The 54,949-nt window shown below is 65.0% G+C and carries 59 protein-coding genes (1 of these 59 only partly in view); 10 read left to right on the top strand and 49 right to left on the bottom strand.

The features are described 5' to 3' along the window. Both BSL82_RS17140 and BSL82_RS17135 read left to right on the top strand, forming a co-directional pair. A protein-coding gene (locus tag BSL82_RS17140; protein WP_072598447.1) for an NADP-dependent malic enzyme crosses the window boundary here: on the top strand, positions 1–1,149 show its 3' portion. It extends 1,113 nt beyond the left edge of the window; 1,149 of the gene's 2,262 nt are visible here — the last part of the coding sequence; its start codon lies beyond the left edge, outside the window; its stop codon occupies positions 1,147–1,149. Positions 1,150–1,159: 10 nt separating this feature from the next. Then, positions 1,160–2,638: an AMP-binding protein gene (locus BSL82_RS17135; RefSeq protein ID WP_072598446.1), complete on the top strand. Its 1,479-nt coding sequence runs from the start codon at positions 1,160–1,162 to the stop codon at positions 2,636–2,638. Here the strand turns inward: BSL82_RS17135 and BSL82_RS17130 are convergent. The 3 genes from BSL82_RS17130 to BSL82_RS17120 are packed head-to-tail and all read right to left on the bottom strand — an operon-like array spanning position 2,628 to position 8,373. Beyond that, positions 2,628–4,055 (bottom strand): efflux transporter outer membrane subunit, encoded by a 1,428-nt coding sequence (locus BSL82_RS17130; protein ID WP_072598445.1) that lies wholly within the window; start codon positions 4,053–4,055, stop codon positions 2,628–2,630. The two genes, BSL82_RS17135 and BSL82_RS17130, sit on opposite strands and share 11 nt — an antisense overlap. After that, on the bottom strand, positions 4,048–7,200 hold the full coding sequence (locus tag BSL82_RS17125) for a multidrug efflux RND transporter permease subunit (protein WP_072598444.1): 3,153 nt from the start codon (positions 7,198–7,200) through the stop codon (positions 4,048–4,050). The genes BSL82_RS17130 and BSL82_RS17125 overlap by 8 nt, the downstream gene beginning before the upstream one ends. Before the next feature lie 12 nt (positions 7,201–7,212). After that, positions 7,213–8,373, bottom strand: coding sequence for an efflux RND transporter periplasmic adaptor subunit (locus BSL82_RS17120; protein WP_072598443.1), 1,161 nt, complete (start codon positions 8,371–8,373; stop codon positions 7,213–7,215). A 168-nt stretch (positions 8,374–8,541) separates the two neighbouring features. Between BSL82_RS17120 and BSL82_RS17115 the strand changes: the two genes are divergently transcribed. Beyond that, positions 8,542–9,114, top strand: a complete 573-nt coding sequence (locus tag BSL82_RS17115) for a TetR/AcrR family transcriptional regulator (protein WP_072598442.1) — start codon at positions 8,542–8,544, stop codon at positions 9,112–9,114. 33 nt (positions 9,115–9,147) lie between these two features. Here the strand turns inward: BSL82_RS17115 and BSL82_RS17110 are convergent, their stop codons facing one another. Together BSL82_RS17110 and BSL82_RS17105 are read right to left on the bottom strand one after the other, a co-directional pair. Continuing rightward, entirely contained in the window at positions 9,148–9,942 is a 795-nt protein-coding gene (locus BSL82_RS17110; RefSeq protein WP_072598441.1) for a LytR/AlgR family response regulator transcription factor, read from the bottom strand. After that, positions 9,939–11,036 carry a sensor histidine kinase gene (locus BSL82_RS17105; protein WP_072598440.1) on the bottom strand — a complete coding sequence of 366 codons (1,098 nt, stop codon included), beginning with the start codon at positions 11,034–11,036 and terminating at the stop codon, positions 9,939–9,941. Before BSL82_RS17105 ends, BSL82_RS17110 begins: the two co-directional genes overlap by 4 nt. A 139-nt stretch (positions 11,037–11,175) precedes the next feature. On the opposite strand from BSL82_RS17105, the gene BSL82_RS17100 reads away from it, so the two are divergent. Further along, positions 11,176–11,604 carry a hypothetical protein gene (locus BSL82_RS17100; protein WP_072598439.1) on the top strand — a complete coding sequence of 143 codons (429 nt, stop codon included), beginning with the start codon at positions 11,176–11,178 and terminating at the stop codon, positions 11,602–11,604. Here the strand turns inward: BSL82_RS17100 and BSL82_RS17095 are convergent, their stop codons facing one another. Further along, the gene (locus tag BSL82_RS17095) at positions 11,605–11,922 is read right to left on the bottom strand and encodes a 2Fe-2S iron-sulfur cluster-binding protein (RefSeq protein WP_072598438.1); all 318 of its coding nucleotides are present in this window, start codon (positions 11,920–11,922) and stop codon (positions 11,605–11,607) included. A gap of 59 nt (positions 11,923–11,981) precedes the next feature. On the opposite strand from BSL82_RS17095, the gene BSL82_RS17090 reads away from it, so the two are divergent. Genes BSL82_RS17090 through BSL82_RS17075 form a run of 4 tightly spaced genes read left to right on the top strand, consistent with a single transcriptional unit; the run spans position 11,982 to position 14,520 of the window. After that, positions 11,982–12,620, top strand: a complete 639-nt coding sequence (locus BSL82_RS17090; RefSeq protein WP_418361263.1) for a DNA-3-methyladenine glycosylase family protein — start codon at positions 11,982–11,984, stop codon at positions 12,618–12,620. A gap of 9 nt (positions 12,621–12,629) precedes the next feature. Further along, positions 12,630–13,196, top strand: a complete 567-nt coding sequence (locus tag BSL82_RS17085; protein WP_072598437.1) for a TMEM165/GDT1 family protein — start codon at positions 12,630–12,632, stop codon at positions 13,194–13,196. Between the two features lie 39 nt (positions 13,197–13,235). Then, positions 13,236–14,102 (top strand): fumarylacetoacetate hydrolase family protein, encoded by an 867-nt coding sequence (locus BSL82_RS17080; RefSeq protein ID WP_072598436.1) that lies wholly within the window; start codon positions 13,236–13,238, stop codon positions 14,100–14,102. A gap of 16 nt (positions 14,103–14,118) precedes the next feature. After that, on the top strand, positions 14,119–14,520 hold the full coding sequence (locus tag BSL82_RS17075; protein WP_072598435.1) for a DUF1398 domain-containing protein: 402 nt from the start codon (positions 14,119–14,121) through the stop codon (positions 14,518–14,520). A gap of 28 nt (positions 14,521–14,548) precedes the next feature. On the opposite strand, the gene guaA is transcribed toward BSL82_RS17075, so the two are convergent. The 34 genes from guaA to secA all read right to left on the bottom strand — a co-directional run bounded on the left by guaA (position 14,549) and on the right by secA (position 38,529). Beyond that, on the bottom strand, positions 14,549–16,108 hold the full coding sequence (guaA, locus tag BSL82_RS17070) for a glutamine-hydrolyzing GMP synthase (protein ID WP_072598434.1): 1,560 nt from the start codon (positions 16,106–16,108) through the stop codon (positions 14,549–14,551). Between the two features lie 81 nt (positions 16,109–16,189). Next, positions 16,190–16,696 carry a hypothetical protein gene (locus tag BSL82_RS17065; protein WP_072598433.1) on the bottom strand — a complete coding sequence of 169 codons (507 nt, stop codon included), beginning with the start codon at positions 16,694–16,696 and terminating at the stop codon, positions 16,190–16,192. A 142-nt stretch (positions 16,697–16,838) separates the two neighbouring features. Beyond that, the gene (rplQ, locus tag BSL82_RS17060; protein ID WP_072598432.1) at positions 16,839–17,261 is read right to left on the bottom strand and encodes a 50S ribosomal protein L17; all 423 of its coding nucleotides are present in this window, start codon (positions 17,259–17,261) and stop codon (positions 16,839–16,841) included. Between the two features lie 116 nt (positions 17,262–17,377). Further along, positions 17,378–18,427: a DNA-directed RNA polymerase subunit alpha gene (locus tag BSL82_RS17055; protein ID WP_072598431.1), complete on the bottom strand. Its 1,050-nt coding sequence runs from the start codon at positions 18,425–18,427 to the stop codon at positions 17,378–17,380. A 90-nt stretch (positions 18,428–18,517) separates the two neighbouring features. Further along, positions 18,518–18,907 carry a 30S ribosomal protein S11 gene (gene rpsK / locus BSL82_RS17050; RefSeq protein ID WP_072598430.1) on the bottom strand — a complete coding sequence of 130 codons (390 nt, stop codon included), beginning with the start codon at positions 18,905–18,907 and terminating at the stop codon, positions 18,518–18,520. A 63-nt stretch (positions 18,908–18,970) separates the two neighbouring features. After that, on the bottom strand, positions 18,971–19,339 hold the full coding sequence (gene rpsM, locus BSL82_RS17045) for a 30S ribosomal protein S13 (protein ID WP_072598429.1): 369 nt from the start codon (positions 19,337–19,339) through the stop codon (positions 18,971–18,973). 149 nt (positions 19,340–19,488) lie between these two features. Beyond that, positions 19,489–20,151, bottom strand: a complete 663-nt coding sequence (locus BSL82_RS17040) for an adenylate kinase (RefSeq protein ID WP_072598428.1) — start codon at positions 20,149–20,151, stop codon at positions 19,489–19,491. Further along, complete coding sequence (secY, locus tag BSL82_RS17035) at positions 20,148–21,512, bottom strand: preprotein translocase subunit SecY (RefSeq protein ID WP_072598427.1); 1,365 nt, start codon at positions 21,510–21,512, stop codon at positions 20,148–20,150. The genes BSL82_RS17040 and secY overlap by 4 nt, the downstream gene beginning before the upstream one ends. A gap of 81 nt (positions 21,513–21,593) precedes the next feature. Next, entirely contained in the window at positions 21,594–22,079 is a 486-nt protein-coding gene (rplO, locus tag BSL82_RS17030) for a 50S ribosomal protein L15 (protein WP_072598870.1), read from the bottom strand. A 122-nt stretch (positions 22,080–22,201) separates the two neighbouring features. Beyond that, positions 22,202–22,378, bottom strand: coding sequence for a 50S ribosomal protein L30 (rpmD, locus tag BSL82_RS17025; RefSeq protein ID WP_072598426.1), 177 nt, complete (start codon positions 22,376–22,378; stop codon positions 22,202–22,204). Between the two features lie 4 nt (positions 22,379–22,382). Beyond that, entirely contained in the window at positions 22,383–23,096 is a 714-nt protein-coding gene (rpsE, locus tag BSL82_RS17020) for a 30S ribosomal protein S5 (protein ID WP_072598425.1), read from the bottom strand. Then, complete coding sequence (rplR, locus tag BSL82_RS17015; protein WP_072598424.1) at positions 23,097–23,453, bottom strand: 50S ribosomal protein L18; 357 nt, start codon at positions 23,451–23,453, stop codon at positions 23,097–23,099. It abuts the gene before it with no gap. Further along, entirely contained in the window at positions 23,453–23,986 is a 534-nt protein-coding gene (gene rplF, locus BSL82_RS17010) for a 50S ribosomal protein L6 (RefSeq protein ID WP_072598423.1), read from the bottom strand. Before rplF ends, rplR begins: the two co-directional genes overlap by 1 nt. Positions 23,987–23,999: 13 nt before the next feature. After that, on the bottom strand, positions 24,000–24,395 hold the full coding sequence (gene rpsH, locus BSL82_RS17005; protein WP_072598422.1) for a 30S ribosomal protein S8: 396 nt from the start codon (positions 24,393–24,395) through the stop codon (positions 24,000–24,002). Between the two features lie 12 nt (positions 24,396–24,407). Further along, entirely contained in the window at positions 24,408–24,713 is a 306-nt protein-coding gene (gene rpsN, locus BSL82_RS17000; RefSeq protein WP_072598421.1) for a 30S ribosomal protein S14, read from the bottom strand. A 26-nt stretch (positions 24,714–24,739) separates the two neighbouring features. Beyond that, positions 24,740–25,321, bottom strand: a complete 582-nt coding sequence (gene rplE, locus BSL82_RS16995; protein WP_072598420.1) for a 50S ribosomal protein L5 — start codon at positions 25,319–25,321, stop codon at positions 24,740–24,742. Next, positions 25,314–25,634, bottom strand: a complete 321-nt coding sequence (gene rplX, locus BSL82_RS16990) for a 50S ribosomal protein L24 (protein WP_072598419.1) — start codon at positions 25,632–25,634, stop codon at positions 25,314–25,316. The genes rplE and rplX overlap by 8 nt, the downstream gene beginning before the upstream one ends. 1 nt (position 25,635) lies before the next feature. After that, on the bottom strand, positions 25,636–26,004 hold the full coding sequence (rplN, locus tag BSL82_RS16985; RefSeq protein ID WP_072598418.1) for a 50S ribosomal protein L14: 369 nt from the start codon (positions 26,002–26,004) through the stop codon (positions 25,636–25,638). A gap of 32 nt (positions 26,005–26,036) precedes the next feature. Further along, on the bottom strand, positions 26,037–26,297 hold the full coding sequence (gene rpsQ / locus BSL82_RS16980; RefSeq protein ID WP_072598417.1) for a 30S ribosomal protein S17: 261 nt from the start codon (positions 26,295–26,297) through the stop codon (positions 26,037–26,039). Between the two features lie 10 nt (positions 26,298–26,307). Then, a complete protein-coding gene (rpmC, locus tag BSL82_RS16975; protein WP_072598416.1) occupies positions 26,308–26,517 on the bottom strand; it encodes a 50S ribosomal protein L29 in 210 nt (69 codons plus the stop codon). A 14-nt stretch (positions 26,518–26,531) separates the two neighbouring features. Beyond that, a complete protein-coding gene (rplP, locus tag BSL82_RS16970; protein WP_072598415.1) occupies positions 26,532–26,951 on the bottom strand; it encodes a 50S ribosomal protein L16 in 420 nt (139 codons plus the stop codon). 64 nt (positions 26,952–27,015) lie between these two features. Then, on the bottom strand, positions 27,016–27,711 hold the full coding sequence (rpsC, locus tag BSL82_RS16965; protein WP_072598414.1) for a 30S ribosomal protein S3: 696 nt from the start codon (positions 27,709–27,711) through the stop codon (positions 27,016–27,018). Positions 27,712–27,714: 3 nt separating this feature from the next. Then, entirely contained in the window at positions 27,715–28,101 is a 387-nt protein-coding gene (gene rplV, locus BSL82_RS16960; protein WP_072598413.1) for a 50S ribosomal protein L22, read from the bottom strand. Further along, positions 28,101–28,376 carry a 30S ribosomal protein S19 gene (gene rpsS / locus BSL82_RS16955; RefSeq protein WP_072598412.1) on the bottom strand — a complete coding sequence of 92 codons (276 nt, stop codon included), beginning with the start codon at positions 28,374–28,376 and terminating at the stop codon, positions 28,101–28,103. Before rpsS ends, rplV begins: the two co-directional genes overlap by 1 nt. A gap of 3 nt (positions 28,377–28,379) precedes the next feature. After that, positions 28,380–29,216 carry a 50S ribosomal protein L2 gene (gene rplB, locus BSL82_RS16950; protein ID WP_072598411.1) on the bottom strand — a complete coding sequence of 279 codons (837 nt, stop codon included), beginning with the start codon at positions 29,214–29,216 and terminating at the stop codon, positions 28,380–28,382. Between the two features lie 19 nt (positions 29,217–29,235). Then, entirely contained in the window at positions 29,236–29,550 is a 315-nt protein-coding gene (locus BSL82_RS16945; RefSeq protein WP_072598410.1) for a 50S ribosomal protein L23, read from the bottom strand. After that, positions 29,543–30,169, bottom strand: coding sequence for a 50S ribosomal protein L4 (gene rplD / locus BSL82_RS16940; RefSeq protein WP_072598409.1), 627 nt, complete (start codon positions 30,167–30,169; stop codon positions 29,543–29,545). Before rplD ends, BSL82_RS16945 begins: the two co-directional genes overlap by 8 nt. A 5-nt stretch (positions 30,170–30,174) precedes the next feature. Next, positions 30,175–30,927: a 50S ribosomal protein L3 gene (gene rplC / locus BSL82_RS16935; RefSeq protein WP_072598408.1), complete on the bottom strand. Its 753-nt coding sequence runs from the start codon at positions 30,925–30,927 to the stop codon at positions 30,175–30,177. A gap of 50 nt (positions 30,928–30,977) precedes the next feature. Beyond that, entirely contained in the window at positions 30,978–31,289 is a 312-nt protein-coding gene (gene rpsJ / locus BSL82_RS16930; protein ID WP_072598407.1) for a 30S ribosomal protein S10, read from the bottom strand. Between the two features lie 100 nt (positions 31,290–31,389). After that, on the bottom strand, positions 31,390–32,580 hold the full coding sequence (gene tuf / locus BSL82_RS16925) for an elongation factor Tu (protein ID WP_072598406.1): 1,191 nt from the start codon (positions 32,578–32,580) through the stop codon (positions 31,390–31,392). Positions 32,581–32,616: 36 nt separating this feature from the next. After that, the gene (fusA, locus tag BSL82_RS16920; protein ID WP_072598405.1) at positions 32,617–34,689 is read right to left on the bottom strand and encodes an elongation factor G; all 2,073 of its coding nucleotides are present in this window, start codon (positions 34,687–34,689) and stop codon (positions 32,617–32,619) included. Between the two features lie 23 nt (positions 34,690–34,712). Further along, positions 34,713–35,183 (bottom strand): 30S ribosomal protein S7, encoded by a 471-nt coding sequence (gene rpsG / locus BSL82_RS16915; RefSeq protein WP_072598404.1) that lies wholly within the window; start codon positions 35,181–35,183, stop codon positions 34,713–34,715. Positions 35,184–35,195: 12 nt separating this feature from the next. Then, a complete protein-coding gene (rpsL, locus tag BSL82_RS16910) occupies positions 35,196–35,567 on the bottom strand; it encodes a 30S ribosomal protein S12 (RefSeq protein ID WP_072598869.1) in 372 nt (123 codons plus the stop codon). Between the two features lie 235 nt (positions 35,568–35,802). Further along, positions 35,803–38,529 (bottom strand): preprotein translocase subunit SecA, encoded by a 2,727-nt coding sequence (gene secA, locus BSL82_RS16905; RefSeq protein ID WP_072598403.1) that lies wholly within the window; start codon positions 38,527–38,529, stop codon positions 35,803–35,805. Positions 38,530–38,671: 142 nt separating this feature from the next. On the opposite strand from secA, the gene argJ reads away from it, so the two are divergent. Then, entirely contained in the window at positions 38,672–39,895 is a 1,224-nt protein-coding gene (gene argJ / locus BSL82_RS16900) for a bifunctional glutamate N-acetyltransferase/amino-acid acetyltransferase ArgJ (protein ID WP_072598402.1), read from the top strand. Between the two features lie 170 nt (positions 39,896–40,065). After that, positions 40,066–41,112 carry a sensor histidine kinase gene (locus BSL82_RS16895; RefSeq protein ID WP_158010994.1) on the top strand — a complete coding sequence of 349 codons (1,047 nt, stop codon included), beginning with the start codon at positions 40,066–40,068 and terminating at the stop codon, positions 41,110–41,112. 65 nt (positions 41,113–41,177) lie between these two features. Here BSL82_RS16895 and trxA read toward each other — a convergent pair whose 3' ends face one another. From trxA to BSL82_RS16850, 9 genes are all read right to left on the bottom strand, one after another. Beyond that, positions 41,178–41,501 (bottom strand): thioredoxin TrxA, encoded by a 324-nt coding sequence (gene trxA / locus BSL82_RS16890; RefSeq protein ID WP_072598401.1) that lies wholly within the window; start codon positions 41,499–41,501, stop codon positions 41,178–41,180. Positions 41,502–41,580: 79 nt separating this feature from the next. Next, entirely contained in the window at positions 41,581–45,015 is a 3,435-nt protein-coding gene (gene addA / locus BSL82_RS16885) for a double-strand break repair helicase AddA (protein ID WP_072598400.1), read from the bottom strand. After that, a complete protein-coding gene (gene addB, locus BSL82_RS16880; protein ID WP_072598399.1) occupies positions 45,008–47,995 on the bottom strand; it encodes a double-strand break repair protein AddB in 2,988 nt (995 codons plus the stop codon). Before addB ends, addA begins: the two co-directional genes overlap by 8 nt. Next, a complete protein-coding gene (locus BSL82_RS16875; RefSeq protein WP_072598867.1) occupies positions 47,988–48,698 on the bottom strand; it encodes a nucleotidyltransferase family protein in 711 nt (236 codons plus the stop codon). The genes addB and BSL82_RS16875 overlap by 8 nt, the downstream gene beginning before the upstream one ends. Before the next feature lie 47 nt (positions 48,699–48,745). Next, the gene (locus BSL82_RS16870) at positions 48,746–49,738 is read right to left on the bottom strand and encodes an aminoglycoside phosphotransferase family protein (protein ID WP_072598866.1); all 993 of its coding nucleotides are present in this window, start codon (positions 49,736–49,738) and stop codon (positions 48,746–48,748) included. Next, complete coding sequence (tsaE, locus tag BSL82_RS16865; protein WP_072598398.1) at positions 49,735–50,181, bottom strand: tRNA (adenosine(37)-N6)-threonylcarbamoyltransferase complex ATPase subunit type 1 TsaE; 447 nt, start codon at positions 50,179–50,181, stop codon at positions 49,735–49,737. Before tsaE ends, BSL82_RS16870 begins: the two co-directional genes overlap by 4 nt. Next, positions 50,178–52,631, bottom strand: a complete 2,454-nt coding sequence (locus BSL82_RS16860; protein WP_226998509.1) for a sensor histidine kinase — start codon at positions 52,629–52,631, stop codon at positions 50,178–50,180. The genes tsaE and BSL82_RS16860 overlap by 4 nt, the downstream gene beginning before the upstream one ends. A 119-nt stretch (positions 52,632–52,750) precedes the next feature. Beyond that, positions 52,751–54,163, bottom strand: coding sequence for an adenosylhomocysteinase (ahcY, locus tag BSL82_RS16855; protein ID WP_072598397.1), 1,413 nt, complete (start codon positions 54,161–54,163; stop codon positions 52,751–52,753). A gap of 219 nt (positions 54,164–54,382) precedes the next feature. Next, positions 54,383–54,883, bottom strand: coding sequence for a hypothetical protein (locus tag BSL82_RS16850; RefSeq protein WP_072598396.1), 501 nt, complete (start codon positions 54,881–54,883; stop codon positions 54,383–54,385). Positions 54,884–54,949 lie beyond the last annotated feature (66 nt).

Below are 54,949 nucleotides of genomic sequence, written 5' to 3'. Positions count from 1 at the left end.
GGAGGCGCGCGCAGCTTTGGCCCCGACTATATCATCCCCGCGCCGTTCGACCCCCGGCTGATCGAGGAAGTGCCGCTCGCCGTGGCGCGCGCGGCCATGGACTCGGGCGTGGCCCGCCGCCCGATCCTGGACGAGGCGGCCTACAGGACAGAGCTTCGCGCCCGACTGAACCCGACCACGGCGGTGCTTGCATCCGCCTACGAGCAGGCCCGGGCGCACCCCAAGCGGGTCATCTTCGCCGAGGCGGAGGAAGAAGTCGTGCTTCGCGCCGCCATATCCTTCCGCGAAGGCGGTTATGGAACGCCGCTGCTCGTCGGCCGTGACGAACCGGTGCGCCGCAGCCTGGAGCGGCTTGGCGTGAACCCCGCCGACTTCGAGATCCACAACGCCCGGGTTTCCCCCGGTGTGCCTGAAATGGTGGAGCGGCTCTACGCGCGTCTCCAGCGCAAGGGGCATCTGCTGCGCGACTGCCAGCGGCTGGTCAATAACGACCGCAACGTCTTTGGCGCGCTGATGCTGGACATGGGGATGGGTGATGCGATGATCACCGGCGTTACCCGTCACTTCCGCCAGACCATGGTGCAGGTGAAGCTGGTGATCGATCCGGCCGGCGGCCATGTGCCCTTCGGCATCCACATGATGGTGGGCCAGAAGCACACCGTCTTCATTGCCGACACGACGGTCAACGAGCGCCCGACCGCGTCCGAACTGGCCGACATCGCCGAACAGACGGCGACGGTGGCCCGCGCGATGGGACAGGAGCCGCGCGTCGCCTTCCTCTCCTACGCCAATTTCGGCAACCCGCCCGGCAAATGGCTGGACACGATCCGCGACGCCGTGAGGCTGCTCGACATGCGCGGCGTCGGCTTTGAATATGAGGGCGAGATGACGCCCGACGTCGCGCTCAATCGCGACATGAACCGGCATTATCCGTTCAGCCGCCTGTCCGGCCCGGCAACCGTGCTGATCATGCCCGGCCTGCAATCAGCCAACATATCGGCAAAGCTGCTGAAGGAACTCGGCCACGGCACCGTGCTTGGCCCGTTCCTCGTCGGCATGGCGAAGCCGGTGCAGATCGCGGCGATGACATCGACCGCGTCGGACCTGACGACGATGGCGGTGCTCGCGGCTGCCGGCGTGGTGCGCTGACGGCCCGGCCATGGCGGGCAACCTCTACCACGCCCTTCTGCGGGCGGCGGCAGGCGCGGGCGACAGGCTGTTCCTGGATACGGGCGATGCGCGGTCCATCGCCTATTCCGAGCTTGACCGCCGCGTCGCGGCCGTCGCATCAGCCTTGCTTGCCGCCGGGATCAAGCCGGGAGACAGGGTTGCGGCACAGGTCGAAAAGTCGCCGGAAGCAGTGCTGCTTTATCTCGCGTCGCTGCGGACGGGCGCGATCTTCCTGCCGCTGAACAGCGCCTATACCACGGCCGAGATCAAGGGCTTCGTCGACGATTCCGAGCCCGCGCTTCTCGTGTGCGACCCCAAGGACGAGGCGGCCTGCCAGGGCCTTGCGCCCGCGCTGCTGACACTGGGTGCGGACGGCGGCGGAAGCCTGATGGCAGCTGCAACGTCGGACGCGCCGGCTGTGGCCGATCGTGATGCCGAAGACCTTGCCGCGATCCTTTACACATCCGGAACGACCGGCCGATCCAAGGGCGCGATGATCAGCCATCGCGCGCTGGGGGAAAACGCCCGGGCGCTGGTCGATCTATGGCGCTGGACGACCGACGATATTCTGGCCCACGCGCTTCCGATCAACCACGTCCACGGCCTGTTCGTGGGGCTGCACCTGCCGCTGCTGACCGGCTCCACCATACGCTTCCTGCCCCGGTTCGATGCCGATGCGGTGATCGCGGCGCTGGATGGCGCAACCGCGATGATGGGCGTGCCGACCTTCTACACGCGGCTGCTGGACAGCCCCGGCTTCACGCGCGAACTGGCCGGAAACATGCGCATCTTCATTTCCGGCTCGGCCCCGCTGCTGCCGCAAACCTTCGCCGCCTTCGCCGAACGGACGGGGCATGCCATCCTGGAGCGCTATGGCATGACCGAGGCTGGGATGATCGCGTCCAATCCCTATGACGGCGAACGCCTGGCCGGAACCGTGGGCTATCCGCTGCCCGAAACCGAAGCCCGCATCGGCGGTGGCGGCGCCGGTCCCGGCGTCCTGGAAATAAGGGGACCGGGCCTGTTTTCAGGCTATTGGCGGATGCCGGAGAAAACGGCCGAGGAACATACGGCCGACGGCTGGTTCATCACCGGCGATGTCGCGACGATCGCGGAGGACGGGCGCATCTCCATCGTCGGCCGCGCCAAGGACCTGATCATCGCGGGCGGCTACAACATCTATCCCAGGGAAATCGAGCTGCTGATCGACGCCGTGCCGGGGGTGGCGGAATCGGCGGTGATCGGCGTGCCGCATCCCGACCTTGGCGAGGCTGTCGTCGCGGTGGTGACGACCCAGCCGGGGGCTGCGCTCTCAGAAGAGTCGGTGCGCGATGCGATCGCCCCCAGCCTTGCGCGTTTCAAGCAGCCACGCCGCGTGCTTATCGTGCCGTCGCTGCCGCGCAACGCGATGGGCAAGGTGGAAAAGGCGCGGCTGCGGGCGGAGCACGCCGCTCTGTTCAGGGATTGAGGCCGCCGCCCAGCGCCACATAAAGCGAGACGAGGCTGGCGAGCAGTTCGCGGCGGCTTTCGACCAGCGCCTGCTCGGCTGCGAAGAGGTTTCGCTGGGCGTCCAGCACCTCCAGATAGTTCGCCACTCCGTTCCGGTAGCGAAGCTCGGCCAGCTCTGCGAGGTCGCGCTGCGCGGCGAGCGCCCTTGCCTGCGCGTCGACCTGCTCGGTCAGATAGCGGCGGGCGGCAAGCGCATCAGCCACCTCCTGAAAGGCGGTCTGTACCGTCCGCTCATAGGTCGCAACGGCAATGTCCTTGCGCGCCTCGGCGACATCGAGATTGGCCGCATTGCGCCCGAAATCGAAGATCGGGAGGACAAGCGACGGACCAAAGCTCCACGTCTCGCCGTCATCGCCGAAAAGATTATCGAGATCGGTCGAGGCGTAGCCGAAGCTGCCCGTCAGGCTGATGCGCGGGAAGAAGGCGGCGCGGGCCGCACCGATATTGGCGTTGGCGGCGCGCAGGCGCTGCTCGGCGCTGAGCACATCCGGCCGACTTACCAGCACATCGGACGGCACCGCCGCGCCGACCCGCTGATCGACCTGCGAGAGAAGCGGCATCGGCGGCGGAAGATCCTGCGGAAGCGGGCCGCCGATCAGCACGCCCAAGGCGTTGCGCGTCTGGGCGTGCTGGCGGCGCAGCGATGCGAGCTCCGTCTCCGCCTGGGTCAAGAGCGTCTCCGCCTGACGATAGTCGAGCGCGGAAGTGACGCCAGCGTCGCGCCGCAGCTTTGCAAGCTCCAGCCCCTTGTTGCGGCTTTCCAGCGTCCCCACCGCCAGCGCGATTCGTTCATCCAGCGCCCGCAGCGACAGATAGGCGGAGGCGATGTCGGCGATCAGCGAGATTCGAAAGGCGCGCTCGCCCTCGACGGTAGCGAGGTAGCTAGCGCGAGCGGCGTCGCTGAGGCTGCGGACGCGGCCCCAGAAATCTAGCTCGAACGACGAAACTCCGACATTGACCTGAAACTGGTCGCCCGCTCCGGACGACACTGCATTAGGCGGAATGGACGGGCCGACGGAGGCTGGGCTGGTCTTGCTGCGCGCAGCGGCCGCGTTGACGTCGACGCCGGGCAGAAGATCGGCGCGCTGGATACGATATTGCCCGCGCGCCTCGTCTATACGCAGCACGGCCACGCGTAGATCGCGGTTGTTGGCGAGGCCGAGCGCGATCAGCCGCCTCAGCCGCTCATCGTTGAAGAACGTTTGCCAGCCGATGTCCGTCGCCGCCGGCCCGGCCTCCAGATCGGGAGCCAGCGTTGGCCAACTCTCCGCGACCGGAGGCGTCGGCCGCTCGTAGCGCGGCTGCATCGTGCATCCGGCGAGCAGCGCCAGCGCCACGGCGGCAACGGCCGCGCGACGATTCCGCGAACTAGCCATGCAGCGCCCTTTCCTTCTCCCCCGGCAGCAGCGGCTTGCGCCGGCTGACCCAGCGCCGGACGATGAGATAGAAGACGGGCGTGAAGAAGATGCCGAGCGCCGTGGCGGCGATCATGCCGCCCATCACGCCCGTTCCGACCGCGATCCGGCTTGCCGCGCCCGCTCCGGTGCTGGCGGCGAGCGGCAGGACGCCCAGCACGAATGCGAGCGAGGTCATGATGATCGGGCGCAGACGCAACCGAACGCCCTGGAGAATCGCCTCCGTCAGTTCCTTGCCTTCCGCCTCCTGTTCGCGCGCGAACTCCACGATCAAAATTGCGTTCTTTGCCGCCAGGCCGATGATCGTCACCAGACCCACGTTGAAGTAGATGTCCAGCGGCAGGCCGCGCAGCCAGGCCGCCAGCAGCGCGCCGAACACGCCAAGCGGAACGATGAGAAGCACCGAAAGCGGTATCCCCCAGTTTTCATAAAGCGCCGCCAGCAGCAGGAACACGACCAGAAGCGAAAGCCCCATCAGCATCGTCGCCTCTCCGGCCGCCTGCTGTTCCTCATAGGAGATGCCGGTCCATTCATAGGCGAAGCCCTCGGGCAGTTGTTCGGCCAGCCGCTCCATCTCCGCCATCGCCTCCCCGGAGGAATAGCCGGGCGCGGCGTTGCCGGAAATCGTCATCGCCGGATAGCCGTTATAGCGCTGCACCGACGGCGGCCCCGCTTCCCAGCTTACTTCGGTGAAGGCGCTGAACGGCACCATCTGCCCCTCGGCGTTGCGGACCCGCAGGTTCAGGATGTCCTGCGGCGTCATCCGCGCGGCCGCTTCGGCCTGCAGCAGCACCCTGAGCACCCGCCCCTCGCGATTGAAGTCGTTGGCATAGGCCGACCCGAAGGCGATCGAGAGCGTGCCGTTCACATCCGCTATGGAGAGGCCAAGCGCGCGCGCCTTGACGCGGTCGATCTGCACCCGCAGTTCGGGCGCGTCTTCCATGCCTTCGGGGCGGACACCTTGCAGCTTCTCGCTTTGTGAAGCCACGCCGAGCAACTGATTGCGGGCGGCGAGCAACGCCTCTTGTCCAAGACCGGCGCGATCCTGCAGCTTGAAGGTGAATCCCCCCGCGATGCCAAGGGAACTGATCGAAGGCGGGTTCAGGGGAAACACCATCGCCTCCTTGATGCCTGAGAACTTCGCGAATGCCCGGCCGACCAGCGCCTGGGTGGAATTGTCCTCACCCGGCCGCTCGTCCCAGTCGGTGAGTGATGTGAACAACAGCCCGGCCGTCTGGCCGCTTCCGAAAAAGCTGAAGCCGAGGACGGCGACGACGCCCTCCGTCTGCGGTTCACCGGCGTAGAATTTTTCCAGCCTCCCCACGACTTCGCTCGTCCGCTGGGTTGTAGAGCCCGGCTGCGCCTGAACGACAGTGATGACATATCCCTGGTCTTCCTCGGGAAGGAAGCCGCCGGGCATCAGCCGGAACATGGCGATCACCAGCACCACCACCACGCCGAATGCCGCCATCCAGCGCATGGGTATACGCAGCGCGCGGGCAACCCCGTTTCGATAACGGTCGCTGGTCCGTCCGAACCAACGATTGAACCAGAGGAAAAAACGGCCGAAATAGCCATGTTTTCTGCTGTCCGCGTGTGATTCGTCCCGCGGTTTCAGCAGCATGGCGCAGAGCGCCGGCGTAAGGGTGAGCGCCAGCAGTCCGGAAAAGGAGATGGACAGCGCGAGCGTGACCGCGAACTGCCGATAGATCGCGCCGGTGGAGCCGGGGAAGAACGCCATCGGGATGAAGACCGAAACCAGTACCAGCGTGATCCCGATGATGGCGCTGTAGATCTGACGGACCGCCTTTATCGTCGCTTCATAGGGAGTGCTCTTGTCCTCCTCCATAACGCGCTCGACATTTTCGATCACGACGATCGCGTCGTCGACGAGGATGCCGATCGCGAGAACCATGCCGAACAACGTCAGCACGTTGATCGAAAACCCCAGCACCCAGAGCCCTATGCACGAGCCGAGCAACGCGATGGGCACGACGATTGTCGGAATGATGGTCGCCCGCCAGTTCTGGAGGAAAAGATACATGACGAGGAAGACCAGGATCATGGCCTCGCCCAGCGTCTTCGCCACCTCCGTCAACGACACCTCGATGAACTCGGTCGTATCGAACGGCGCCGCCCACTCGATACCTGCCGGAAAGCCTTGCGCCAGCTCGGCCATCTTGGCCCGCACGTCCCTCGACGCGGACAGCGCGTTCGCCCCCGTGGCGAGCTGGATCGCCATGCCCGCCATCGGCTTGCCGTCAAGACGCGCAGACATCGCATAATTTACCGCCCCGAGTTCGACCCGGCCAACATCGGAAAGGCGTACGGTCGAGCCGTCCGGGTTAGCCCGCAGGATGATCTGTTCGAACTGTTCCGGTCGCGTGAAGCGGTTCTGGGTGACAACGGTCGCGTTGAGCGCGGCACCGGGCGCTGTGGGTTGATCGCCGATCTGACCACCGGCGATCTGGCTGTTCTGTTCGCGCACCGCCGCCAGCGCTTCCGCCGCCGAAAGATTGTAGGCCACGAGCTTGGCCGGATCGAGCCAGATGCGCATGGCATATTCAGACCCGAACAGCCGGACGTCGCCCACGCCATTGACGCGCCGCAACTCGTCGATCACCCTGCTCGTTGCAAAATTGCCGAGATCAAGCGTGGTTTGCGCACCATTGGGTGAATGAAGCGCAACCACCATCAGGAACGCCGCATTCGCCCGGTTAACCTGAATCCCCTGCCGCCGCACCTCCTCGGGCAGTCGCGCCTCGACGCGCCGCAGCCGGTTCTGCGTATCCATTTGCGCGCGATCGATGTCCGTGCCCGACTCGAAAGTGACGGTGATCGTCGCGGTGCCGTTCGACTGGCTGGAGGACGACATGTAGAGAAAGCCCTCCACGCCGTTCAACTCCTGCTCGATGACGGTGGTCACCGTCTGCTCCAGCGTGGCCGCGTCGGCGCCGGGATAGCTGACGTCGATCGTCAGCGATGGCGGCGCGATCTCGGGATATTGCTCGATGGGAAGGCCGCGCAACGCAAGCAGCCCCGCAAGCGCGATCACCAGCGCGATCACCCATGCAAAGACCGGGCGGTCTACGAAAAAGCGGGCCATGCGGAACCGGTCCTAACGCTTTGTCTGAGGAGCGCGTGCGGAGGGGCTGCCCGCAACCCTGACGGGCTGGCCTGCCATCACCTTCTGCACGCCATTGGTCACGATCTTCTCGCCGGGTCGCAGTCCTTCGAGGACCACCCATTTGTCGCCCTGCATTTCGCCCAGCCTGATCGAGCGCGGCACGGCGTGGCCCTTTTTATCGACAACGAAAACCGAAGCGCCGGAATCGGCCATCTTCACCGCGATTTGCGGGATGAGAATGCCCTCGCGGAGCGAGCCGATATCCACCTGCGCCCTGACAAATTGCCCCGGAAGCAGGATGTTGCGCGGATTGGGAAACTCCGCCCTGAGTGAAACGCTGCCGGTCGACGGGTCGACGGCCATGTCGAGGAAATCCACACGGCCGGGCAGCGGATATTCACTGCCGTCGTCAAGCACCAGATGAACCTGGATGCGATTGACCCCGCCCGACTGCAACGCCCCGGAATCGACCGCGCGCCGGAGGCGGAGCAGTTCGGCATTGGACTGGGAGAAGTTCACATAGACGGGATCGAGCTGCTCGATGGTGGCGAGCAACGTAGCCTGGCTGGCGCTGACCAGCGCCCCCTCGGTCACCTGAGCGCGCCCGGCACGGCCGGATATGGGAGCGGTCACCCGCGCATAGTTCAGATCCAGCGCCGCCCGGTCGGCCTGCGCCCTGGCCGATTCGACGTCTGCAGCGGCCTGCGCCGCGCGCGCCGTCGCCGCATCATATTCCTGCTTGCTGATCGCCTCCCGCTTGACGAGCGGCCGGTAGCGCTCGACATCCTGCCTGGCGTTGGCCAACACGGATTCCGCCCGTGCGAGCGCCGCCCGCGCGGCATTGTACGCCGCCCGCATCTCTTGGGGGTCGATAATGAACATCGGCGTTCCCGCCTTTAGGTCGGACCCTTCGACATAGAGGCGTCGCTCGACAATGCCGTCGACCCGCGCACGCACCTCCGCCGTGCGCTTAGCCTGCACGCGCGCTGGAAGCTCGATCGTATAGGAAACCGATGCGGCGCGGATCGTCATAACGTCCACCTCGGGCGGAGGCGGCGACGGAGGTGCGCCTTCGCCGCCACAGGCGGCAAGAACCGCCAGCACCGGCAGAAGGCCAAGCCCGATCAGCTTTTCGCAAAACCTAAAGCGCATGTACTCACCACTTGCACGGCGCGAAAAATGGCCTGCGCGCCGTCTTGCCACGCCCTGTAATGTAGGTTACATTACCCGTCAAGTAGAGTGAGGATGATGACGGCGCATTTTGGTAAGACAGCCTTAGCGGACAGATGTGACAAGAAAGAACGTCGACGTAGCGTCATAATGGCCGCCGCCTATGAGTTGTTCCTTGAACAAGGTTACAGCAATGTCGGAATGACGGACATCATCCGGCGGTCGGGCGGCTCGCTTTCCACGGCCTATGAACTGTTCGAGAACAAGGCGGGTCTGCTGCGCGCCATGGTGACGGAGCAATTTGCTTCGCTACATGAGGTCATAAGCAATATTGCCGCAACGGAAGGCCCACCCGAAGAGGCGCTGAAAGCCACCGCGCGCGACTTTCTCCGCATCCTGCTGGACCCGGGCTCGATCGCGATGCTGCGGATCATCGTTGCTGAAAGCCTGAAGGACGCCGCTTTCGGCAACTGCCTCAGCGAAAGCGCGCCCGAACGGACGGCAGTGGCGCTGAGCGGCGTCTTCAGCAACTGGCGCGATCAGGGGCTGCTGGACATCGACGATCCCCGCCAGGCGGCCGACAGCTTTTGCGCCCTGCTCGTTCACAAGGTGCAGATGTCGGCGCTGTGCGGCGTGCCCGAGCCGATGACCGAGGAAGAGCAAACCCGGCATATCGACCATGTCGTGCGGACGATCTGTTGCCGCTACGGGCGGGGCGACTGAGGCGCCCGGCCGAGGCGCCCCTTTTACTCGGTTTTAATGGACGAAGCGCGCCACCACGTCGCGGTAGCTGCGGCTTACCTTTACCTGCGCGCCTGATTCCAGCACCAGGAAGCATTCGCCATTGGTGTGCGGCTTCACCTGCCGTACCTGGTCCAGATTGACGATGGTGGAGCGGTGGACCCGCTGGAAACGTCGGGGATCGAGCCTTTTTTCGAGGTCCTTCATCGTCTCGCGAAGAATCAGCGTGTTGTCGCCGGTATAGATGCACATATAGTCGCCCGCGGCGTCGATCCGCTCGATCGAGTCGACGTCGACGCGGAAGATCTGGCCGCGATCCTTGATATTGATCAGCTTTTCATAGCGGTTGCTGGAATGCGCCTCCGCGGACATCGGGAGTTCCGCCTCGGGAGCGACCTCGGCCAGAACTTCCTTCAGGCGATTCGCCTCCTCGGTCGCGCGCTTCTCGCTCAGGCGAAGCCGGACACGGTCAAGCGTTGCCGCAAGCCGGTCTTCCTCCACCGGCTTCATCAGATAATCGATCGCATGGGTATCGAACGCCTTCAGCGCATAATCGCTATAGGCGGTGACGAAGACGAACAGCGGCGGTTCTATTTCCATCAGGCCCTGGACAACGGAAAATCCGTCGAAACCCGGCATCTGTATGTCGAGGAACACGAGATCGGGCTTATGCGTCTTGATCCCCCGGATCGCTTCCCGGCCGTTGACGCAGGTCGCGACGATTTCGACGTCCGGATGCGCCTCAAGCCGCAGGGCAAGGCCCTGGATGGCCAAGGGTTCGTCGTCGACAAGAACTGTTCGGATCGTCATGCAGTGGGCTCCTTTGCCAGCTCCCGCTGGAATGGAATGTCAATAACAACGTCTGTGCCCCCTGAAGCGTTCGTCTTGAGTTCGAACCTGTGATCGGGTCCATAAGCTTGCGCCAGACGGTCCCGTGTGTTCGCCAAACCGACGCCCGTCGAAGAAGTGGGACGTGGCGCGGCGTCGTTCAACCCCGGACCGGTATCCGACACCTTCAGCACCAGCCTGTCACCGATGACCCGCGCTTCAACCGCGATCTCCGCCCCTTCCTCCTGCGGCGTGACCGCGTATTTGATCGCATTCTCCACGAGCGGCTGCAAGAGCAATGACGGGACGCGCGCTTTGGCGGCGAGCGGATCAATGTCGAAGCTCGGGCGGAGCCGGCTCTCGAACCGCATCTTTTCGATTTCGAGATAGAGCTTCAGGCTTTCGACCTCCTTCTCCACCGGCACCTGCGCGGTCGGCTCGCCAACCAGCGTATATCTGAGGAACGAGGCGAGGCGGGACAGCATGGCGTTGGCCCGGTCGGTCTGCTTCAGCAGCACCAGCGTGGAGATGGAGTTCAGCGTGTTGAAGAGGAAATGGGGATTGAGCTGATAGCGCAGCATGGTGAGCTGCGCCTCGGTCGCCTGGCTGGAAAGCGCCATCAGCCGCTCGTTCTGCTGCGACAGCATCAGATAGAAGTTGACGCCGAAATAGAGCGCCGTCCACGCCCCCAGCACCGCGACGTCCAGAAGGATGGCCCCAAGAAACTCGACCCCTTCCGGCCGCCAGCCCGGCTTGTAGAAGGTGGCATGCGCCCACACCTCGATCACCGAGAATGCGGCCGACGCGAGCGCGACCAGCGCGATGGAGACCGTCCACACCCACATGGGCGGCATCTTGATGACCCGCCGGTAGACGGCCGCCATCAACAGCGTGAGCGAAAAGCCGGTTGTGGTCGAAATCAGCGTGGGAACGAAGAAGACCAGCCCCATCGCATTGGCGAGCCCGCCGAGCGCACGGACCACGAAATAGGCGCCCCAGCCTGTCGCCTGCAGGATCCAGAACGCCCGGTTCTTGTCCTCGAAAAATCTTTCAGTGCGAAGTTCCGCCAGATCCATGATCGGCCTTGTAGCAGCCCTGACGGGCCGTGCCAGTTTTTCATAGGGCGTCGGTCGGCGCACAGGCCTGCCCGCCTTGGCACTTGCCAAGTATGTGAACATCTATAATGATAACGATTATCAATTACAGGAGATGCCAATGGCCGTGGACGTTATGACCCTGCTGCCCAGCCGGCCGCCGCTGTTCGCGCTCGACCTGCCCGACCGGCTGCTTTTATGGGCGATGCGGGAATGGCTTGCGGCAGCCCTTGCCCGAAAGCCGGTCACGCCCGCGCTCCGCAATGGGCTCGACAGCTTCGGGCTGGGGGAAACCGCCTCTGCGGTCGCGCGGTTCATGGATGAGGCGGCGAACGCCTGGCCGGAGCGCCTTCGTCTCCACCCGGCGCGCTGCGGCTGCCCGATCAGCTATGATGAATCGCTGCTGCTCGCCTGCGTGGCGGATGCATCCCGAGACGCGCGTTCGGCATTTGACGCACGGCTGCACGAGATGATCGGCCAGTCCATGCGCGACCGAATGTGGCGGGCGGCGGTTGGACTGGCCCGAATGATCGGACGTTTGCCCGACTGATCAATCTTCCGGCGCGATGGTGACCCGAAGCCCGTCCAGGCCCGCGTCCATCGAAATCTGGCAGGAGAGCCGCGAATTCGCATTGCGGTGGGAGCTGCTGTCAAGCAGGTCGTTCTCGTCCTCGCCCACCGGCGGCAGCTTGTCTGCCCAAGCCTCGTCGACAAAGACATGGCAGGTGGCGCAAGAGCAGCAGCCGCCGCAAAGCGCGAGCAATTCGTCAAAGCCTGCGTCGCGGATCACCTCCATCACCGAGAGGCCGTCAGCCGCCTCGATCGTCGATTCCTGACCTTCGCGCGTGACCACGGTCAGCTTTGCCATGTCCATCCTTCCCGGCATCTATGTTTGCAAGTGTTGCGGCGCTATGGAGCGATGGTGCCATGAAATCAAGGGTGATGCGCTTGGGACTGACTAGTGAAGAACTGCGTGAAGGGCTTGATCGCGTCGCGACAATCGAGCCTGCCGTCGCCCGAGCCCTGGAACGCGTCGGCTATCCGGAGCCACGGACGAGCGCGCCGGGCTATGGCACGCTGCTCCGAACCATTGTCGGCCAGCAGGTGAGCGTTGCGGCCGCCCGCTCCATCTGGAACAAGCTCGAACAGGCGGTTGGGCCCGGGCTGCCTCCGGACGTGCTGCTTTCGGCCTCCGACCAGCGCCTGCGCGAGGCCGGCCTGTCCCGCCAGAAGATAAGCTATGCAAGGAGCCTCGCCGGGCAGATCGCAACGGGCACGCTCGACCTGGAGCGCCTGCCGGAGGATGACGAACAGGCCGTCGCGCTCCTGACAGGGATAAAGGGCATCGGGCGCTGGTCGGCGGAAATCTATCTGCTGTTCGCCGAGGGCCGCCCCGACATTTGGCCGGCCGGAGATCTCGCGGTGCAGGTGGAAATCGGGCGAATCATGGGACTGGAAGCGCGGCCCAGCGAAAGACAGACCCGCGAACTCGCGCATGCATGGAAGCCATATCGCGGCGCGATGGCGATATTGAGCTGGCACCACTACAAAACCAAGGTGCTTTAGGGAAACCGGATGGACGTTCTCTTCGCATCCGCCCTTGTGGTGGCCCTGGCCGAAATTGGCGACAAGACGATGCTGCTGGCAGTGGCGCTGGCGGCCCGTTTTCGCAAGCCATGGCCGATCATCGCCGGGATATTGCTGGCCACGCTCGCCAATCATGCGGTGGCGGCCTGGGCCGGCACGATGGTGGCCGGGCTGCTGGACGGCACGGCGTTTCGCATAGCGGTTGGGCTCGGCTTTCTGGCCATGGCCGCCTGGGCGATGATCCCGGACAAGCTCGACGATTCTTCCGACGGCGGCAACCGGCGTTTCGGCGCGTTCCTCACCACGCTGGTGGCGTTCTTCATCGTGGAGATCGGTGACAAGACGCAGATCGCCACCATCGGTCTTGGAGCGCGCTACCAGTCGGTTGCGCTGGTCACGATCGGCACCACGGCGGGAATGTTGCTTGCAAACGTCCCTGCCGTTCTGCTGGGCGACCGGATCACCAGTGTCGTGCCGATGAAGTGGGTGCGGCTCGGCGCGGCGGCCAGCTTTGCGATTCTGGGCTTGTGGACCGTGGCCGTTGCCGTCAGTTGACGGAATGGGCGTGCGCCATCACTCACACACGAGGCAATCATGAAGCTGGTCACATTTTCGGTCGGAAGCGGATTGCGCGTCGGTCTCACCGATGGCGAACATGTCGCGGATTTGACGGCGCGCCTGTCGACACATCCCCGGACGATGATCGAGCTGATCGAGCGATGGGACGATGTGGCCGGGGAGGTGCGGGCCATCGGCGACCGCGACCATGCGCTGGCCGATGTGCGCCTTCATGCGCCGATCCCGCGCCCGGGCAAGATATACGCGCTGGGGCTCAACTATCGACAGCATGTGGCCGAGATGGGACGCGAGCTGCCCGCGCACCAGACCTGGTTCACCAAGCCGGGGACGGCGGTCAACGGACCATATGATCCGGTGCAGCGCCCGAAGGTGTCCGAGCAGCTCGATTATGAAGTGGAACTGGTCGTCGTCATCGGCAAGCGGTGCAGGCATGTCCCGGCGGAAAAGGCGCAGGAGGTGATATTCGGCTATTGCGTGGGCAATGACGTGTCGGTGCGAGACTGGCAGACGCGCACGCAACAGTTCGTGATCGGCAAGTCGTTCGACACCCATGCGCCGTTCGGTCCCTGGATCGAGACTTCCGATGGCGTGGACGCGGGCGATCTGGACCTGCGGCTGCTGGTGAACGGCGAGGAGCGGCAGCATTCCAACACCCGCGACATGATCTTCGACTGCGCGGCGCAGGTCGCCGACCTGAGCACGGCGATGACGCTGGAGCCGGGCGACGTGATCTTCACGGGGACGCCGAGCGGCGTGGCGGCAGGGATGCGGCCTCCGCGATGGCTGAAGGCGGGTGATCGCGTCCGCGCGGAAATCTCCGGCATCGGGCACATCGAAGCCCTTGTCGTGGACGAAGTCGCGGAGATCCATGCACCCGAATGAAGAAGGAACACGGCGAATGGACGCAGAACGGATTGCTGTCGCCAGAACCTGCCTCGATGCCGCGCAGGACGGGAGCCTCAGCTTTCCCGAGATCATCGGCAAACTCGCCGATGCCGGCTTTGAAGGCTATGCCGTCGATTATCGCTGCAACACCCAGACCTGTTACCTGCCGGAAGGCGACAGCATCACGCTGGACCTGCCCCGATCGGCAACGGCAGTCGCAGCGGTGTTCGACAGCGGCAGGGTAGCATCACTCGTGCGCTGGGCGCAGGAAGACGGGCCAGATTACAGCTACGCCGCCTTTTGCGATGAGGCAGGAAAGGCGGGATGCGCGGGCTATCTCGTATCGTTCCCCGGACGCCGCGTCGTTTATTATGGCCGCACCGCCGAAATCCATGTCGAGGTTTTTCCGAGCTAGGGCCTTTGCGGTTTCACGCGTTACCCGCTCATTCCCACTCGATCGTGCCGGGCGGCTTTGACGTATAGTCATAGACCACCCGGTTGATGCCCTTCACCTCGTTCACGATCCGCGTCGCGACGGCCGAGAGGAATGCGGCGTCGAACGGATAGATGTCGGCGGTCATCCCGTCGACCGAGGTGACGGCGCGAAGCGCGCAGACGCTGTCATAGGTGCGCCCGTCGCCCATCACGCCCACCGTGCGCACCGGCAGCAGCACCGCAAAGGCCTGCCATATCGCGTCGTAAAGTCCCGCCTTGCGGATTTCCTCCAGATAGACGGCGTCGGCCTTGCGCAATATGTCGCAGCGCTCCTTGGTCACCTCACCCGGAATACGGATGGCGAGGCCGGGGCCCGGGAACGGGTGCCGTCCGACAAAGGCTTCCGGAAGGCCGAGTTCCCGCCCAAGCTCGCGCACCTCGTCCTTGAACAGTTCGCGCAGCGGCTCCACCAGCGCCATCTTCATCCGCTCCGGCAGGCCGCCGACATTGTGATGGCTCTTGATCGTCACCGACGGGCCGCCGGTGAAGCTCACGCTTTCGATCACATCCGGATAGAGCGTGCCCTGGGCGAGGAAGTCGGCCCCGCCGATCCGGCGCGCTTCCTCGTCGAACACGTCGATGAAGGTCTTGCCGATGAACTTGCGCTTGGCCTCGGGATCGGTGAGCCCCTTCAGCCCGTCCAGGAACAGCCTTTCCGCCTCCACATGGACAAGCGGGATGCCGTAATGCTCGCGGAAGAGGCTGACGACCTGCTCTGCCTCGCCAAGCCGCATCAGCCCGTGATCGACGAACACACAGGTCAGCTGGTCGCCGATCGCCTCATGGATGAGAACGGCGGCGACCGCCGAATCGACGCCGCCGGACAGGCCGCAGATGACGCGCGATTTCCCGACCTGTTCGCGAATCTCGGCGATCTTTGCGTCCCGGAACCCGGCCATCGTCCAGTCACCGGCAAGCCCGCAGACATGGCGGACGAAATTGGCGATCAGCCGCGCGCCATCCGGCGTGTGGACCACTTCGGGGTGGAACTGGACGCCGTAGAAGCGCCGGGCCTCGTCAGCCGTGGCGGCATAGGGCGCGCCTTCCGAATGGGCGATGATCCGAAAGCCATCGGGCAGCGTATCCACCCGGTCGCCATGGCTCATCCAGACCTGATGCTTTTCACCCACCTGCCAGACGCCGTCGAACAGCGCCGAATGTTCGACGACCTCGACAAACGCGCGGCCGAACTCGCGATGATCGGAGGGCGACACCCGGCCGCCCAGTTGCGCGGCCATGGTCTGCTGGCCATAGCAGATGCCGAGCACCGGGACGCCCGCCTCGAACACCCGCTGCGGCGTACGCGGGCTTTCCTCAAGCGTGACCGACGCCGGGCCGCCCGAAAGGATGACGCCCTTGGGCCGCAGCCGGTCGAGCGCCGCCTCGGCGCTGCCGAAGGGCGCGATCTCGCAATAGACCCCGGCCTCCCGCACGCGGCGCGCGATAAGCTGCGTCACCTGGCTTCCGAAATCGATGATCAGGATGCAGTCCTGCGGCTGGACGGTCATGTTGAAAGCCCCGGCAAAGTTCACGCGCGGGATAGGTCCAGCGCTTCACAGAGTCCAGTGGCTTGCCATGCGCAATTCCTGTCAGCGCCAGGCATAGCCATCCTCCAGCCAGACGCCGTCCACGCGGCCATCGCTGTAGGTGCATGTAAAACGCACGCGGTCGCGCCAGTCGTCGCGGTCATTGCGATCGCCCCAGCCACCCGAGCCGCCATATTCCACCGTCCCGCGCACCCGGACACGATCGCCGTCGGTCTCGACATCGCCGATGTCGCTGACCCGACCGATGCGCCCGGATTGCGAGGCGCGGATTTCCGCAGCGTCCGTGCACGCGCTCACCGCCGCGCTTTCCGTGTCGCCCCCGCGATTACGGTCGCCGCCGAAGATCGTGCCGTCCTTGTCGCGCGCCTTGCCCATCTCCGACGCAAGCACCGCAATGCCGCCGATGATGACTGCGCCGACGATCAGGTCGCCGAGATCGACGCCCCGGTCATGGTGCCGGTATCGCCGCGCATCGGCGGGCGATGCGACCGAGGTCGCGAGAAGCGCTGCGGTGGCGGCGCTCAACAGGGTGCGGGGCATGTGGCGCATGGCAATCGGCTCCTGCCAATTTGCGCGTAAGTCTACGCCCGATGCGCTGTCTGCGCCATGATTGAATGAGGTGCGCCGCAAAGGAAAAGGCCCGCCTTCCCTGCGGGAGACGGGCCTTATTACTTGTACGAGGGAAGATGGCTCAGGCCGCGTCTTCCAGATCGGCGTCATTATCGACCGGGCCGGAGTCCTGGCCCTTGGCCGACAGATCGCGGTCGACGAACTCGATGATCGCCATCGGCGCTGCGTCCGATGCGCGGATGCCCGCCTTGATGATCCGCAGATAGCCGCCGGGACGGTCCGAATAGCGCGGGGCCAGCACGTCGAACAGCTTCACGAGTTGGGCGTCGTCCATCAGCCGAGACATGGCGAGCCGGCGATTGGCCAGGCCGCCCTTCTTCGCCAGCGTCACGAGCTTTTCGGTATAGGGCCGAAGCTCCTTCGCCTTGGCGACGGTGGTCGTGATCTGCTCATGCTTGATGAGCGCGGCCGCCATATTGCGGAACAGTGCCGTGCGATGGCTGCTGGTGCGCTGAAGCTTACGTCCGCCGACACGATGGCGCATGGTCATTCTCCTGTTTGTTCAGGGGCCGGACAAGGTACCCCAGACCAGGCGGCGACGCGGACCGCCCAACGAAAACGTCACTCCGGCCAGCGCCGGAACCCGTGATTCCTGCCCGATCAGTATTCCTGCTCGAGCTTCTTGGCCAGTTCCTCGATGTTCTCGGGCGGCCAGCCCGGAATATCCATGCCCAGGCGCAGGCCCATGCCGGCGAGAACTTCCTTGATCTCGTTGAGCGACTTGCGGCCGAAGTTCGGCGTGCGCAGCATCTCGGCCTCGGTCTTCTGCACCAGATCGCCGATGTAGATGATGTTGTCGTTCTTCAGGCAATTGGCCGACCGGACGGACAGTTCCAACTCGTCCACCTTCTTGAGGAGATAGCGGTTGATCTGGCCGGATTCGGCCTCCGCCTCGGCCGGAGCGGCCGCAAGGCCGATCGGAGCGGAAGCGCCCTGGGCCGGTTCCTCGAAGTTGACGAAAAGCTGAAGCTGGTCCTGAAGGATGCGCGCCGCATAGGCGACCGCGTCTTCCGGGGTCACCGTGCCGTCGGTCTCCACCGTCAGCGTCAGCTTGTCGTAATCCAGTTCCTGGCCGACGCGGGTGTTCTCCACCTTGTAGGCGACCTGGCGGACCGGCGAGTAAAGCGCATCGACCGGGATCAGACCGATCGGCGCATCGGCCGGACGGTTGGACGACGCCGGGACATAGCCCTTGCCGACCTCTGCCGTCAGTTCCATGTTCAGCGTCGCGCCGTCATCCAGATGGCAGATGACGAGATCGGGGTTCATCACCTCGATGTCGCCCGTCGCGCCGATCTGGCCAGCCGTTACTTCGCCCGGCCCGGTGGCCGAAAGCTGAAGCCGCTTGGCGAAATCGCTCTCCATGCGCAGCGCGACCTGCTTCACGTTGAGGACGATGTCGGTCACATCCTCCCGGACGCCGGCGAGCGACGAAAATTCGTGAAGCACGCCCTCGATCTTGATCGAGGTGATGGATGCGCCCTGAAGCGAGGAGAGAAGCACGCGCCGCAAGGCGTTGCCCAGCGTCAGGCCAAAGCCACGCTCCAGCGGCTCGGCGATGAAGGTCGCCTTGCGCTTGCCGTCGCCGCCCTTCAGTTCAAGGCTGTTGGGCTTCTTCAGTTCCTGCCAGTTCTTCGCGTTTACTGCCACGGTGTTCCCCTAGAGATGCTTGGGAGCGCGATGCCGCGCCGCGGTTGAAGGACAACGACCGGCAAATGCCGCCGGCCGCACGCGATAGACTCAGACCCGCCGGCGCTTCGGCGGACGGACGCCGTTGTGCGGAATGGGCGTGACGTCGCGGATCGCCGTGATCGCAAGACCAACCGCCTGAAGCGCGCGAAGTGCCGATTCACGTCCGGAACCAGGCCCCTTCACTTCGACTTCCAGCGTGCGGACGCCGTGCTCCTGCGCCTTGCGACCGGCGTCTTCAGCGGCCATCTGCGCCGCATAGGGCGTCGACTTGCGGCTGCCCTTGAAACCCATTGTGCCCGCCGAAGACCAGGAAATCGCGTTGCCCTGCGCATCGGTGATGGTGATCATGGTGTTGTTGAACGTGGCGTTCACGTGCGCGACGCCCGAGGTGATGTTCTTGCGCTCGCGGCGACGAATGCGCTGAGGTTCGCGTGCCATTACAGAAAACCCTTTAAAAAGCTCGGGGCTGCCTCCCGCGGAGCAAACAGTCCCCCGGACTGCTTACTTCTTCTTGCCGGCAATCGGCTTGGCCTTGCCCTTGCGGGTGCGCGCATTGGTGTGCGTGCGCTGCCCGCGGACGGGAAGGCCCTTGCGGTGACGAAGGCCGCGATAGCAGGCCAGGTCCATGAGCCGCTTGATGTTCATCGCAACTTCGCGGCGAAGGTCGCCCTCCACGGTGAAGTCGCGGTCGATCAATTCGCGGATCTGGAGCACTTCCTGATCGGACAGGTCCTGGATGCGACGCTCTGTCGTGATGCCAAGCTGGTTCACGATGCTCTTGGCCGATGTCGAGCCAATGCCGTGAATATAAGTAAGGGCGATCTCGACGCGCTTGTTTGTCGGGATGTTCACACCCGCTATACGTGCCACAAATTACCTCCTGCTCCACGGGGCGGGTGGGCCATCACCCCATCTCAATGCGTTCACTCGTCCAACGAAACAAAACAATCCGGCAAGCGCCTTGGCGCCGCCGGAACGGTCAAACGGAATGGCGTCGTTAGACACCGCCATCCCCCCTGTCAAGCGGACCGGCCACCTGAATCGAGGATTCTTTCGATCGACCGGTTGACATCGCCGATGTCCGCCATGCCATCCACCCTGGCAACCAGACCCCGCGCTTCGTAATAAGGCAGGATCGGCGCCGTCTTGGCCCTGTATTCAGCCATTCGGGTGCGGACCGTTTCCTCATTGTCGTCGGGCCTGCGCTTGAACTCGGCCGATCCGCACACATCGCAGACGCCGGGCGCCTTCGGCAATTTGTAGCGGTCGTGATAGCCTTCCCCGCATTTGGCGCAGGAATAGCGGCCGGTGATGCGATCGACGAGCGCATCCTCGTCGACGGAAAGCTCGATCACATGGTCAAGCTTCATGCCCTTGGCCGCCAGCAGCGAATCGAGCGCCTCGGCCTGGGCCACGGTGCGCGGAAACCCGTCGAGAATGAAACCGCCAGCCACGTCGGGCTGGTCGAGCCGATCGGACAATATGCCGATGACGATCTCGTCCGACACGAGCTGCCCGGCTTCCATCACGGCCTTGGCCTTGTTCCCGACCGGAGTCCCGGCAGCCACGGCGGCGCGCAGCATGTCGCCGGTCGAGAGCTGCACCATGCCGCGCTCGGCAACCAGCCGTGTGGCCTGCGTGCCCTTACCCGCGCCAGGCGGCCCCAGAAGAATGATGTTCAACGGCGTCCTCCCCGCAAGCGGGCCTTCTTGATGAGCCCTTCATATTGGTGCGCCAGCAGATGGCTCTGGATCTGGGTAACGGTGTCGATCGTGACGTTCACCACGATCAGCAGGCTGGTGCCGCCCAGATAGAATGGCACCGCGAGCCTTGAAATCAGGAACTCAGGAAGAAGGCAGATCAGCGTCAGATAGGCGGCGCCCACCACCGTGATGCGGGTGAGGACGAAATCGAGATATTCCGCCGTGCGCTGGCCCGGCCGGATGCCAGGAATGAATCCGCCGTACTTCTTCAGATTGTCGGCCGTCTCCTCGGGATTGAAGATCACCGCCGTATAGAAGAAGCAGAAGAAGATGATGCCGAACGCATAGAGCGCCATGTAGAGCGGCGAGCCATGCTGAAGCGCGGTGGTCACCGCGATCATCGTGTCGCCCCAGGCGCTTTCGCCCGCAGCGCGCTGGCCGGAGAATTGCGCCACCGTCAACGGCATCAGCAGCAGCGAGGAGGCGAAGATCGGCGGTATGACGCCTGCGGTGTTGATCTTCAGCGGCAGGTGCGAGCTGTCGCCCTGCATCATGCCCTGGGCCGTCTGGCGCTTGGGATATTGGATCAGGATCTTCCGCTGCGCGCGCTCCATGAAACAGATGAACGCGATGAGGCCCAGCGCGACGACGATGATTCCGATGATGATCAGCGGCGACATCGCCCCGGTGCGGCCCTGCTCGAACAGGCTGATGATCGCCGTCGGCAGATGCGCGACGATACCCGCCATGATGATCAGAGAAATGCCGTTGCCGATACCCCGGCTGGTGATCTGCTCGCCAAGCCACATCAGGAACATGGTGCCGCCGACCAGCGTCGTCACGCACGAGATGCGGAACACCAGGCCCGGGTCGATGACGGCCGACGCGCCCTGGCCCGCGCCCCAACCCTCCAGCCCTACGGCGATTCCATAGCCCTGGAAGGCGCAGAGGAACACGGTGCCGTAGCGCGTATATTGATTGAGCTTCTTGCGGCCGCTCTCGCCTTCCTTCTTCAGCGCGCCCAGCGTCGGGCTGAGCGAGGTCGCAAGCTGAATGACGATGGAGGCGGTGATATAGGGCATCACGCCAAGCGCGATCACCGACATACGCTCCAGCGCGCCGCCGGAGAACATGTTGAAGAAGTCCAGCACGCCGCCCTGGGTGCGCTGGAAAAGATTGCTCATCGCAACCGGATCGATACCCGGCAGCGGCACATAGGACAGCAGGCGGAAGATGATCAGCGCGCCAAGGGTGAACCAGATGCGCTTCTTGAGTTCTGTCGCCTTCGAAAAGGACGAAAGGCTGAGGTTGGCGGCCAGTTGTTCGGCTGCGGATGCCATATCCGTCTAATTCCCTTCGCGGCGATGCCGCTGCTGCCGGCCGTGGATGGGCACGGGGCCTGCCCGCGCCCTTCCGGCCGTTCAGGCTTCGGCCGACTCGGCCTTTGCCTTCACCGTGGATTCCACCGCGCCACCCAGTTTCTCGACGGCTTCGCGCGCCGCCTTTGAAGCTCCGGCGACCTTGAAGCTGAGCTTGGTCTTCAGTTCGCCCTTGGCGAGCAGACGGACGCCGTCTTTGCCGCCACGAGCGAGCCCCGCCGCCTTCAGCGCGGCGTGATCGACCACGGCCTTTGCGTCGAGCTTTCCGGCATCGAGCACCTTCTGAATCGCGCCAAGGTTCACCTCGGCGTAATCCTTGGCGAAGATGTTGTTGAAGCCGCGCTTCGGGATCCGCATGTGGAGCGGCATCTGGCCGCCCTCGAAGCCGTTCACCGATACGCCGGAGCGGCTCTTCTGGCCCTTCTGGCCACGGCCGCCGGTCTTGCCCAGGCCCGAGCCGATGCCACGTCCGACACGGACGCGACCCTTGCGGGCGCCCGGATTGTCACGAATTTCGTTCAGTTTCATATCTTCGCACTCGCTTTCGCTGTGTTCGCGCGACCGCACGCAAGCATGCGGACCTGATGACGAAGCGCTTGCCCCAGGATCATTCCCGGATCAAGCGCGACGTTAGCCTTGAGGCACGGGGCTCAGGCCTCAACCTTCACCATATGCTGGACCTTGCGGATCATGCCGCGCACGTCGGGCGTGTCCTCAAGTTCCACCGTGCGGTGCATCTTGTTGAGCCCGAGACCGATCAGGGTCGCGCGCTGGTCCTTGGTGCGGCGGATCGGAGATCCGGTCTGGGTTAGCTTGATCTTCGCCATCGTCTTACTCCGCCACCGCCTCGGCCTCGGCCGTGGCGGCACGCTCCGAGACATCGCCCCGGCGCTGGAGCAGATCGGCGATCTTCTTGCCGCGACGCTGCGCGACCGATTTCGGCGATGTCTGCTCACCCAGCGCCGCAAAGGTCGCCCGGATCATGTTGTAGGGATTGTTCGTGCCGACCGACTTGGTCACCACATCGGCGACGCCCAGGCTTTCGAACACGGCGCGCATCGGGCCGCCAGCGATGATCCCTGTCCCCTGCGGAGCCGAGCGCACATAGACGCGGCCCGCGCCGAAATGCCCTGCGCCATCATGGTGCAGCGTCCGGCCCTCGCGCAGCGGAATGCGGACCATCGCCTTCTTGGCCGATGCGGTCGCCTTGGAGATGGCTTCCGGCACTTCGCGCGCCTTGCCGTGGCCGAAGCCGACCCGGCCCTTGCCGTCGCCGACCACCACAAGCGCCGCAAAGCCGAAGCGCTTGCCGCCCTTCACCGTCTTGGACACACGGTTGATGTGGACGAGCTTTTCGATCAGCTCTTCGCCCTGGTCCTCGTCGCGGTTGCCACGGCGATCGTCACGGCGGCCACGGCCGTCGCGATTACCGCCGCGATTGTCGCGCCCGCGGCCACGACCGCCACGCCCGCGACGCTCGCCCTCGGGAGCTGCGACAGCTTCCGCTGCGGGGGTCTGGGTCTGGTTTTCGTTTTCGTCAGCCATTTAGAATTCCAATCCGCCTTCGCGTGCCGCTTCCGCCAACGCCTTGACGCGCCCGTGAAACAGGAAGCCGCCACGGTCGAACACGACCCGGCCCACGCCCGCCGCCTTGGCGCGCTCCGCCAGGCGCTTGCCCACATCCGCAGCAGCCGCAGAGGTTGCTCCGGCCGTGCCGCGCACGCCCTTTTCCAGGGTCGAGGCGGCCGCCAGCGTGCGGCCGGCGGCATCGTCGATGATCTGGGCATAGATGTGCTGGCTCGAGCGATGCACCGACAGGCGCGGCCGCGTGCCGGCTTTCGCCCGGAGCGCCGTGCGGTTCCGCCGCCGGCGCTTTTCGAACAGAGAAAGTCCCTTGGCCATTACTTCTTCTTCCCTTCCTTGCGGAAGATGAACTCGCCGCGATATTTGATGCCCTTGCCCTTATAGGGCTCCGGCTTCCGCCAGCGGCGGATTTCCGCCGCCACCTGGCCGACCTGCTGCTTGTCGTTGCCCGAAACTTCGACCGTGGTCTGATCCGGCGTCTTGATCGTGATGCCCTCGGGCACATCGAAATTGACGTCGTGGCTGTAGCCAAGCTGCAACTTCAGCGTCTTGCCCTGCGCCGTGGCGCGATAGCCGACGCCGGTGATCTCCAGAACCTTGGTGAAACCGTCGGTGACGCCGGTCACCAGGTTCTGCACCATGGTGCGCTGCATGCCCCAGAAAGCGCGGGCGCGCTTGCTGTCATTGGCGGGCTGCACCGAAATGGCGCCGTCCTGGACATCATATGCGATGTCGTCGACCACCGGCATGCTGAGCGTGCCCTTGGGCCCCTTCACCGACAGCGTGCCGTCGGCGATCGAGGCCGTCACACCCGACGGGACGGAGATCGGCTTCTTTCCGATACGTGACATGGGTGCGGGCTCCTTAGAATACTTCTGCCAGCACCTCGCCGCCGACGTTCTGGGTCCGCGCTTCCGCGTCGGACAGAACGCCCTTTGGCGTCGAGACGATGGTGATGCCCAGGCCATTGCGAACGCGCGGAAGCTCCTGCGCGCCGGAATAGACGCGGCGACCCGGCTTCGACACGCGCGCGACGTGCTGGATCGCCGGCTGGCCCTCGAAATACTTCAGCTCGATGCGAATGCCCTTCATGGGGCCCATCGCTTCTTCGGAATAGCCGCGGATATAGCCCTCGCGCTGCAGCACGTCGAGAACGCGCTGACGCAGCTTGGAAGCCGGCGAGAGGACACTGTCCTTGCGCGCCTGCTGGCCGTTGCGGATGCGGGTGAGCATATCACCCAGGGGATCGGTGACCGCCATCTGGGGATCTCCTTACCAGCTCGACTTCGTAACACCGGGGATCAGGCCGTGATTGGCCAGTTCCCGCAGCATCACGCGGCAGAGTTGAAACTTACGATAATAAGCGCGGGGCCGTCCGGTCACCGCGCAACGGTTGCGGACCCGGGTGGGGTTCGCATTGCGCGGAAGCTCCGCCTGCTTCAGACGTGCGATGAGCCGTTCGGACTCATCCCTGGTCTCGTCCTCGGCAACGGCCTTCAGCTTTGCGTATTTGTTCGCATACTTCTTGACCAGCCGCTTGCGCCGCTCGTTCTTGTTGATCGAACTCAGTTTCGCCATGACTTAAGTTCTTCCCTATCCCGGCCTCAGGCCGCCTGCTTCTGATCGCCGGCTTCGCCGGTGAACGGCAGACCGAACAGGCGAAGAAGCGCGCGCGCCTCCTCGTCGGTCTTAGCCGTGGTTCCAATGATGATGTCCATGCCGCGGACCTTCTCGATCCGGTCATAGTTGATTTCGGGGAACACGATCTGTTCCTTCAATCCCATCGCGTAATTGCCGCGTCCGTCGAACGACTTCGGGTTCACGCCGCGGAAGTCGCGAACGCGCGGCAGCGCAATCGTGACCAGACGGTCGAGAAACTCGTACATCCGCTCGCGGCGAAGCGTCACCTTGCAGCCGATCGGCATGCCTTCGCGCAGCTTGAAGCTGGCGACCGACTTCTTGGCCCGGGTGATGACCGGCTTCTGGCCCGCGATCGCCATCATTTCCGAAGCGGCTGTATCCACCCGCTTCTTGTCCTGGGTCGCCTCGCCGACGCCCATGTTGATGACGATCTTGTCGAGCCGGGGCACCGCCATCGTATTTGCGTAGCCGAATTGCTCGATAAGTGCCCGGCGGATCTCGTCGTCATAGACCTTCTTCAGCCGGGGCGTGTATTTTTCAGCCATCGATGCGCTCCCCTGAGCGAGTGGCGATGCGGACCTTCTTGCCGTCCACCATCTTGAACGATACGCGCGAGGGCTTGCCGGTCTTCGGGTCCTGGATCGCGACCTTGCAAACCGCGATCGGAGCTTCCGACCGTTCCAGCCCGCCCTGCGGATTGACCTGCGTCGGCTTCTTGTGGCGGGTCACGACGTTCACGCCGGACACCACGACCTTGCCGATCGCGGGCAGCGCCTTCACGACTTCGCCGTGCCGGCCCTTGTCCTTGCCGCTGAGGACGACGACCTTGTCGCCTTTCTTGATCTTCAGTGCCGACATGTCAAAGCACCTCCGGCGCCAGGCTGATGATCTTCATGTGGTTGCGAGCGCGCAGTTCGCGGACCACCGGGCCGAAGATACGGGTGCCGATCGGCTCCTCGTTCTTGTTGATCAGCACGGCGGCGTTGGAATCGAACCGGATCACCGAGCCGTCGGGACGGCGGATGTCCTTCGCGGTCCGCACGACGACGGCGCGATGCACATCGCCCTTCTTCACGCGGCCGCGCGGCGCGGCTTCCTTCACCGACACCACGATGATGTCGCCCACACCCGCGGTGCGGCGCTTTGAACCGCCCAGCACCTTGATGCACTGCACCCTCTTCGCGCCGCTGTTGTCGGCGACCTCGAGGTTCGTCTGCATCTGGATCATTGTCTTGGATCCTTCTTACCAGAACGACCGTGTCAGGCCGCGGGAGCCGACGCATCCGCGCCGACCTTGCCCACGACTTTCCACGTCTTCAGCTTTGAAATCGGAGCGCACTCTTCAATGCGCACCGTCTCGCCCTCGCGAAACGCATTGGCTTCGTCATGGGCGTGATACTTCTTCGAACGCTTGATGATCTTGCCGTAGACCGGGTGCGCGACCCGGCGTTCGACGAGAACCACCACCGTCTTGTCGGTCTTGTCGGAAACGACTGTTCCGGTCAGAACGCGCTTGGGCATGTGCTCCTCCTCAAGCCTGGGCCTGGGCGGCGCGCGCCCGTTCGTTTTGCAGCGTCTTGATCTGCGCGATGGAGCGGCGGACCTCACGGATGCGGCTCGGCTTTTCAAGCTGGTTGGTCGCAGCCTGGAAACGCAGGTTGAACTGCTCGCGCTTCAGATCGGCAAGCTGCGTCTGCAGCTCGTCGTCGCTTTTCACCTTGAGATCGGCGATCTTTGCCATGGTTTCCACGCTCCTCAGTGCGCTTCACCAAGGCGGACGACCACCTTGGTCCGGATCGGCAGCTTGGCGGCCGCGCGCTCGAAAGCGCCCTTGGCCACGTCATGCGCGACACCGTCGAGTTCAAACAGGATGCGGCCGGGCTTCACCCGCGCAACCCAGAATTCCGGCGAGCCCTTGCCCGAGCCCATGCGGACTTCGGCGGGCTTCGACGAGACGGGCACATCGGGGAAGATGCGGATCCACAAACGACCCTGCCGCTTGATGTGACGGGTGATCGCACGGCGCGCGGCCTCGATCTGCCGGGCGGTGATCCGCTCCGGCTCCATCGCCTTCAGCCCCACAGAACCGAAGTTCAGCGCGGTGCCGCCCTTGGCGTCGCCGTGGATACGCCCCTTATGGGCCTTGCGAAACTTGGTACGTTTCGGTTGCAGCATTTTCTATCGCCTTCTGACAGGGAGAGCCCTCGATCAGGCGACGCTGATATGGTCGGAAAAGACCTTATCGCGCCGGCCGGACCCCCGACGTCTGTGCTTCCACCATGAGCTTGTCCTGCGCCATCGGATCATGGCCCAGAATTTCGCCCTTGAAGATCCAAACCTTGATCCCGCAGACGCCATAGGCGGTGTGGGCTTCAGCTTCGGCATAGTCGACGTTCGCGCGCAGCGTGTGCAGCGGCACACGGCCTTCGCGATACCATTCGGTCCGCGCGATCTCTGCGCCGCCAAGACGGCCGGCGCAGGTGATCCGGATACCCTCCGCGCCGAGACGCAGGGCCGATTGGACCGCCCGCTTCATCGCGCGGCGGAAGGCCACGCGGCGTTCCAGCTGATCGGCGATCGACTGGGCGACGAGCTTCGAATCGACTTCCGGCTTGCGGATTTCGACGATGTTGAGACTTACGTCCGAGCTGGTCATCGAAGACAGCTTGCGGCGCAGCTTTTCGATATCCGCGCCCTTCTTGCCGATGATCACGCCGGGGCGCGCGGCATAGACGGACACCCGGCACAGCTTGGCCGGACGTTCGATCACCACCCTGGAGATCGCAGCCTGCGGCAGCGTCTTCATGATGTACTTGCGGATGTTCAGGTCTTCCAGCAGCAGACGGCCATAGTCATCGCCCTCGGCGTACCAGCGGCTGTCCCACGTCCGGTTGATCTGCAGGCGAAGCCCGATCGGATTGGTTTTCTGGCCCATGGCTTACTCCCCTGCCTCGTCGGCGGCTTCGCGCACGACGACCCGGATGCGGCTGAACGGCTTGACGATCCGGCTGGAGCGACCGCGCGCCCGCGTGACGAAACGCTTCATCACGATCGACTTGCCGACGCTCGCTTCCTTCACGACCAGCGCGTCGACGTCCAGATTGTGGTTGTTCTCGGCGTTGGCGATGGCGGACGCCAGCACCTTGCGCACGTCAACCGCCATGGCCTTCTTCGAGAAGGTCAGGATGTTGAGCGCGTCGCCCGCCTTCTTGCCGCGGATGAGCCCGGCAACCAGGTTGAGCTTGTAGGGGCTTCCACGGACGGTGGTCGCCACCGCCAATGCTTCCTTTTCGCCGACGCGGCGGGGGGCTGCAGGCTTCGACATCAGCGCTTGCCCTTCTTGTCAGCGGCGTGGCCGGGGAAGGTGCGCGTCGGCGCGAACTCGCCCAGCTTATGGCCGACCATGTCCTCATTGACGAGGACGGGGATGAACTTGCGGCCGTTGTAGACGTTGAACGTCAACCCAACGAACTGCGGCAGGATCGTCGACCGGCGCGACCAGGTCTTGATCGGTGCGCGGCCACCTGCGTCCTGTGCGGTCTCGGCCTTCTTCAGAAGGCTGAGTTCGACGAACGGACCTTTCCAGACGGAGCGGGCCATCGATTACCTCTTCTTTTTCGCGTGACGCGAACGGATGATCATCTTGTCCGTCGCCTTGTTGCTGCGCGTCTTGGCGCCTTTGGTCGGCTTGCCCCACGGCGTGACCGGGTGACGGCCGCCCGATGTCCGGCCTTCACCGCCGCCGTGCGGGTGGTCGACCGGGTTCTTGGCGACGCCGCGGGTGAGCGGGCGCTTGCCCAGCCAGCGGTTGCGGCCGGCCTTCGCAAGATTCTGGTTCGAGTTGTCCGGGTTGGACACGGCGCCAACCGTCGCCATGCAATCCGCACGGACATAGCGCTGCTCGCCCGAGGTAAGGCGGACGATCACCATGCCGCGATCACGGCCGGCAACCTGCACATAAGTGCCGGCGGCGCGGGCGATCTGACCCCCCTTGCCGGGCTTCAGCTCGACATTGTGGACGATGGTGCCGACCGGAACCTGCCCAATCTCCATCGCGTTGCCCGGCTTCACGTCCACCTTCTTGCCCGCGACGATCTGATCGCCGGCGGCGACGCGCTGCGGAGCAAGAATATAGGCGACCTCCCCGTCCTCATACTTCACCAGCGCGATGAAGGCAGAACGGTTGGGGTCATATTCCAGGCGCTCGACAGTCGCCGGAACGTCCCACTTGCGCCGCTTGAAATCGACGATCCGGTAACGCTGCTTGTGACCGCCGCCGATGCCGCGCGCAGTGGCGTGGCCCATGTTGTTGCGGCCGCCGCTGCGGTGCTTTCCTTCGGTAAGCGCCTTGACCGGCTTGCCCTTCCACAGGCTGGACCGGTCGATAAGCACCAGGCCGCGCTGGGCGGGGCTCGTCGGGTTATATTGCTTCAGTGCCATTTTTCTCGAGTCCTGCCGATCAGATACCGGTGGTCACATCGATGGACTGGCCTTCGGCCAGCGTCACGATCGCCTTCTTCATGTCGGAACGCTGATAGGGCTTGCCCTTCCAGCGCTTTGTCTTGCCCTTCACCACCAGGGTGTTCACGCCCTTTACGGTGACGTTGAACAGGGCTTCGACCGCCGCCTTGATCTGCGGCTTGGTTGCATCGCCCGCCACCTTGAAGACCACGGCGTTGTGCTCGGAGAGCATCGTCGTCTTTTCGGTGATCATCGGCGCCAGCACCACATCATAGTGCGACAGATCGACGGCCGCCTGCTTTGCCTTAGCCATTGAACCGCGCCTCCAGCTTTTCAACCGCAGCGCGGGTCAGCACCAGCGTGTCGTGGTTGAGGATGTCATACACGTTCGCGCCAATCGCAGGCAGGACATTGACCGCCTTCAGATTGGCCGAAGCGAGGCGGAAGTTCGCGTCAACCGCATCGCCGTCGATGAACAGCGCGGTCTTGCCGAAACCCAGCTTGCCGAGTTGGCCCTGAAGCGCCTTGGTCTTGGCGTCCTTCAGTTCCAGCGAGTCGAGCACGATCAGCTTGCCGTCCTTCGCCTTTGCCGACAGGGCGTTCTTCAGGCCCAGAACGCGCACCTTCTTGTTGAGCGATTGCTCGAACGTGCGGGCCCGGGGGCCGTGCGCCTTGCCGCCGCCGACGAAGATCGGCGCGCGACGATCGCCGTGACGGGCGGTGCCGCCACCCTTCTGGCGACCGAACTTCTTGCCGGTGCGGGCGACGTCCGACCGTTCGCGCGCGGCGCGGGCCGGAGCACGGCGATTTGCGAGCTGCCAGTTGACGACGCGGAACAGAATGTCGGCGCGCGGCTCAAGACCGAAAATCTCGTCGTTGAGCTCGATGTCGCCGGCGGCCTTTGCGTCGAGCGTCTGAACCTTCAGTTTCATGGCGCTCAAGCCTCCGTGCTGTCGGTAGCTTCGGCGACGGGCTCGACAGGAGCCTCCTCGACCGGAGCGGCGTTGTTGTTGGCGGCGGCCTTCAGCCCCGCGGGATATGGCGCACCATCGGGCTGGGGCAGCTTCACCGCATCGCGGACGAGAAGCCATGCACCCTTGTGACCGGGGACCGATCCCTTGACGAAGATCAGGCCGCGCTCGGCGTCGGTGCCGACGATTTCCAGATTCTGCTGCGTGCGCTGACGGTCGCCCATGTGGCCGGCCATCTTCTTGTTCTTGAAGACCTTGCCCGGATCCTGACGATTACCCGTCGAACCGTGCGAGCGGTGCGAGACGGACACGCCGTGGGTCGCGCGCAGACCGCCGAAGTTCCAGCGCTTCATCGCGCCCGCAAAGCCCTTGCCCTGGGTGTTGCCGGTGATGTCGACATACTGACCAGCGACAAAGTGATCGGCCGAAAGCTCGGTTCCGACGTCGAGCAGCGCATCCTCGGACACACGGAACTCCACGACGCGCGCCTTCGGCTCCACTTCGGCTTTCGCGAAATGGCCGCGCTCGGGCTTCGAAATATTCTTCGCCTTGGCCGTACCAGCGCCCAGCTGCACCGCGACATAACCATCGCGATCCGCCGTCTTCTGCGCCACAACCTGGCAACCTTCCAACGCCAATACCGTTACGGGCACGTGCCGGCCGTCATCCTTGAACAGCCGGGTCATTCCCATCTTCTTGGCGATCACGCCTGTGCGCATGATCAACTACTCCCATCAGAGGCCCCCGAGGGGGCGTGAAGCCGGCCCAATCAGGCCAGCTTGATTTCCACATCCACGCCAGCGGCGAGGTCCAGCTTCATCAGCGCGTCCACCGTCTGCGGCGTCGGCTGAACAATATCCAGAAGGCGCTTGTAGGTGCGCACTTCAAACTGCTCGCGCGACTTCTTGTCGACGTGCGGCGAGCGATTGACGGTGAACTTCTCGATCCGTGTCGGCAGAGGAATCGGCCCCCGGATAAGCGCACCGGTGCGCTTGGCGGTATCGGCGATTTCCCCCGTGGCCTGATCCAGCACTCGGTGATCGAATGCCTTCAGGCGAATTCGTATATTCTGCGTTTCCATCGTCGCTACCGTCAGTCGAAAGAGCCAACCCCAAAGGGGCAATCAAAACAGGACCGCCCGATTCCCTTGCGCGAGAATCGGGCGGTCGGCAGTCGCTATATTACTTAATGATCTGCGCCACAACCCCTGCGCCGACCGTACGTCCACCTTCGCGAATAGCGAAGCGCAGACCCTGGTCCATGGCGATCGGGGCGATGAGCTTCACACCCAGCGCGACATTGTCGCCGGGCATGACCATCTCGGTGCCTTCCGGCAGAGTCACTTCACCGGTCACGTCCGTCGTGCGGAAATAGAACTGCGGACGATAGTTGGCGAAGAACGGCGTGTGGCGGCCGCCTTCGTCCTTCGACAGGACGTAGACCTCGGCCTTGAACTCGGTGTGCGGGGTGATCGAACCGGGCTTCGCCAGAACCTGGCCACGCTCAACGTCTTCACGACCGACACCGCGAAGCAGCGCGCCGATGTTGTCGCCCGCCTGGCCCTGGTCCAGCAGCTTGCGGAACATTTCGACGCCGGTCACGACCGTCTTGCGGGTATCGTTGATGCCGACGATCTCGACTTCCTCGCCCACCTTCACGATTCCGGTCTCGACGCGGCCGGTCACAACGGTGCCGCGACCCGAGATCGAGAACACGTCTTCGATCGGCATCAGGAACGGCTTGTCCAGCGGACGCTCCGGCTGCGGAATCCAGCTGTCGACCGCAGCCATCAGCTCGAGAACCGCCTTCTTGCCGATCTCGTCGTCGCTGCCGTCAAGCGCCTTCACGGCCGAACCCTTGATGACCGGAATGTTGTCGCCGTCGAATTCATACTTCGACAGCAGCTCGCGGATCTCCAGCTCGACCAGCTCGAGGATCTCGGCGTCGTCGACCAGATCGACCTTGTTCATGAACACGACGAGCTGCGGCACGCCAACCTGGCGGGCCAGCAGGATGTGCTCGCGGGTCTGCGGCATCGGGCCGTCGGTGGCGGACACGACGAGGATCGCGCCGTCCATCTGCGCCGCGCCGGTGATCATGTTCTTCACATAGTCGGCGTGGCCGGGGCAGTCGACGTGCGCATAGTGACGCTCGGCCGTCTCGTATTCGACGTGCGCGGTCGAAATCGTGATACCGCGCTCGCGCTCTTCGGGAGCCTTGTCGATATTGGCATAGTCGACGAACGTCGCGCCGCCGGTCTCAGCCAGCACCTTGGTGATGGCCGCGGTCAGCGAGGTCTTGCCATGATCGACGTGACCGATGGTGCCGATGTTGCAGTGCGGCTTGTTCCGCTCAAACTTAGCTTTCGCCATTTTCCCTAACCCTCGTCTTTCTGTCGCCGTTCAATCCTAGGCGAGTTTCGCCTTAACTTCCTCGGCGACATTCGCCGGGACTTCCTCATAGTGCGAGAACTGCATGGAGTACTGCGCACGCCCTTGTGTGAACGAGCGGAGCTGGTTCACATAACCGAACATGTTCGCCAGCGGAACCATCGCCTCGACCACCTGGGCATTACCGCGCGAGTCGGTGCCCTGAATCTGGCCCCGCCGCGAATTGAGATCGCCGATCACATCCCCCAGATAATCCTCGGGCGTGACCACCTCGACCTTCATCACCGGCTCAAGCAGCTTGATACCGGACTTCTGGGCGGCCTCGCGCATCGCGCCCCGGCCGGTGATCTCGAACGCAAGCGCCGAAGAGTCAACGTCATGATAAGCGCCGTCGGTCAGCGTCGCGGTGAAATCGATGATCGGGAAGCCGATCAGCGAGCCCGTCGCGGCCACTTCGCGAATGCCCTTTTCCACCGACGGGATATATTCGCGCGGCACGTTGCCGCCCTTCACCTCGTCGACGAACTGGACGCCCGAGCCGCGCTCGCCCGGCTCGACGGTGATCTTGACCCGCCCGAACTGGCCGGAACCGCCCGACTGCTTCTTGTGCGTATAGTCGACGTCGACCTTCTTCGCGAGGCTTTCGCGATAGGCCACCTGCGGCGCGCCCACGTTCGCCTCGACCTTGAACTCGCGCTTCATGCGGTCGACGAGGATTTCCAGGTGAAGTTCACCCATGCCCTTGATGATCGTCTGACCGCTTTCATGGTCGGTCGTCACGCGGAAGCTGGGATCTTCCTGCGCCAGGCGATTGAGCGCGATGCCCATCTTCTCCTGATCGGCCTTGGTCTTGGGTTCGACCGCCACCTCGATCACCGGCTCCGGGAACTCCATGCGTTCAAGGATGACGGGCTTGCTCGGACCGCACAGCGTATCGCCGGTGGTCGTTTCCTTCAGGCCCACCAGCGCGACGATGTCACCCGCATAGGCTTCCTTGATGTCTTCGCGGTTGTTCGCATGCATCAGCAGCATGCGGCCGATCTTCTCGCGCTTGTCCTTCACCGAGTTCAGCACGGTCGACGCGCTTTCGAGCTTGCCCGAATAGATGCGCGCGAACGTCAGCGTGCCGACAAACGGATCGGTCATGATCTTGAACGCCAGCGCCGAGAACGGCTCATTGTCGTCGGCCTTGCGCGTCTCTTCCGTTCCATCGGGCGTGATGCCCTGGACCGGCGGAATGTCGAGCGGGCTCGGCAGATAATCGACAACGGCGTCGAGCAGAGGCTGGACGCCCTTGTTCTTGAAGGCCGAACCGCACAGCACCGGCACGAAGGCGAAGTTGAGCGTGCCCTTGCGGATCAGGCGCTTCAGCGTCGCGACGTCAGGCTCCTGGCCTTCGAGATAGGCCTCCATCGCCTCGTCGTCCTGCTCGACGGCGGTTTCGATCAGCTCGCTGCGGGCGGTGGCGGCGGCATCCTTCATGTCGTCGGGAATGTCGCGATATTCGAACTTCGCGCCGAGCGATTCCTCAAGCCAGATGATCGCGCGGTTTTCGACCAGATCGACCAGCCCCTTGAAATCGCTTTCAATGCCGATCGGCAGGAACAGCACCAGCGGACGCGCGCCCAGCCGGTCCCTGATCATCTCCACGCAGCGCTCGAAATTGGCGCCGGTGCGATCAAGCTTGTTGACGAAGCACATGCGGGGCACGCGGTACTTGTCCGCCTGACGCCACACCGTTTCCGACTGCGGCTCCACGCCGGCGACGCCGTCGAAACAGGCGACCGCGCCGTCCAGTACGCGCAGCGAACGCTCCACCTCGATGGTGAAATCCACGTGGCCGGGCGTGTCGATGATGTTGATGCGGTGATCGTTCCAGAAGCACGTCGTGGCGGCCGACGTGATCGTGATGCCCCGCTCCTGCTCCTGCTCCATCCAGTCCATGGTCGCGGTGCCCTCATGGACCTCGCCGATCTTGTAGGACTTGCCGGTGTAATAGAGGATGCGCTCGGTCGTGGTCGTCTTACCGGCATCGATGTGCGCCATGATGCCGATATTGCGATATGTCTCGAGCGGATGGCTGCGGGCCATGACGATGAACTCCTGTGCCGGTCTTACCAGCGGTAATGCGAGAAGGCGCGGTTGGCTTCCGCCATGCGATGCGTGTCTTCGCGCTTCTTGACGGCGTTGCCGCGATTATTGGCTGCATCCATCAGCTCACCCGAAAGACGGGCGGCCATGGTATTCTCCGAGCGGTTGCGCGCAGCGCCTATCAGCCAGCGGATGGCAAGCGCCTGGGCGCGGTCCGGGCGGACCTCGACCGGCACCTGATAGGTCGCACCACCGACGCGGCGGCTGCGGACCTCGATGCCCGGCTTAACATTGTTGAGCGCCTCGTGGAACACCTGGATCGGCTCGCGCTTGGCGCGGGCTTCGACGGTATCCAGAGCGCCATAGACGATGTTCTCGGCAACGGCTTTCTTTCCGTCGACCATGACGGAATTCATGAACTTTGAAAGCACCTGATCCCCGAACTTCGGATCGGGCAGGATTTCACGCTTTTCAGGGCGACGACGACGGGCCATCTGATCTCTTCCTTACTTCGGACGCTTGGCGCCGTATTTCGAACGGCTCTGCTTACGGTCCTTGACGCCCTGGGTATCCAGAACGCCGCGCAGGATGTGGTAGCGGACGCCGGGCAAGTCGCGAACACGGCCGCCGCGAATCAGCACCACCGAGTGCTCCTGAAGGTTGTGGCCTTCACCGGGGATGTAGCTGATCACTTCACGCTGGTTGGTCAGCCGCACCTTGGCGACCTTCCTGAGCGCCGAGTTCGGCTTTTTCGGGGTCGTCGTATAGACGCGGGTGCACACACCCCGCTTTTGCGGGTTGGCTTCCATCGCCGGCACCTTCGAGCGTGCCTTCTGTGGATCACGACCCTTGCGGATCAACTGGTTAATCGTCGGCATGAAGCCCTTCACCTGTTCAAGTTACTTTACCGAGTGCCCGTCCGCGCCAAAACGCAAAAACCCCGGCGGCCTACCGGCCCCCCAGGCCATCACACGCAATCAGCAATGTTCAAGCTCAAAAAACCCGTTCAAGGACAGCGTCTAGGATGTTCTCCTACCACCAGCCCACGAGTGGCGGCGGCTATACCCCCCGACTCCGTGCAGGTCAACGGGCTTTCTTGCAGCCGTCCGGGCGTCAGAGCGCCCCGTGGCAGTGCTTGTACTTGCGCCCCGAGCCGCAGGGGCAGGGCGCGTTGCGGCTGACGCTGTTCGCCCAGGCCGCGATTTCCTCTTCGGTGAAGTCGCCCGGCGGCGCGATCTGGAGCGGCGGCATGCGCGTCGTCACCAGTCCCAGCGTCCCTGCATCGATATCGCGGCTGTTGTCCTCGCCGGTGAGCGGGTCGAAATGCGTGGTGATGAACTCCGGCGGCGGCGGCGCGGGCGGTGCCTCCTGGAACTGGACGTTGCACAACACGCGGGTCACATCCTCACGGATGGCGACCAGCATCCGCTCGAACAGGGCGAAGGCTTCCTGCTTGTATTCGTTGATCGGCGTCTTCTGCGCATAGGCGCGCAGGTGGATGACCTGCCGAAGCGCGTCCAGCGTCGCCAGATGCTCCTTCCAGTGATGGTCCAGCGACTGGAGCAGGACGCTCTTTTCGATCTGCACCCAGCTTTCGGCCGGGATGTTCGCGGCCTTGTCGGCCATGCTCGCTTCCGCCGCCGCGCTGATCCGCTCGTTGAGCATTTCCGGATCGACCGCCTGCTCCTTGACCCACTCATCCACCGGCAGGTCGAGCCCCAGCGTGCCGAGCACCCGTTCCTTCAACCCCTCGACATTCCATTGTTCGGGATAGGAATTGGGCGGGCAGGCATCGGCGACCAAGGTGTTGATCGTCTCCGCCCGCATGTCGACGACGACATCGCCGACCGTCTCTGAGTCCATGATGTCGGCGCGCTGCTCGTAAACCACCTTGCGCTGGTCGTTCATGACGTTGTCATATTCGACGACCTGCTTGCGGATATCGTAGTTCCGCGCCTCCACCTTCTTCTGCGCCGTTTCGATCGCCTTGGTGATCCACGGGCTGACCACCGCCTCGCCATCGGGAAGCTGGCTGTTCATCATGCGCGCGAACAGCGTCTGCTGTCCGAAGATGCGAAGCAGGTCGTCGTCCAGCGACAGGTAGAAGCGGCTGAGGCCGGGGTCGCCCTGACGGCCGGACCGGCCGCGGAGCTGGTTGTCGATGCGGCGGCTTTCGTGCCGCTCGGTGCCGAGCACGAACAGGCCGCCCGCGGCCTTCACCTCCTCGCGCTCCGTCTCGACCTCGGCCTTGATTCGTGCTTCGGCCGCGTCACGCTCCGGCCCTTCGGGCATGTCCTTCAGTTCGTCGAGGATGCGGAACTCGATATTGCCGCCAAGCTGGATGTCGGTGCCGCGCCCGGCCATGTTGGTCGCGATCGTGACCCCGCCCTTGCGGCCCGCCTGGGCGACGATATGCGCTTCCCGCTCGTGATAACGGGCGTTCAGCACGGTATGCTCGACGTTGCGCGCGGTGAGGAACTCGGACAGAAGTTCCGACTTCTCGATGGAAACGGTGCCCACCAGCACCGGCTGGCCGCGCTCGCGCGCTTCCTGCACGGCGGTGGCGATGGCCGCGAACTTGTCGTTCTGGTTCTTGTAGAACTCGTCGTCCTCGTCGATGCGTTGCACCGGCAGGTTCGTGGGAATGGTGACGACGTTGAGCTTGTAGATGTCGAAGAACTCGGCCGCCTCGGTGATGGCCGTTCCGGTCATGCCGCCGATCTTCGGATACATGCGGAAATAGTTCTGGAAGGTGACCGAGGCCAGCGTCTGGTTCTCCGGCTGGATCTCGACCTCTTCCTTGGCCTCCACCGCCTGGTGCAGGCCATCGGACCAGCGACGCCCGTCCATCATCCGGCCGGTGAACTCGTCGATGATGATCACCTTGCCCTGCTTGACGATATAATCGATGTCGCGCTTGAAGATGATGTTGGCCTTCAGCGCCTGGTTCAGGTGGTGGACGACCTGGGTGTTCTCATAGTCGTAGAGGTTGGCGCCTTCCAGCAGGCCGGCCGCTTCCAGCGCCCGCTCGACCACCTCGGTCCCGTCCTCGGTCAGCACCACCGACTTCTGCTTCTCGTCCACCTCATAGGTGTCCTTCGGCAGCGTCCTCACGATCGCGTTGACCGACTTGTAAAGCTCCGACTTGTCTTCGGTCGGGCCGGAAATGATGAGCGGGGTCCGCGCCTCGTCGATCAGGATGGAATCCACCTCGTCGATGATCGCATAGGCGAACGGCCGCTGGACCATCTGCTCGCGCTCGTACTTCATGTTGTCGCGCAGATAGTCGAAGCCGAACTCGTTGTTGGTGCCATAGGTGATGTCGGACCAATAGGCGTCGCGGCGCTGCTGATCGGTGAGATTGGGCACGATCACGCCAACCGTCAGGCCGAGGAAGCGATAGATGCGGCCCATCCATTCGGAGTCGCGCGTCGCCAGATAATCGTTGACCGTGACGACATGCACGCCCTTGCCCGACAGCGCGTTCAGATAGGTGGCGAGCGTGGCCACCAGCGTCTTGCCCTCGCCGGTGCGCATCTCGGCGATCTCGCCCCGGTGCAGCACGACGCCGCCGATCAGCTGCACGTCATAATGGCGCTGGCCAAGCACGCGCTTTGCAGCCTCGCGCACGGTCGCAAAGGCTTCGGGCAGAATGTCGTCCAGCGTCTCGCCTTCTGCCAGCCTTGCCTTCAAAAGCTGCGTCTGGTTCTGCAGCTCCTCGTCGCCCATCGCCTCGAACTGCGGTTCCAGCGCATTGATCTTCGCGACCAGGGGCCGCATCGATTTGACGTAGCGATCGTTGGAAGATCCGAAAATAGCCTTGGCGATGGCGCCGAACATGCGCTTTCCTGTCTTTGCGATATCAGCCGGATGGCCGCACCCGGATAGGGTCAGCTTCCCCGCCCGGAAACGGCCGGGATGTAAGGACGCTGCAGGGCCAAGTCAATTGACGGGCCGGTGAAAGACGCTATTGCGGCCGCCCATGAAACGTTCTCCCCTTGCGCCCGAGTCATTTCCCGAACTCCCCCCGGTTCCCGGCGTGCGGCTTGCAGTCACGCGAGCGGGCTACAAGGGCTGGGACCGGGCGGACCTGACCTTTGCCGCCCTTGACGAGGGAACGACCGTCGCCGGCGTGACGACGAAATCGCGCTGCCCGTCGCCAGAAGTCGACTGGTGCCGCACCGCCCTGCCGCTGGGCCGCGCGCGGGCGCTGGTAGTGAATGCGGGCAATTCCAACGCCTTTACCGGAAATCGCGGCCGGGCGGCGGTCGAGGCGATCACGGCGCGCGTCGCCAAGGCGCTTGGCTGCCAGCCGTCGGACGTGTTCGTCGCATCGACGGGCGTCATCGGCGTGCCGTTGCCGATCGACAAGGCGGAGGCGGGGATCGACTCGGTGCTTTGCAGCGAGCGCGCCACCTGGGAAGAAGCGGCCGCCACCATCATGACGACGGACACCTTCCCCAAGGCTGCGGCCCGGTCGGCGGTGATCGGCGACAGGACGGTGAACATCGTCGGCATCATCAAGGGTTCGGGCATGATCGCGCCCGACATGGCGACCATGCTCGGCTTCATCTTCACCGATGCGGCGGTGGACGCGGCCTTTCTCCAGCAGATGCTGGGCGCGGCGAACCGGCAGAGCTATTCCTGCATCACCGTGGATGGCGACACCTCCACGTCCGACACCGTCCTCGCCTTTGCGACGGGCAAGGCGCGCAATGCGCCGCTCACCTCCGTTGACGACCCCGGAGCCGACGCCTTTCAGGCGGCGCTGACCGACCTGTGCATCGATCTTGCCCAGCAGGTCGTCCGCGACGGCGAGGGCGCGTCGAAGTTCATCACCGTGGACGTCACCGGCGCGGAGAGCGACGCAAGCGCCCATCGCATCGCCATGTCGATCGCCAACTCGCCGCTGGTAAAAACAGCAATGGCGGGCGAGGACGCGAACTGGGGCCGCGTGGTGATGGCCGTCGGCAAGGCCGGCGAACCGGCCGAGCGCGACCTGCTTTCAATCCGCTTCGGGATGACTGAGGTGGCGCGCCACGGCCTTGCCGTCGAGGGCTATGACGAAGCGCCGGTGGCCGCGCATCTGAAGGGCAGCGAGATCGAGATCGGAGTCGACATCGGCCTTAGGGGCGGCCGCGCCACTGTGTGGACGTGCGATCTGACGCACGGCTACATCAGCATCAACGCCGACTATCGGAGCTGAAACGAAAACGTCCCGCAGCGAAAGGCCTCTCCGAATAGAGGCCGGGTTTGGACGCGAACCGTGCTAATGTGCTTCTGCGAGTCTTTGCGCTCACCTTGAGGCGGCTCGCGAGTACCCGGACCCAGCTTTCACCCCGCAAGCTTTCGGGCTCCCGGAAAGGGGGCATCATCGTGAACCGAGCCATCCATCCAGACGTCGAGCGCAATCTGGCGCTGGCAATCCTTGCCTCGTCGCCCGCGCCGGCCCTCCTGCTTGACGGGGATCTGACCGTAATCGCCGGCAGCACCTCCTTTTATCGTGCCTTTGGCCTTGATCCCCAGAACGCAGAAGGACGGCCGCTATTCACGCTCGGCGCAGGCGAATGGGATGTGCCGCAACTTCGCTCGTTGCTTGGCGCCACCCTGTCGGGCCACGCAAGGATCGAGGCTTATGAGATGGACCTCAAGGGTGCCGCCGCACCCCGACGGCTGGTGCTCAATGCCCAGAAGCTCGACTATGGCGACATGGAACAGGTCCGCCTGCTGCTGACCATATCCGACGTCACCGATGCTCGCAGCAGCGAGAAGCTCAAGGACGACCTGCTGCGCGAGAAGGCGATCCTGCTCCAGGAGCTTCAGCACCGCGTCGCCAACAGCCTCCAGATCATCGCCAGCGTGCTCATGCAAAGCGCGCGGCGGGTGCAGTCAGAGGAGGCGCGCGGCCATCTCCACGATGCCCACAGCCGGGTCATGTCGATCGCCAGCCTCCAGCAACAGCTCGCGGCATCGAGCCTGGGCGATGTCGAGCTGCGCAGTTATTTCACCCAGCTTTGCGAGAGCCTCAGCGCATCGATGATCCACGATCATGATCAGGTGTCGATCGCGGTGACCGCGGACGGCAGCGCCGTGAATGCCGATATGTCGGTCAGCTTGGGGCTGATCGTAACCGAACTCGTCATCAACGCGCTGAAACATGCCTTTCCCGGTGATCGCAGCGGCAAGATCCTCGTCGATTATCATTCGCATGGATCGGACTGGACATTGTCGGTCAGTGACAATGGCGTCGGAACGCCCGAGACCCTTGCCGGGGCCAAACCCGGCCTGGGCACCAGTATCGTCGAAGCCCTGGCCAATCAGCTGGGCGCCGCCGTGGAGACGGAGGGCGGCTATCCGGGAACCACGGTCTCGGTTACGCACACAGAGTCTTCAGCATCCAGGCTGGCAACCCATGCGGTATAGGATCTGAACGGGTTTGGGCCGGATGCTGAAACGGGTTCAGTATGACGGCCACTCCCAGCCTGAGACTAGGCCAGCTCACCCTCAAGCCAGCTCTTGAGCTGACTCTTGGGCGCAGCGCCCACCTTGGTCGCCACCGCTTCGCCGCCCTTGAACAGGATCATCGTCGGGATGCCGCGCACTCCATAGCGGGCGGGAGCGTCGGGGTCTTCGTCGATGTTGAGCTTGGCGATCGTCACCTTCCCGCCCAGCTCATGGGCAATTTCCTCCAGCGCCGGGCCTATCATGCGGCACGGGCCGCACCATTCCGCCCAGAAATCGACCAGCACCGGCGTGCTGCTGGAAATGACGTCGCTGTGGAACGAAGCGTCGGTGACTTTCTTGGTGGCCATGGGTCGGAATCTCCAATGTGTCGTTCAAATCTAGGTGGTGCAGCGCCGCCGTACAACATGCGACGCGCCAATAACGTCTTCAGCCGCTGATAGCCGCTCTTGGCATGGGCCGGTGCGGCGAAAGCACGTCCTCTTCCAGCCGGATCAGCCGTGGCCCCGAGGTATAGAGCAGCGCGGCCTCCACCAAACGGCCGGGAAAGACCGTTTCCAGCGCGGCGACATAGGCGGCCATCTGCCGGAGATGATAGACCGGCACCTCTGCCAGCCCGGCGGGAACGCGGCTGCCCGTCTTGAAATCGATCACCCGCACATGGCCGTCCGTGACCAGCAGCCGGTCCACCGTACCCGCCACCACCGTTTCCCCGACAACCGCGGCGACCGGCGCTTCGGCGAGCGCGTCCGGAGCGAAAATGTCGGCGAATGCGGGATCGTCGATCACCCGCATCGCAGCGTCGACCAGCACGGCGCGGCGCGCTGAATCGGGTTCACGCCCCGGCCGCGACAGCCATTGTTCGGCAAGATCGCGGCGGCGGGCGGGCGGGGCGGCGGGCAGCCGCTCGAACAATCCGTGAAGCAGCGAGCCCCGGCGCGCCGCATCAGCAGCGGCCGGCGGGAGCGGCGGATCGGTGACGCTGTCCTCGCCAAGCGACGAGGGCGCAAGCGGGCGCGGCGGTGCCTGCTCTGGCGGGGGCGAGGCGTGGACCCATTCCGGAAGGACCGGAAGCGGCAGCGGCGCGCGCGGCTTTCGCGCGGCGGCGCGGCCCTTGCCCGTCCGATAGACGCGCATCTCGCCCCAGCCGGGATGCGGAACCCCATCCGCCTCCAGCCCCTCCATCGCCCGCGCGGCGGCGGCATACCAGCTTGCGTCCGGAACCTGCCCCCTGGCCCTGGGGCCAAGCGAACCGGAGACGACCAACACATCCTCGGCGCGGGTCATTGCGACATAGGCCAGCCGCCAATGTTCCTGCCGGGCGCGTTCGGCCGCATCGGCAAAGGCCTCAGCAACCGGCCCGCGCGCCTCCTTGGGGGAGCAATGCAGGGGCAAGGGCAAGGCTCCGTTCGCCATCGCCACCATCGCGTGATCGGCGGCGTTGCGGTCAGGGTCCTTGGTCGCATCGGCAAGGACGACAAGCGGCGCTTGCAATCCCTTGGAGCCATGCACCGTCATGATCCTGACCGCGTCGCGCGGAGCGGACGGATCGCGCTTCACCTCCACGTCTTCCCGCTCCACCCAGTCGAGAAAGCCCTGGAGCGAAGGGAGGTTCGCCGCCTCGAACGCGAGCGCTGCATTCAGCAACTCATCCAGCGGGTCGCGCGCTTCCTCGCCCAGCCGCCGGAGCAGCCACCTTCGCCCGTCGAGCGGGCCGGACAGCACCGTTTCAAGAAATTCGTAGGGAGCGGCGAAATCCGCCATCGCAAGCACCGCGAGCAGCCAGTCGGCCGCCGCCTTCATCGCGGGATCGGTCTCGGCAGCCTGCCGCAAGCGCCGCCACAGGCCGCCCCGGCGATCATGGGCCAGCGTCAGAAGCTGATCCTGCGAGAGCCCGATCAGCGGCGACACCAGCAATGTCGCAAGCGTCAGATCGTCGCCCGGCTGAAGCGCGAAGCGGATAAGCGCAAGCATGTCCTGCACGGCGAGCGGGGCCGTGAGCCGCAGCCGGTCCACGCCCGCGACTGCAACGCCTTCCTCATGCAGCCGGGCGACAAGCAGGGCGGTGAAATCGCCGCGCGAGCGGACCAGCACCAATATGTCCTCGGCCTTCAACGGCCGGCCCTTCGCCTCCAGCCGGAAGGGATTTACGGGATCGACCCATTCCGCGATCTGTCGGGCGAGCTTTTGCGCATGCAGCCGTTCATGGCCGCCGACCCATTCCTCCTCGCCTTCGGGCGCGTCTTCCTGATCGTCTTCGTCCGGCAGCGCCTCGCGCGTCGGCGGCAGCAGAATGACCTGCCCCGCCTCACCCGTCCTGCTGGTCTGGTGAAGCGGAATGCCCCGGTCCAGCCCGAACGCCTCGGGGCCGAGATCGGCGATCAGCCGGTTGACGACATCCAGCACCGCGCCCGTCGAGCGGAAGGACTGGGCAAGGTCCAGATCGTGCAAGCGCCCGCCCGACTGGCGGACCTGACCGTCGAACCATTGCCGCGCCTGATCGAACTCGCGCGGATCGGTGCCCTGAAAGCTGAAGATCGCCTGCTTGAAATCGCCGACCGCGAAGACCGTGCGCCGCAGCCCGCGCGCGCCCTCGCCCGCGAAGAACTCCTCCGTCAGCCGGGACGCAATGGTCCATTGCGCGCGGTTGGTGTCCTGCGCCTCGTCGATCAGGATATGATCCAGCTTCTGGTCCAGCTTGTAGCGCACCCATGCGCCCATGCCGTCGCCGGAAAGCAGGGCGGCGGCGCGTTCGATCATGTCGCCATAATCGATGACGCCCTGACGCTCCTTCTCGGCGGCATAGCCCTGCGCCACCTGCCAGCCCGCGCGAAGCGTCACCCCAAGCCATTCGGCCAGATCTGCGCGAGCGCGAAGATCGAGTATTGCCGAGCAGCTGTCGTGCAGCCGCTCGCACAGCGACGCATATTCCGGTTCGGTCCCCCTCTGCCCCTTCTGAACGGCCCGCAGCTTCCCGTCCTTCGTACAGGCGACCGAAAGAAGATCCGGCAGGAGCCGCGCGCGATCCGCCGGAGAGGCGGCAAGCCAGGCGGCGATCACATCGGCATGGGTAAGGCCCGTTTTCGTGGCCCAGGCGGCATTGGCGGCCGCGATCCGGCGGACGATCTCAACCGGGAAGCTGCTGTCCGCGCAGGCTGCCGCCATCGCGCCGTCGACATCCTCGGGCACGTCAAGGAAGCGCCTGAGCCGGGGGGTGATCTCCTCGCGCGAGCGGAAGGCCTGCAGCGCGGCAGCATGGTTCGTCATGCGCCCCAGCATCTGCATCAGCTTGCCGCCGTCCCCCATGCGGACGCTGATCGCCCGGAAATCATCCAGAATCGGATCGCCGGTGCGTTCCGCCTCCACCAGCACCTCGGCCAGCACCCGGCGCTTCAGCACCTCGGTCGATCGTTCGTCCAGCGCGGCAAAGCCCGGCGCAACCCCGCTTTCCATCGGAAAGGCGGCGAGCAGCGACTGGGCGAAGGCGTGGATCGTCTCGATCCTGAGGCCCCCCGCCGCTTCCAGCACACGGGCGAACAAGGTGCGCGCGCGGGCGATCATCTGGTCGTCATTGGGCTCGCCAAGGTTGAACAGGTGCTGGCGCAGTTCCTTGTCCGGGCAGCGCACCCAGCGCGCGAGGACGCCGTTCAGCCGCTCGGCCATTTCGGCCGCCCCCGCCTTGGTGAAGGTGATGCAGAGGATGCCCGCCGGGTCCGCCCCGTTCAGCAGCAGCCGGAGCACACGGGCAGTGAGCACCTGTGTCTTGCCGGTGCCAGCCGAGGCGGACACCCAGGCGTGCTTGCGCGGATCGGCCGCGACCGCCTGATTGTCGAGCAGCGGATAGCTCTTGCGCGCGTCAGCCATCGCCGGTCCTCTCGCGCCCCAGCCATTCGGCGACGCGGGCAAGCTGGTCGTAGTCCGAAAAGAGCGCATATTGCGGGTGGAGCTTTGCGACGAACGGCTGCGTGCCGGTCAGATATTTTTCGGCGGCGTCCGCAAACTCGGCGGCGCAGAAGGCCGCGAACGCCTCCGGCTCGATCCAGTCGCTCTTCTTCTCCTTCAGCGCGCTGCGCGCCTCGCCCGGTTTTTCGCGCCCGCCAGACAGCCGCCAGTAATCGAACCGGAGCGCAGTGCCGGTGACCGGATCGAACGCGCCCTGATCGGCCAGCCAACCCAGCAGGCCAAGCTGTAAGGCGAAGCCCGCCTTCAACTGGCGCGTCGACGGCGGCTTGCCCGTCTTGTAATCCACAATCCGCAGCGCGCCGTCCCGCGCATCGATGCGATCGGCCCGGCCGTTGAGTGCGACGCCGGCATGCGTGCGCTCGCCCCTTGCCTCGACAGCCACGGGAAGCCAGCCGTCGGCCATGTCGCTGCCAAGCTGTTCCGCCGCCCATTGCACAGCCCGGAGGACGCGCGGCTGCCACAGCACGCGAAGCAGCGGATGCTCTGTCCAGTCGCCGATCATCTTTTCCGCGCGGGCGATCAGGAGCGCCGGGTCGCGGCCGCCGTCCTCCTTCACCCAGGCTTCCATGATCGCGTGCATCGCATTGCCGCGATCGGCCGCCGACGGATCGACATCCACAGGATCGCGCCGGACGAGCCGCAGGATGTGCTTTGCGTAGAACTCGTAAGGATCGGCCTTCAGCTTGTCGACCGCAGTCACCGAGATTTTCTTCGGCCGCTGATCCGCCGGGGGGCGGGGTGCAGGGCGGCCGACCGGCCGCGCCTTTCCTTGCGGTGCGTCCAGCCCGGCCGCCCAGCCGGGAAGCAGCGGCTGGCGCGGCATTCCGCCCGTCATCGCCTCAAGCCTGAGCCACAGGCGCGAGGCGATGGTCGGCTTCGACACATCGCGCCGGGCGCGGGTGACGAGAACCTGCGGCGCACCGAGTGCCGAAACGAAATCATGCGCGGCAAGGCCGATGCGCCGCTCCAGCCCCGGCAGCCCAAGCTCCGCCCGGATACGGGGGGCGAGCCACGGATCGGGCGAAGGAAGCGCGGGCCACACGCCTTCGTTGAGCGAGCCGAGGATCATCAGGTCGGCGCGTTGCAGCCGCGCTTCGATCAGTCCGTAAATAGCAAGGCGGGGATGCCCGCCCGCCGGCGGGCGGACCGCCACCTCGTCCATCATATGGACAAGAAGGGCGGGCAGTTCAGCCGGATCGACCTCTCCCAACGCACCGCCATGCTGGCCGAGCCGGACAAGCAGGTCCGATGCCGCGCGCCCCGCCGGGCCCGCCCAAAGCGCATCGCCGCACAGGGTTTCGCCAGCCGCGATCAGCACCTCGACAAGCGCGGTCAATGTGACCCGCCGTTCCGCGAATGCCTGCTCAAGCGGACGCAGCAGCGGCTCCACGGTCGCCCACCAACCCGCAAGCGCCAGTCGCTCCTCGCGATCAAGCCAGTGCGGGCCCTGGAGAGCGGCGAGTTGGGCCAGGTGCGTGGCGATCCCGTCCAGCCCCGCGCCGGGGCGGGGGCCGCGCAACGCCTTGTCGAGTGCGCGCACCTCCTCCAGCCAGCCCAGCCGCTCCTCGCCCGCGCGGATCAGCGGGTGCTTCAGCAAGGCAAGCAGGGCGACCGGCGCAAACCGTTCCGCCGCCGCATCTGCCAACAGCGCAAGAAATGCCCCGGCGGGCGTGCGGGAAAGCGGCAGGCCGGCGGAATCGTCGATCGCGATTCCCCAGCGCTTCAGGTGCGCGGCCACGCGGCGGGCGAGCCCGCGATCCGGCGAGACGAGCGCTGCAGTCTGCTCCGGCGTATCGAGCGCGCGGCGCAGGGCAAGCGCGATCGCCTGCGCCTCTTCCCCCGGAGTCGCCGCTTCAAAGAAGCGCACGCCCGGAATGCGGCGGTCGCGCGCGGACATATCCTGCCATTTGCCGGTGGTTTCAGCCGGGGTCATCGCCGCCTCCACCGCGCGCGTGCGGGCGGCAGGCGCATCACGCCCGCCTCCCCAGCGCCAGCGCGTCACTTCGCCCCGGCCCACGCCCATATGGTCGAGAAGCAGCTTCAACTGGAACTGCGGATGGCTTTCGCAATGATAGACGCGCCCGTCGCCGGTCTCGACCGGCCCGAGAAGATCCCACTCCTCATCTGCCATGCCGAGGTCCAGCCCCGGCAGCACGACTTCCCCATCTGGCAGACGCGAGATCACGCGCAGCAGGCGGCCGACGGCGGGGGCGGATGTGGTGATGCCCGCCGCTATGACAAAGCCGGGAGGCGGATCGTCCCGCCAGCACCGGGCAAGGCCGTCGAACATCAGGTTGCGCCTGGCCACCGCATCGGTCTGGCCCAGGCCGCTCAGAACCTCCGGCCATTGCTCGGTCACGATGCGGAGGAACTTCAGCGTCTGCTGCCAGTGCGCCGCGACATTTTCAGGCACTGCCTCCGCAAGCCGCGAAGCGGGCACTTCCTCGGCCACGAGTTGGTCGAGCGTGCGGGCAAGCTGGCCCGCCAGCCGCACCGCCTCCGCCGCGCCCATCGGCCGCCCTTCCAGATCGCCGAAGCGCTGGACCAGCCGCGCAAGCATCAGCCGCCGCGCGCATCCGTCGATGGCGGCGGGGATTTCGGCCGCGTGGCCAAGATCGTCGAAAGCGACGCCGACCGCCTCGTCCAGATCGAGGCCGCCGATCGGCGCCATGCGCGGCAGCAGCAGCCCGCGCGTGCCGAGCCGCCGGACGAAGGCGTCCGACAGCGCGCGGCAGGAGCGGTTGTTGGGCAACAGCACCAGCCCCCGCGCCAACACCATCGGATCATCCCCCGCCCTTGCGAGCAGCCCTGCGGCAAGCGCATCGACAAAGGCCCTGTGCGGGGGAATAGTGGAGACGCTGGGCCTTGCGCCCTCAGCCATGCGTAATCATCGCTTCGGTTTGCGCGCGGGCGCGCGGCGTGCCGACATCGAACCACAGGCCCTGATGAGAGATTCCGTAGCAGCGGCCCGCCTCGATCGCCCTGTCCCACAGCAGGTTCATCGAGAACGCGCCTTCGGGCGGATTGTCGAACAGGCGTTTCGACACCAGCTCCACTCCGGTGAAGACGAAGGGCGCGACCCGGCCGGCCCTGCGGCGGGAGACCCTGCCGCTTGGGTCCATGTGGAAATCGCCGAAGCCGGTGTGGCAGTTGGCGCGCGCCAGCGGCACCATCAGCAGCAGCGCGTCCATTTCATCTGCGTTCCAGCGCTGGGCAAGTAGTCGCAATGTGTCGACCGGACCGTCCACCCACAGATTGTCGCTGTTGACGATGTAGAACGGGTCGTCGCCGATCAGCGGCAGCGCATGAACGACTCCGCCGCCCGTCTCCAGCAGCTTCGTCCGCTCGTCGGAAATGCGGATATCCATATCCTGCGGGCGCGACTTCAGATGCGCCTCAAGCGCGTCGGCCAGATAATGGACGTTGACCACGGCCTGGCTGATCCCCGCGGCGCGCAGCCGATCCAGCGCGCGGTCGAGCAGCGTGCGCCCGGCCACCTCCACCAGCGGCTTTGGCCGTGTCGCGGTGAGCGGCCGCATGCGCTTGCCAAGCCCGGCCGCCAGCACCATCGCCGTCCCGGGCATGTCGACCGCCGGGCTGGGCCTCAGCGCAAGCGGGCGGCGAAACCGGCTCATGCTTTTTCCCTCCACGCCTCTGCCCGTGCCGAAGCGGGCAGATTGGCATCGAACCATTGCCGGACCGGGACAAGCGCCGGATGCGCGAGATTGCGGTCCAGGCAGCCCCATACGCGCGGCTGGAATGCGAGGTAGCCGGGCTTTCCGTCGCGCTTCCACAGCCGGGTAAAGATGCCGAGGATCTTGGTGTTGCGTTGCGCGCCAAGCACTTCATAGGCCGCGCGAAAGGCGTCGGCGTCGGCCACGCCCGCCGCTGCGACATAGCGCCGGATCATCGCTTCCTCCAATTCGGGCGCGACGTCGCGCCGCGCGTCCTGAAGCAGCGAGACAAGATCATAGGCGGGGTGCCCGGCAAGCCCGTCCTGAAAATCGAGCAGGCCAAGCGCCCTGATGCCCGCGCGATCCGGCAGCCACATCAGATTGTCGGCGTGATAGTCGCGCAGCACCAGCACGGGCCGGCGCGCAGTCTGTTCCAGCACCGGGCCAAGCGCTTGCTCCCACGCGGTGGCAAAGGCGGGGGCATCCACCGCCACCCCAAGCGCGGGGGCGTACCATTCGGTTAGCAGTCCCGCCTCGCGATGAAGCACGGCGGCGTCATAGGCGGGCACATTGCCGGGGGGTGAGCGGTGCAGTTCGGCCAGAAGATCGATCGCGCGCTCGTAGATGCCGCGCTCCAGCCCCGGCTCGCGCTCCAGCAGCGGATTGACGCGGGCGTCGCCAAAATCCTCCAGCAGGATCAGACCCTTGTCCATATCCTTCGCCAGCACGTCCGGCGCGGAAAAGCCCAGCCCGCGCAGATGGGCGGCGATGGCGAGGAACGGGCGGCTGTCCTCATGTTCCGGAGGCGCGTCCATCAGAACGGCGGTGCGGCCGCCCTGTACCACGCGAAAATAGCGGCGGAAGGAAGCGTCGCCCGCCAGCGGCAGAATATCGGCGTCCGCCCAGCCTGAGCGGGCAAGAAACGCGGGTGCGGCGGGCGGCGGGATCATCGGGGAGGCCATCGTCCTCCCCAAGCGGGCGGCACGGTTGCTGTCAAGCGCCTCCGGTCTCCGCCTGCCCCATCGATGCGGATGACAAGCGCGTCCGGCCACAGCCAGCTTCCCAGCCGCTCGGGCCATTCGATCAGCAGCGCCCCTTCGGAAAGCGCCTCGTCCAGTCCCAGTTCTTCCGCCTCTTCGGGATGCGAGAGGCGGTAGAGATCGACATGCCAGACGGGCAATCGCACCTCGGGCGGGGCATAACTCTGGACAAGGGTGAAGCTGGGGCTGGGCGCTTCGGCCGCAAGGCCAAGCCCTTCCAGAACGCCGCGCGCCAGCGTTGTCTTGCCCGCGCCAAGATCGCCGCTCAACGCCACGACATCGCCCGTGCGGAGGCAGCCGGCGAGCCGCGCCCCGAATGCGCGCATCGCCTCTTCGCCGGAAAGCTCGATCATGCGGGCCTGTGATGCCGGGGGATGGCGAGCGTCACCGTCGTTCCCGATCCGACTTCGGAATGAAGCTCCACCGTGCCGCCATGCAGGCTGACATAGCGGCGGACCAGCGCCAGCCCAAGGCCGCCGATCGACGAGCCGACGCCTTCATCCTCGCGGTTGAACGGACTGAACACCCGCTCCTGCTGTTCAGGCGCAATGCCGATGCCGCTGTCGGACACGGTGATTCGAACCCCCTCGCGGCTTCCCTCGGCGAGCACCATCACCCGGCCGCCCGCAGGCGTGAAGTTGATGCTGTTCGACAGCAGGTGATGAAGGCTGGCGCTCAACCTTCGCTCGTCGCATTCGATGCGCCCGGCATTGGCGCGCACCCGCACATTCAGGTCCAGCTGCTTTTCGGCCAGCATATCCGCCTTGGCTGCGACCGCGGCATCGACCAGCGCCTTCACCTCCACCGGCTGGATATCAAGCTCCAGCGCGCCCGCGTCGGAAATGGCGAGGTCTAGGATGTTGTCGATCAGCCCCTGCAACCGATCCGCCGATTCCAGGATGGCGCGCATATATTCGCCCTGCTGACCGTTCAGATCGCCCGCATAGCCGCCGGTCAGCATTTCGCTGAAGCCGAGGATCGAGGTCAGCGGAGTCCGCAATTCATAGCTCATATTCGCGACGAAGGCGGATTTCAGTCGGTCGGCCGCTTCCAGCGCTTCATTCCGTTCCCGCAGCGCCGATTCGATGCGGCGGCTGTCGGTGATGTCGAGCATGGTGAAAAGGGCGTTGCCGTCGGGCAGCGGCACGGCGGCGAACTCCAGATGCCGCCCGTCCTTCAACGACAGGCGGCCGCTGCGCTGGCGGCGGTCGGTGGTGGCGGAGCGGACGAAGTGCTTGAGCATCTCCGCCCGTTCCGGCCGTGCGAGCGCCTGGGAGGCGATGGAGACAAGCTGGTCGATCGCAGGATGCTCCTGAAGCTCCTCGTGGCGAACCCCCCACATGTCGGCGAACCGGCTGTTCCACAGCTGCAGCCTGCCGTTGGCGGCGAACACGCAGACCGCCTCGAACAGATTGTCGAGCGTCGCCGCCTGGACGCGGAGCAGCGTGTCGCGCGAGCTGGCGAGGCGGAACTGCTCGGTCCGGTCCTCGAAGATGACGAGCAACCCGCCATCGGGATGCGGCTGGGCGAAAACGCGCAGATGGGAACCTTCGGGAAGCGCCCATGTCTCCTCGATCGCCTCCGAAGCAGTGGTGAACCACTGCCGCCGCTCGTTGCGCCAGCTCAGGAAGTCGCGCTGCTCGGGGATGCGCCGCTTCTCGCGCATCCGCTCGAGCAGGCGATCGAACTCCGGCCGTTCCGCCAGCCATTCCGGCTCAAGCGCAAAGATGCGGGCGAACGGCTGGTTGAAGAACACGAGCGTCCGGTCCGCGCCGAACTGCGCGACTCCGGCGGACAGCCGATCCAGCGTGTGGCGTTGCGCGCGCGAAAAGCGCAGCAGCTCGGCGCGGGTCTGCTCCAGATCCTCAATGTCGAAGGCAAAGCCCGCCACGCCCGCTCCCCCCAGCGGCACGTCCAGCACGCGAAACATCCGGCGTTCGCCAGCGACGATCGCGGGCGCGGTACGCACCAGGGGGCGGTTGTCGGCCTTTGCCTGGACCGCGGCTTCGCGAGGCGCCATACCTCTTGAATCGTCGAACAGCTCTGCCCCACGCGCCACCGCCTCGGCCGCGCTTGGTGCCTCCACCGCACTCACATAAGCGCTGTTGACGAGCGTCAGCACGCCATCGCCCCGGCGGTGCCAGATCGGGAAAGGCGCGGCTTCGATCAGCGCGGAAATGGCCGTGAGCGCCGTTGACATCTGATCCACGCGCCCGGCCAGACTATCCCGCTCCGACTGCCATTCGGTGACGTCCGAGAACCAGACCACGACGCCCCCGTCACCGACCAGCTCCGGCTCGGCGATCCGCCCCTCGGCCCTGAAGATGCGGTCCTCGCCCTTGGCGTGCAGCAGCCTTGCGAACGGCCGCCCGCTGACTGGCATGCTTGCGATGTCGTCGATCAGCCCGGCGATATCCTTCGCCTCTATGCGATCATCAAGGCCGTGGAGATCGTGCAGGCTCTGCGGCTCGGCAGAAAGGCCCATCAGCGGGAGCAACGAAGCGGACGAAGCGGTTTTCCGGTCGCGGGAAACGAGCAGATAGGCCGCGGGCGCGGCGGCCACCAGCGCCTTGAGCCGCGCGTTGGCGCGACCGGCCAGACGCGCCTCGGACGCCCAGCGGATCGACCGCGCGACCGCCCATGCAGCGCCGACCAGCCAGACGCCGGTGACAAGCCCGATAAGGGTGACAGGAGACAGGCCCAGCGTCTCGCGGCCGAACGCGCCTGTGGCGGCGGCGGCCGGCATCGCGGCGCACATCGACCCGGCCGCAGCCGGTATCAGCCATAAACCCCTGCTTCCCACGGCCTCCACCACTAACCATTTGAAGGAAGGGTGGGAACCGCCTTTCCGTGGCGGCGTGAAACAAATACGGCGCCGATCCGATGATGGACCGGCGCCGTTGTCGGCAGTTCGAAAAGTCGTCAGTAGCGGTAATGATCCGGCTTGTACGGCCCGCTGGTGGCGACGCCGATATAGGCGGCCTGCTTTTCCGTGAGCGTCGTCAGCTTCACGCCCAGCTTTTCCAGGTGCAGCGCGGCCACTTTTTCGTCCAGGTGCTTGGGCAGCACATAGACCTTGTTCTCATATTCGCCGCTCTTGGTCCAAAGCTCGATCTGCGCAAGCACCTGATTGGTGAAGCTGGACGACATGACGAAGCTGGGATGGCCCGTCGCGCAGCCCAGGTTCACCAGCCGGCCCTTGGCCAGCACGATGATCTTCTTGCCGTCGGGAAACTCGACCTCGTCCACCTGCGGCTTGATCTCGTCCCACTTCATGTTGGCGAGGCCGGCAATCTGGATCTCGCTGTCGAAGTGGCCGATGTTGCAGACGATCGCGCGATCCTTCATCGCCCGCATGTGATCGACGGTGATGACGTCCATGTTGCCCGTGGCGGTGACGAAGATGTCGGCGCGCCGGGTCGCCTCTTCCATCGTCACGACTTCATAGCCTTCCATCGCCGCCTGCAGCGCGCAGATCGGATCGACTTCGGTGACCAGCACGCGCGCGCCTCCATTGCGCAGCGACGCCGCCGAACCCTTGCCGACATCGCCGAAGCCCGCGACGCAGGCCACCTTGCCCGCCAGCATCACGTCGGTGGCGCGGCGGATCGCGTCGACGAGCGATTCTTTGCAGCCATAGAGATTGTCGAACTTGGACTTGGTGACGCTGTCGTTGACGTTGATCGCCGGGAAGGGAAGCTTTCCGGTCTTCGCCAGCTCATAAAGGCGGTGGACGCCGGTGGTGGTCTCTTCCGACACGCCCTTGATGGTCTTCACCGTTTTGGTGAGATAGCCCGGCCGTTCGGCAAGGAAGCGCGTCAGCACCGCGCAGAAGATTTCCTCCTCCTCGTTCGACGGGGTGAACAGCGTCTCGCCCGCCTCCACCCGCGCGCCCCAGAGCGCGAACATGGTCGCGTCGCCGCCGTCGTCGAGGATCATGTTGGCGGTGGTGTCGCTGCCCCAGTCGAAAATGCGGACGACATAATCCCAGTATTCCTGAAGCGTTTCACCCTTGAAGGCGAACACCGGGATGCCGGCCGCCGCGATCGCCGCCGCCGCATGATCCTGAGTCGAAAAGATGTTGCACGAGGCCCAGCGGACGTCCGCGCCAAGCTCCACCAGCGTCTCGATCAACACCGCCGTCTGGATGGTCATGTGCAGTGAGCCGGTGATGCGCGCGCCCTTCAGCGGCTTTGAGGCGCCATATTCGCCGCGAAGCGCGACAAGGCCCGGCATCTCGGTCTCGGCGATCTCAATCTCCTTGCGGCCCCATGCAGCAAGGGAAATGTCCTTGACCTCAAAGTCGGTGAAGTCGCCCGCGATCTGGGTGGCCACGATAATGCTCCTGCTCTCGAATCCAGCACCTCGCGTCCGACTCATAACAATATCTATATATGAGGTGGGTCACGAAGCGGCCCCTCCTACCCCCCTGCGCGGGCAGATGCAAATACCGAGCGGCGCCGGGCCCAATAAAATGGGCAGGCTGCAATGACCTGCCTCAGCGCGAGAGGCGGAAGAGGACAACCGCCTGTCAACAGAAAGACGCGCCCGAGGCTATCTACTGCTGGCCATCCGTACGGGACAGGCTCCGCCCTTCATCTCCGGCTCAAGCCCATGGTCTTCGGCAAGCGCGACAAGATCGATCGCGCGAGCGGTTGCGGCGCGTTTCGCCAGTCCCACCATTTCCCCGCAGGCCGCCGGATCGGCGCTCGTCGCGCCATAGGCATTGGCGAGCGCCGTCGCATAGCGATCATAGCCGCGCTGGCCCGCCGACCGCCCGTCCATGCGGATAAAGCGAGCGCGAAGAACGTCGTTGTGCCGCTGGATGCTGGCGCGATGGACAACGACAAAGCGGTTGTAGGCCGCCAGCATCTCTGGTCCATAGCCGCGGCATTTGAGCCCGGCCACCATCATTCGCGTCTGCAGGTCGCGGACCTTGGCGGCGGCGACTTGGCTCGCCTGCCAGCAGCCTGACCCCGCCTCCGCCTCGGAAGCGCTCATACAAAACATGGCCACCGCGACGACGGCAGCCCCGATGTTCTTTCCGATTTTCATGACCCCGACCCCCGCACGGGGACCTAGCCAATCCCCCGACCTTCATGTTCCATTATGGAGGATTAA

The sequence above is a fragment of the Tardibacter chloracetimidivorans genome (genome assembly GCF_001890385.1).
Classification (GTDB): domain Bacteria; phylum Pseudomonadota; class Alphaproteobacteria; order Sphingomonadales; family Sphingomonadaceae; genus Tardibacter; species Tardibacter chloracetimidivorans.
Note: the sequence above shows the minus strand (reverse complement) of the source record. Positions and strands in the feature narration are given on the sequence as shown.

Excerpts from the sequence above, each read along its gene's own strand:
- BSL82_RS17135 (WP_072598446.1), top strand. The coding sequence starts at position 1,160 with ATGGCGGGCAACCTCTACCACGCCCTTCTGCGGGCGGCGGCAGGCGCG.
- BSL82_RS17130 (WP_072598445.1), bottom strand. The coding sequence starts at position 4,055 with ATGGCTAGTTCGCGGAATCGTCGCGCGGCCGTTGCCGCCGTGGCGCTG.
- BSL82_RS17125 (WP_072598444.1), bottom strand. The coding sequence starts at position 7,200 with ATGGCCCGCTTTTTCGTAGACCGCCCGGTCTTTGCATGGGTGATCGCG.
- BSL82_RS17120 (WP_072598443.1), bottom strand. The coding sequence starts at position 8,373 with ATGCGCTTTAGGTTTTGCGAAAAGCTGATCGGGCTTGGCCTTCTGCCG.
- BSL82_RS17115 (WP_072598442.1), top strand. The coding sequence starts at position 8,542 with ATGGCCGCCGCCTATGAGTTGTTCCTTGAACAAGGTTACAGCAATGTC.
- BSL82_RS17110 (WP_072598441.1), bottom strand. The coding sequence starts at position 9,942 with ATGACGATCCGAACAGTTCTTGTCGACGACGAACCCTTGGCCATCCAG.
- BSL82_RS17105 (WP_072598440.1), bottom strand. The coding sequence starts at position 11,036 with ATGGATCTGGCGGAACTTCGCACTGAAAGATTTTTCGAGGACAAGAAC.
- BSL82_RS17100 (WP_072598439.1), top strand. The coding sequence starts at position 11,176 with ATGGCCGTGGACGTTATGACCCTGCTGCCCAGCCGGCCGCCGCTGTTC.
- BSL82_RS17095 (WP_072598438.1), bottom strand. The coding sequence starts at position 11,922 with ATGGCAAAGCTGACCGTGGTCACGCGCGAAGGTCAGGAATCGACGATC.
- BSL82_RS17090 (WP_418361263.1), top strand. The coding sequence starts at position 11,982 with ATGAAATCAAGGGTGATGCGCTTGGGACTGACTAGTGAAGAACTGCGT.
- BSL82_RS17085 (WP_072598437.1), top strand. The coding sequence starts at position 12,630 with ATGGACGTTCTCTTCGCATCCGCCCTTGTGGTGGCCCTGGCCGAAATT.
- BSL82_RS17080 (WP_072598436.1), top strand. The coding sequence starts at position 13,236 with ATGAAGCTGGTCACATTTTCGGTCGGAAGCGGATTGCGCGTCGGTCTC.
- BSL82_RS17075 (WP_072598435.1), top strand. The coding sequence starts at position 14,119 with ATGGACGCAGAACGGATTGCTGTCGCCAGAACCTGCCTCGATGCCGCG.
- guaA (WP_072598434.1), bottom strand. The coding sequence starts at position 16,108 with ATGACCGTCCAGCCGCAGGACTGCATCCTGATCATCGATTTCGGAAGC.
- BSL82_RS17065 (WP_072598433.1), bottom strand. The coding sequence starts at position 16,696 with ATGCGCCACATGCCCCGCACCCTGTTGAGCGCCGCCACCGCAGCGCTT.
- rplQ (WP_072598432.1), bottom strand. The coding sequence starts at position 17,261 with ATGCGCCATCGTGTCGGCGGACGTAAGCTTCAGCGCACCAGCAGCCAT.
- rpsK (WP_072598430.1), bottom strand. The coding sequence starts at position 18,907 with ATGGCACGCGAACCTCAGCGCATTCGTCGCCGCGAGCGCAAGAACATC.
- secY (WP_072598427.1), bottom strand. The coding sequence starts at position 21,512 with ATGGCATCCGCAGCCGAACAACTGGCCGCCAACCTCAGCCTTTCGTCC.
- rplO (WP_072598870.1), bottom strand. The coding sequence starts at position 22,079 with ATGAAACTGAACGAAATTCGTGACAATCCGGGCGCCCGCAAGGGTCGC.
- rpmD (WP_072598426.1), bottom strand. The coding sequence starts at position 22,378 with ATGGCGAAGATCAAGCTAACCCAGACCGGATCTCCGATCCGCCGCACC.
- rpsE (WP_072598425.1), bottom strand. The coding sequence starts at position 23,096 with ATGGCTGACGAAAACGAAAACCAGACCCAGACCCCCGCAGCGGAAGCT.
- rplR (WP_072598424.1), bottom strand. The coding sequence starts at position 23,453 with ATGGCCAAGGGACTTTCTCTGTTCGAAAAGCGCCGGCGGCGGAACCGC.
- rplF (WP_072598423.1), bottom strand. The coding sequence starts at position 23,986 with ATGTCACGTATCGGAAAGAAGCCGATCTCCGTCCCGTCGGGTGTGACG.
- rpsH (WP_072598422.1), bottom strand. The coding sequence starts at position 24,395 with ATGGCGGTCACCGATCCCCTGGGTGATATGCTCACCCGCATCCGCAAC.
- rpsN (WP_072598421.1), bottom strand. The coding sequence starts at position 24,713 with ATGGCGAAACTGAGTTCGATCAACAAGAACGAGCGGCGCAAGCGGCTG.
- rplE (WP_072598420.1), bottom strand. The coding sequence starts at position 25,321 with ATGGCTGAAAAATACACGCCCCGGCTGAAGAAGGTCTATGACGACGAG.
- rplX (WP_072598419.1), bottom strand. The coding sequence starts at position 25,634 with ATGTCGGCACTGAAGATCAAGAAAGGCGACAAGGTCGTCGTCCTCAGC.
- rplN (WP_072598418.1), bottom strand. The coding sequence starts at position 26,004 with ATGATCCAGATGCAGACGAACCTCGAGGTCGCCGACAACAGCGGCGCG.
- rpsQ (WP_072598417.1), bottom strand. The coding sequence starts at position 26,297 with ATGCCCAAGCGCGTTCTGACCGGAACAGTCGTTTCCGACAAGACCGAC.
- rpmC (WP_072598416.1), bottom strand. The coding sequence starts at position 26,517 with ATGGCAAAGATCGCCGATCTCAAGGTGAAAAGCGACGACGAGCTGCAG.
- rplP (WP_072598415.1), bottom strand. The coding sequence starts at position 26,951 with ATGCTGCAACCGAAACGTACCAAGTTTCGCAAGGCCCATAAGGGGCGT.
- rpsC (WP_072598414.1), bottom strand. The coding sequence starts at position 27,711 with ATGGGCCAGAAAACCAATCCGATCGGGCTTCGCCTGCAGATCAACCGG.
- rplV (WP_072598413.1), bottom strand. The coding sequence starts at position 28,101 with ATGTCGAAGCCTGCAGCCCCCCGCCGCGTCGGCGAAAAGGAAGCATTG.
- rpsS (WP_072598412.1), bottom strand. The coding sequence starts at position 28,376 with ATGGCCCGCTCCGTCTGGAAAGGTCCGTTCGTCGAACTCAGCCTTCTG.
- rplB (WP_072598411.1), bottom strand. The coding sequence starts at position 29,216 with ATGGCACTGAAGCAATATAACCCGACGAGCCCCGCCCAGCGCGGCCTG.
- BSL82_RS16945 (WP_072598410.1), bottom strand. The coding sequence starts at position 29,550 with ATGGCTAAGGCAAAGCAGGCGGCCGTCGATCTGTCGCACTATGATGTG.
- rplD (WP_072598409.1), bottom strand. The coding sequence starts at position 30,169 with ATGAAACTGAAGGTTCAGACGCTCGACGCAAAGGCCGCCGGCGACATC.
- rplC (WP_072598408.1), bottom strand. The coding sequence starts at position 30,927 with ATGCGCACAGGCGTGATCGCCAAGAAGATGGGAATGACCCGGCTGTTC.
- rpsJ (WP_072598407.1), bottom strand. The coding sequence starts at position 31,289 with ATGGAAACGCAGAATATACGAATTCGCCTGAAGGCATTCGATCACCGA.
- tuf (WP_072598406.1), bottom strand. The coding sequence starts at position 32,580 with ATGGCGAAAGCTAAGTTTGAGCGGAACAAGCCGCACTGCAACATCGGC.
- fusA (WP_072598405.1), bottom strand. The coding sequence starts at position 34,689 with ATGGCCCGCAGCCATCCGCTCGAGACATATCGCAATATCGGCATCATG.
- rpsG (WP_072598404.1), bottom strand. The coding sequence starts at position 35,183 with ATGGCCCGTCGTCGTCGCCCTGAAAAGCGTGAAATCCTGCCCGATCCG.
- rpsL (WP_072598869.1), bottom strand. The coding sequence starts at position 35,567 with ATGCCGACGATTAACCAGTTGATCCGCAAGGGTCGTGATCCACAGAAG.
- secA (WP_072598403.1), bottom strand. The coding sequence starts at position 38,529 with ATGTTCGGCGCCATCGCCAAGGCTATTTTCGGATCTTCCAACGATCGC.
- argJ (WP_072598402.1), top strand. The coding sequence starts at position 38,672 with ATGAAACGTTCTCCCCTTGCGCCCGAGTCATTTCCCGAACTCCCCCCG.
- trxA (WP_072598401.1), bottom strand. The coding sequence starts at position 41,501 with ATGGCCACCAAGAAAGTCACCGACGCTTCGTTCCACAGCGACGTCATT.
- addA (WP_072598400.1), bottom strand. The coding sequence starts at position 45,015 with ATGGCTGACGCGCGCAAGAGCTATCCGCTGCTCGACAATCAGGCGGTC.
- addB (WP_072598399.1), bottom strand. The coding sequence starts at position 47,995 with ATGGCTGAGGGCGCAAGGCCCAGCGTCTCCACTATTCCCCCGCACAGG.
- BSL82_RS16875 (WP_072598867.1), bottom strand. The coding sequence starts at position 48,698 with ATGCCCGGGACGGCGATGGTGCTGGCGGCCGGGCTTGGCAAGCGCATG.
- BSL82_RS16870 (WP_072598866.1), bottom strand. The coding sequence starts at position 49,738 with ATGATCCCGCCGCCCGCCGCACCCGCGTTTCTTGCCCGCTCAGGCTGG.
- tsaE (WP_072598398.1), bottom strand. The coding sequence starts at position 50,181 with ATGATCGAGCTTTCCGGCGAAGAGGCGATGCGCGCATTCGGGGCGCGG.
- BSL82_RS16850 (WP_072598396.1), bottom strand. The coding sequence starts at position 54,883 with ATGAAAATCGGAAAGAACATCGGGGCTGCCGTCGTCGCGGTGGCCATG.